This window comes from Phenylobacterium sp. 58.2.17 (genome assembly GCF_026411515.1).
Taxonomy (GTDB): Bacteria; Pseudomonadota; Alphaproteobacteria; order Caulobacterales; family Caulobacteraceae; genus Phenylobacterium.
The window spans coordinates 1-48,763 of the sequence record NZ_JAPMTQ010000034.1 but is presented as its reverse complement, the minus strand read 5'-3'; the positions used below and the strand labels follow the sequence as shown (position 1 = coordinate 48,763).

The following is a 48,763-nucleotide window of genomic DNA, read 5'->3' as shown; positions in this document are numbered from 1 at the left end:
CCCATCTCCCACGGCCCGCCGGCGTACTTGATCGAGGTCTGCGGCGAGCCGCCGGCGCCGCAACCGGCCTCCAGCACCCGCGCGCCGTCGGCGGCGTCGCAGGCGGCCGCCAGCAGGGCGGCATCCATACCGGCGCGGTATCCCCTTACACCCTGGCGTAGCAGCACTCGCCCGCCGAGCAGGCGGTCTTCGGAAATTGCTGGGTCTGTCAGGTCTGACACTGGTTCCATTTGCGCTCGGAGACGGCTAAGCCCGCCTTGACCCTGGTCTATCCCGTGACCATTGTCGCCCGCAAACGCCGGCGTCCCTGTGCGGGGCGCCGAACGCCTTGGAGTTTCGGTATTTTGGACGCCGCCAGCGCCGCGATCGCCCGCGAAAAACCCGTCTCGATCGACGGGCTCCTGGAGCTCGCGAAGCCCGACATGGCCAAGGTCGACGCCCTGATCCGCGATCGCATGCAGAGTCCCGTTTCGGTGATCCCGGCCCTGGCCGAGCACCTGATCGGCGGATCGGCCAAGCGCCTGCGCCCGCTGCTGACCATCGCCGCCGCGCGGGTCGCCGGGGCCCAGGACGACGCCTGCCTGAAGCTGGCCGCGGCGGTCGAGTTCATCCACACCGCCACCCTGCTGCACGACGACGTGGTCGACTCCTCGCAGCTGCGCCGCGGCAAGGTCGCCGCGCACCTGATCTGGGGCGCGCCGGCCAGCGTGCTGGTGGGCGACTTCCTGTTCGCGCGCGCCTTCGAGCTGATGGTCGAGGCCGGCTCGATGCAGGCGCTCGAGATCCTGGCCCGGGCCAGCCGGGTGATCGCCGAGGGCGAGGTGCTGCAGCTGACCCGCGCCCACGACCTGAACCTGTCGCAGGATCTCTATCTGGAGATCATCAAGGCCAAGACCGCCGAACTGTTCGCCGCCGCCGCCGAGGCCGGCGCGGTCTCGGCGGGCGCCAGCCCGGAAGGCTGCGAGGCGCTGCGCAAGTTCGGGCAGGACCTGGGCCTGGCCTTCCAGCTGGTCGACGACGCTCTCGACTACAGCGGCGACGCCGCCACCCTGGGCAAGAACGCCGGCGATGACTTCCGGGAAGGCAAGGCGACGCTGCCGCTGCTGCTGGCCATCGCCAAGACCGGCGCGGCCGAGAAGCCGTTCTGGGATCGCACGGTCGGACGCCGCGAGCAGACCGACGAGGACTTCGAGCGGGCCCGCAGCCTGGTCGCCTCGACCGGCGCCGACGCCGCCACCCTGGCCCTGGCCGGCGACTACGCGGCGACCGCCAAGGCGCAGCTGGCCGATTTCGCGTCGAGCAACAGCTGGCGCCCGGCGCTGGAGAACCTGGCCGACTTCGCGGTCCAGCGGAAGTCGTAGGTCGCTTCGAACTCCGGGTACAAAAAAGGCCGCCCTCGGGCGGCCTTTTCCGTTCAGATCGTTCAATGATCAGCCCGGGCTGATCATCTTTTCCGGGCGCACCAGGGCGTCGAACTCTTCGTTGGTCACGTAGCCGCCGCCGACGGCTTCCTCGCGCAGGGTGGTGCCGTTCTTGTGGGCCGTCTTGGCGATCTTGGCGGCGTTGTCGTAGCCGATCTTGCCGTTCAGGGCGGTGACCAGCATCAGCGAACGCTCAAGGGCGGCCTTGATGTTGTCTTCGCGGGCTTCGATGCCGACCACGCAGTTGTCGGTGAACGAGATCGCCGCGTCGGTCATCAGGCGGCACGACTGCAGGAAGTTGTAGGCCATCACCGGGTTGAAGACGTTCAGCTCGAAGTGGCCGGAGGCGCCGGCGAAGGTGAGGGCGGCGTTGTTGCCGAACACCTGGGTGCAGACCATGGTCAGGGCCTCGCACTGGGTCGGGTTGACCTTGCCCGGCATGATCGACGAGCCGGGCTCGTTTTCCGGCAGGGCCAGTTCGCCCAGGCCCGAACGCGGGCCGGAACCCAGGAAGCGGATGTCGTTGGCGATCTTGAACAGTGAGCCGGCCATGGTGTTGATCGCGCCGTGGCTGAAGACCATGGCGTCGTGGGCGGCCAGCGCTTCGAACTTGTTCGGGGCGGTCACGAACGGCAGGTGGGTGATGTCGGCGATCTTCTTGGCGACCAGTTCGGCGAAGCCGACCGGGGCGTTGAGGCCGGTGCCGACCGCGGTGCCGCCCTGGGCCAGTTCATAGAGGCCGGCCAGGGTGTCCTTGATCCGGCGCACGCCGTTGGCGACCTGCTGCGAGTAGCCGGAAAATTCCTGGCCCAGCGTCAGCGGCGTGGCGTCCTGGGTGTGGGTGCGGCCGATCTTGATGATGTGGTCGAAGGCCTTGACCTTGACCTTCAGCGCCGCGTGCAGGTGCTCGAGCGCCGGCATCAGTTCCTTGGCCACCTGCTCGGCGCAGGCGACGTGCATGGCCGTCGGATAGGTGTCGTTGGACGACTGGCTCATGTTGACGTGGTCGTTCGGGTGCACCGGGCTCTTGGAGCCCATGACCCCGCCCAGCATCTCGATGGCGCGGTTCGAGATCACCTCGTTGGCGTTCATGTTCGACTGGGTGCCGGACCCGGTCTGCCAGACCACCAGCGGGAAGTGGTCGTCGAGCTTGCCGTCGATGACTTCCTGGGCGGCCGCGACGATGGCGGCGCCGATCTTCGGGTCGAGCTTGCCGAGCTCCATGTTGGCTTCGGCGGCGGCGCGCTTGACGATGCCCAGGGCGCGGATCACCGACTTGGGCTGGCGTTCCCAACCGATCTTGAAGTTGCCGATCGAGCGCTGCGACTGCGCGCCCCAATAGACGTTGGTCGCGACCTCGATGGGTCCGAAGGTGTCGGTCTCGGTGCGGGTCGCGGTCATGATGTTTTCAGCTCCGGTGAGTTCGCAGCGCCGGTTTAGCGAACGCGCGCGAGACTGCAAGGCGCGCAGGTCCTAAGGAAGGGCATGCACGGCGATTGGATATCCCACGGAAAGGTGCGCGCCCGCGAGACCGAGGGCGTCGTCGAGGTCGTGGTCGACGGCCTGACCACCCAAACCAAGTACTACAAGCCGCTGGTCTATGAGTTCTTCCGCAAGGCCTGGCGCGGTTCGCGGCCAAGCTGGGGCGAGTTCGGCGTCGACATCGTCATGGAGTATGTCGGCGACCCGCCGTGGATCGACCTCGACAACCTGGCCAAGGCGATCCTGGACGCGATCAAGGGGTACACTTTCCACGACGACGCCCAGGTGGCGCGGCTGCTGGTGGAGCGGCGGGCCGGCGAGCGCGAGCAGATCACGGTCACCGTGCGCAAGCTGTCGGACGTCAATCTGCTGGGCGCGGCCTACCAGCGCTGAAAACGAAAGCGGCCGCGCCCTTGTGAGGCGCGGCCGCGGTTCGCTGACCCCGGAGGGGTTCTACCGGATCAGCGGTACTGCTGCAGACGGGTCGTGCGCAGGCCGGCGAGGCCATGGCGATCGATCGACTTTTGCCAGGCGAGGAATTCCTCGTTGGTCAGGGAATAGCGCTCGCAGGCTTCGTCGAGCGTCAGCAGTCCGCCGCGCACGGCGGCGACCACTTCGGCCTTGCGGCGGATCACCCACCTGCCAGTGTCCGGCGGCGGCAGATCCTTGATCGTCAGGGGCGCACCCGTCGGACCAATGACGTACGCCTCGCCGCGGCTGTTCGTGCGCGTCTGCTGTTGTTGCAACATGGCTTTACGCCTTTCCGACCATCACTGTTCGGGAAGAATGTAACGAGTGGGACATAACGGGCGGTGAATCACGATAGTAAACAATTCCTTGCTCATGATTCGCCGTTGTCCGTTTTTGGTACAGTCTAAGTTATCGAGTGATGTTGAGAGTTGTTAACGGGAAATATTACCTCTTAATATTGATCAACTCCTCAAGCATCTGGTCGGCGGTCGTGATGATCTTCGAAGATGCAGAATAGGCTTTCTGGGTCGTGATCAGTCCGGTGAACTCGGCCGACAGGTCGACGGTCGAAGCTTCCAACGTGCCCGGAGCGATTTCACCGGCGCCGCCGATGCCCGGCTGCTTGATCACGAACTCGCCGGAAGGGATCGTCGGGCGGTAAGCATTGCCGCTGACCGGGGCCAGGCCGTCGGGATTGGCGAAGCTGGCCAGGCCGATCTTGGCGATCTTGCGGACTTCCGAGTTGTCGAAGATCGCGGACACGACGCCGTCTTCGCTGACCTCGACGCCGACCACGTTGCCGACGTTGGCGCCGTCCGAATTGGCCGAGTTCAGGGTCGAGGGCGAGGCGTACTGGGTCACCTTGCTCCAATCGAGGGCGATGTCCGAAGCCTCGACGCCGAGGCTGTCGGCCCAGCGGGGCGATCCCGCGGTCCCCGAGGCGCCGAGGTTCAGGGTGGCGGTCGGGCCAAACAGGGTGGTGTCGACGTGAGCGAGGTCGAGCTGACCGTCGGCGGTGAACATGACGTTACCCGACGCGATCAGACCGTTGGTGGTCCCATCGTCGATATCGGTGGCGGGGACGGCGTACATTTCCGCCTTCCACATGTTCGGCGTCGAGTCGTCCTTAATGAAGGCCACGGCGACCTTGTGAGTGGCGCCCACCGAGTCGATGATGTTCATCTCGAAGGTGAAGTCGGGCTGCACGCCGGTCGCCGGATCCTGGGTGAGGGCCCACTCGGCCATCGCACCGGGGCCGAGCGTCGTGTAGCTCGTGTTCTTGGTCGCGTCGGCGGTCAGGCTCTTATTGAGGTTGGCGTTGACCACGACGTTGCTGGTCGCGCGGACCGCGGCGCCCAGGTTCTTGACGTTGATCGACTGCATCATGTTCAGGTCGGACGGGTTCGTGTTGAACGTGCCGTCGTCCTGCACCGGCCAGCCCTGCAGGTAGAGCTTGGCGTCGTTGACCAGATAGCCGTCGGCGTCGACGCTGAACGAGCCCGAACGGGTGAAGACCCGCTCGTCGTTTGCGGTCAGGGTTCCGCCCTTGGTCGCGACGACGAAGAAGCCGTCGCCCGAAATGCCGAGGTCAGTCGGCGAGGTCGCCGACTGGATCAGGCCCTGCTGGCTGATGAACTGGCGGGTGACCGCCTGCACGCCGCCGGCCGAGTAGCGGCCCTTGACCGCCTGGGCCGTCACGACGTTGGCGAAGTTCACCTGGTTGCGCTTGTAAGCGGTGGTGTTGACGTTGGCGATGTTGTCGGAGATCGCCGCGAGGGCCGAGGAGTTGGTGATCAGCCCGGAAACGCCGGAGAGCATGGCGCTGTTGATGCTCATGGGTGTCTACCTTTCTATGCGAATGGGGTGAGGGCGCGCGCTCAGGTGGCGGCCTGTTCAGACGGCGGGGTGTCGCTGTCCGAGTTGTCGGGGTTCGTATCGGCGGCGGCCGTCTGCTGGGGCGCCTCGGCGATCGAGGTGACCTTTTCCCAGCCGATCTGCACGCCGTTGATGGTGATCAGGGTCTTGCCGTCGGTCTGTTCGACGCCGGTGACGACGCCCTTGATGAAATTGGTGACGCCGACCGTCGCGCCCGCCGAATCCTTGGCGGTGATGCGCAGGGTGTAGGTGTCGCCGTTCGGCAGTTGAGCGCCGGTGCGGTCCTTGCCGTTCCACGAATAGGTGTGGTCGCCGGCCTTGAGGTCGTCGCCGCTGGCCTTCTCGACCTGGACGACCTTGCCCAGGCTGTTGACCACCTCGATGGTCACCTCTGTCGCCTCGCGGTCGAGCTTGTAGGACCAGTCGGCCTTGCCGGCCGAGAGCTTGGCTTCGTTGTGCAGGGCGCGGACCTCGCGACCCAGCAGGCTGACCGAGGTCTGGATGCCCGAGCCGGTGTTGGTCACGAGCTTTTCGAGCAGATCGTTGGTCAGCAGCTGCTGTTCCACGCCGGTCATCTGGACCAGCTGCTGGGTGAACTGGGTCGAGTCCATCGGCGACAGCGGATCCTGGTTTTTGATCTGCGCCGTCAGGAGGTTCATGAACGTCTCGTAGCTGTCGGCCAGGCGCGTGCGCCCGGTGTTCGAGGCGCTGGCGTTGCCGGCCGCTGCGGTCGCGTCGATCGCCATGGCGGTCTCCCTAGATCCGGATGTCCACGCCGGTCGCGGACCGGCGGGCGTATTGAAGGGCGGCGGCGGCCGCGGTTTCGGCCGCCTCGCCGGCGGTGCCGAGCACCGCCTGGAAGGCCCGGCCGCGCGAGGCGCCGTCGTTCTGCTGTTGCTGCTGAGCCAGGCCGCGGCCATCGTTGCCGCGCTCGCCGTTGACGTCGAAGGACAGGCCGCCGGTCAGGTCGAAGCCGGCCTGCTCCAGGGCGCGCTGCAGCTCGTGCGAGCGGGCGCGCACCTCGGCGGCGGCCTGCGGCGAGTCGAACGACATCGCCGCGGTCATCTTGCCGCTGGCGGCGATTTCGACCGAGACGCTGACATGGCCGAGGCCGGCCGGGGTCAGCTCAACGTCGAATTTTGTGGCCCGGCCTTCCAGCTTCTTGCTGATTTGGGCCGTCAGGTTGGCGATGGTCTCGGAAGTCGTGACGCGGCCCGGGGCGGCCTGGCCGCCGACATGGGCGTGGGCGGCGGGAGCTGCATGGGCGGGAAGCTGGACGTCCGGCGCGTCGGCGGCGGCCGGTTCGCTCTTGGCGTCCTTGGGGACCGGCGGGGCGAGGTCGGTCTCGAGCGAGGCGGCGGCCTTGCCGGCGTCGCCGGCGCTGGCCGCAGCGGTCACCGCATTTGGCGTCACGACGCCGTCGGCCGTCGGCGCCGGGGCGGCGGCGTTGGCGACATCGCCGCGACGGCGAGCGTTGTCGGCGTGGCGCGCCGAGCGGCCCGCCTGCGGCTCCTGGGGTTTGACCTCGTCGGCGATGGCCGGAGCGGCGGCTTCGGCCTGGGCGAGCTGGGCTTGCGGCGCGTCGGTCGCCGCAGCCGCGACGGCCGCCTGAGGCACCGGAGTCGGCTGCGCGGCTTGGGTTTGAGGCGCCGGAGCAGCGGGACCGTTCGACTTGGGCTTGGCCGGCGGCTCAGCGGCGACGGCGGGCTTGGCCTGGGGCGTGACGGCCGCGAGCGTTTCGGCCGTCGCCGACGTTGGCGGGGCGAGGTCGGGAGAGGCCGGCGCCGCCGCATCGGTCTGGGGCTTCGGCGTGGTGACGGGCGCTGTATCCGCGGCCGCAAGGGGCGCGAAGGCGGCGGCCGGAGCCGTGGGCGTCGGGGCGGGCGGCTCGCCGGAGACCTCGCCGCCGGCGGCGATCGCCGCCTGGGGCTGCGGCTGGGGGGCGACCTGCGGGGCGATGAGCAAGGCGGCCATGGTCATGGCGTCGGGGGCGACGGCGGTCGTCGGCGATTCAGGCTCCGCCTCGCCGGCGGGGGCCAACTCGCCGTCGGGGGTCTCGGCCGTCGCGGCGTCGGCGTGGGGGGCGAATAGGCCCGCCGCGCCGCCGGCTCCGGCGGCGGTCTGGTCGGTCGGCCCGAAGAACGCGGCCAGCAGCGCCTCAAAACCGCCCAGCGCGCCCTGGCCGCCGTTGGTGGCGGCGGAGGGCCCGGCGATCGGGCTCGTCATCGGCAAATTGAACAGTGGCGCTGTCATGGCTTCCGGTGAATCCGCCCGGCGCATGTCCGGGCTTATCGATGGGAGCGCTTCTGCGCCGCGTACATTCGGCGATCTCCGAGCAACCTTTGCGCCAACTGATCAAGATATTGATAAATATGTTGAAATGGCATTTCCGGTGAAGCGGTGAGATCGCTGGCGTGGCGTTTTTTGCCGGGCCGAAGCTGCGCGATGGGTCGTCCCTGCCGCCCTGGTCGCAGGAGGTCGCGTGGCATGGGGCGGCGGGGCGCAACAGAACTGGCGCCGGTCTTGCGCCGGATTTTGGCAGTTCGGCGAGCCTCAAGACGAGATTCGTTGAAAAGATTGGATTTTTGCATGGGCCACGCGCGGGCGTTCACCACTATCCCGGCAGATTTCGCCGGGTCGCGCGTCAGGCTTTGCCGGGCGGAGGGTAAACCGTGTCACTGACGGCTATGCTGAAGACGGCTTCGTCCGGGCTGAACGCGGCCCAGATGAACCTGCGGGTCACGTCGGACAATATCGCCAACGTCAACACGTCCGGCTACGTCCGCAAGCAGGTGGACCAGGCGCCGCTGGTGGTCGGCGGCAAGGGCATGGGCGTCGACATCCTGGGGGTGCGGCGTATCACCGACCAGTACCTGCAGTTGGCCTCGCTCACCGCCTCATCGGACGCGGCCCGATGGGACGTGTTCTCGCAGTACCTGGACAACGCGCAGAGCCTGTTCGGCAATCCGGGCAAGGAGACCTTCTACTTCTCGCGCCTGGACCAGATCTTCTCGGCCTTCGCGGCGGCGGCGGACGACCCGTCGTCGAGCCTGCTGCGCAGCCAGGGCATCTCGAAGGTCGAGGATTTCCTGACCGAGACCGGCCGGATCAACTCCCAGATCAACGAGCTGGGCGAGACGGTGGACGCGCGGATCTCCTCGGACGTGAACCGCATCAACGACCTGCTGCGCCAGATCAACCAGATGAACGCCGACATCAGTCGCGCGAAGCTGACCAGCGGCGATGCGTCCGGGTCGGAGAACATCCAGAGCCAGCTTGTCGACGAATTGTCGACCCTGATGAACGTGCAGGTGGCCCAGCGCGCCAACGGCGGGGTGACCGTCCGCTCGGCCGAAGGGCTGCTGTTGGCCGGCGACGGCAAGGCCGCGACCCTGACCTACAACCGCACCGACTCCACCAAGGGCTACATCGCGGTCGAGCCGGACGGCGGCGTCGGCTTCGCCCAGCCGATCCAGATATCCGGCGGCGAGATCCGCGGGCTGATGGATCTGCGCGACGAGACCCTGCCGGGGATGGCCGACCAACTCGGCGAGTTCATCTCGCGCACGGTCGAACAGATCAACGCCGCGCACAACAAGACCACCGCCTCGCCGCCGCCCAAGGCGCTGACCGGCCGCGACACCGGCCTGGACCTGCCGACCGCGGTGGGCGGCTTCACCGGCAAGACGACGGTGGCGATCCTCGACAAGGACGGCGTGCTGCAAAGCCGCGTCGACATCGATTTCGACGCAGGGACGATGGTCCCCGGCGGTGCATTCACGCCCGCGAGCTTCCTGACCACGCTCAACACCGCCATGGGCGGGGCCGCGACGGCGTCGTTCACCGACGGGGCCTTGAGCATCGCCGGCGCCGGCGACAACCGCCTGGCCATCGACGAGGGCACGTCGGCCAAGGCCGGCCGCGGCTTCTCGCATTTCTTCGGCCTCAACGACCTGGTCCGCTCCGGCGGGATGATGAGCTACGAGACCGGCCTGAGGGGGACCGACCCGCACGGGTTCACCCCCGGCCAGACGATCAGCTTCCGGCTGGCCCAGGCCGACGGCAAGCCGATCCGCGACATGACCTTCACCGTGCCGGGACCGCCGGTCACCTCGATGAACGATCTGGTCGCCGCCTTGAACGACCCGGCGACCGGGGTCGGCGTCAACGGCGCCTTCAGCCTGGACGCCAAGGGCGCGCTGACCTTCACGGGCTCGGCGCCCCAGAACGCGACGCTGTCGGTGACGCAGGATCAGACGCAGCGCGGGGCCACCGGGCCGTCGATGAGCCAGTTGTTCGGCCTGGGCGTGATCGAGCGCAACGCCCGCGCTGGTCGCTACGAAGTGGACAAGGCGATCGCCCAGGATCCGATGAAGCTCGGCCTGGGGACGCTGGACCTGTCGGTGGCGGCGGGCAAGCCGGCGGTCACGGCCGGCGACGGCCGCGGCGCGCGGCTGCTGGCGGCGGCGGGAGACGCCACCACGACCTTCTCGCCGGCCGGCACGCTCGGGGCGGTGACCATGACCCTTTCGCGTTATGCGGCCGAGTTCGGCGGCTCCATCGGCCGCCAGGCCGAGGCGGCCGATAATCGCAAGAGCGCGGCGGAGTCGGTGTCCAACGAGGCCCAGGCGCGCCGCGACGCGATCGAGGGCGTGAATGTGGACGAGGAGCTCGTTCGGCTGACGACTTATCAACAGGCCTTCAACGCTTCGGCCCGCATGATCCAGGCGGCCAAGGAGCTGTTCGACGTCCTGACGAACATGGTTTAACGGAGCCTGACGATGTATCGCGTCACGACCGGCGGCAATTACAGCCTGGTTCTTCGGAACATCATGCTGGCCCAGCAGAAGCAGATGAACGCGGGCGACCGCGTGGCGACCCAGGAAAACGGGTCGAACCTGAAGGATTACTCGCGCAATGCCGAGATGCTCACGGCCATGCGTTCGGTGGAGACCCGTATCGGCGGCTATCTCGACCAGAACAAGCTCATCGCCGACAAGCTGACCACCCAGGACTTCGCGATGACCCAGCTGGGCGACGCGGCGGCCGGCACCAAGCAGGCGATCGAGGAGGCCATCGCCACCGGCCGCACCGACACCCTGATGCAGGAGATCGAGGCCCAGTTCCGCAACGCCGTGTCGTCCATGAACTCGCGCTATGGCGGCAAGTACCTGTTCGCCGGCGGCAAGATCGACACCATGCCGGTCACCGCCGACGCGCTGTCGGACCTGACCAACCCGCTGACCCCGCTGATCTCCGACTTCTTCCAGAACGACGACTTCATCACCGAGCACAAGGTGGACGACGCCACCACGGTGAAGACCGGGCTGCTGGCCGACAACCTAGGGACCGACCTGCTGCAGGCCTTCAAGACCCTGCAGGCGTTCCATGAGGCGACGCCGTTCGGCGGCACGATGACCGACGCCCAGCGGACTTTCCTGACCAATGAGCTGGCCAACTGGGACTCGGTGTCCAGCGACATCATCGACAAGACCGCCCGCAACGGGATGGTGCAGGCGCGGGTGGACGACGTGAAGGCCGACCTAACCGCCCGCCAGAACAGCCTGAAGGGCATGATCGGCGACATCGTTGACGCCAACATGCCGGTGGCCTCGGTCGAGCTGGAGAAGGCGACGTTGGCGCTGCAGGCCTCGACCCAGGTGTTCATCACCCTGCGCGACTCCTCGCTGCTGAACGCGCTGAAGTAAGGCCGGCGCGCTCGCGGCCTCGCAAATCGGGGCGCCAACCGCTACATAGCGCGCCATGAACGCGCTTTTCGCAGACGCCGCCGTGGAAGCCGCGCGCGCCGCCGTGGGCCTGAAACCCGGCGCGCGGGTGGTCGCGGCCATGTCCGGCGGTGTGGACTCCACCGTCACCGCCGCCCTGCTGGCGAGGGCCGGCTACGATGTGGTGGGCGTGACGCTACAGCTCTACGACCACGGCGCGGCGATCCAGAAGAAGGGCGCCTGCTGCGCGGGCCAGGACATCCATGACGCGCGGACCGCCGCCGACGTCATCGGCATCCCGCACTACGTCCTCGACTACGAAAGCAAGTTCAAGCAGCAGGTCATCGAGGACTTCGCCGACGCCTATCTGCGCGGCGAAACCCCGGTCCCGTGCATCCGCTGCAATCAGACCGTGAAGTTCCGCGACCTGCTGGACGTGGCGCGCGACCTGGGCGCCGAGGCCATGGCGACCGGCCACTATGTCCAGCGCGCCGAGGGGCGCGACGGGGCCCAACTGCTGCGCGCCACCGACCCGGCCCGCGACCAGAGCTACTTCCTGTTCGCGACCACCCGCGAACAGCTGGATTTCCTGCGCTTTCCGCTCGGCGGCCTGCCCAAGCCGGAGGTGCGGCGGGTGGCGGCGGAGCTCGGCCTCGCCGCGGCGGACAAGCCCGACAGCCAGGACATCTGCTTCGTGCCGGAAGGCCGCTACACGACTGTGATCGACCGCCTGCGGCCGCAGGGCGCGGAGGCCGGCGAGGTCGTGCACATGGACGGCCGCGTGCTCGGCCGCCACGAGGGCGTGACCCGCTATACGATCGGCCAGCGCCGCGGCCTGAACATCGCGGTCGGCGATCCGCTGTTCGTGGTCAAGATCGACGCCGACAAGCGCCAGGTGGTCGTCGGCCCGCGCGAGGCGCTGCTGACCAGCGCGCTGACGCTGAAGGAAACCAACTGGCTGGGCGAAGGCGAGGACATGGCCGGCGCCGCCGGCCGGCCGGTGCTGGCGCGCGTGCGCTCGACCCGCGAGCCGGTGCCCGGCCGCCTGGCCGTGCGCGGCGGCGTCGCCGCGGTCGAACTCGATACGCCGGAAGAAGGCGTGGCCCCCGGCCAGGCCTGCGTCCTCTATGCGCCCGAACAGCCGGAGCGGGTGCTGGGCGGCGGCTTCATCGACAAGACCGAGCGGGCGATCTAGTCCGCCTGTCCTGGCCGGCGCCTTTGAGTGCTGACGCTGCGGCAGCATTCCAATTCGCCAGGCGGAGAATTATATCGGCGGCATGACCCAAGCCGCCGATCCCGTCGTCATCGCCGCCTATGCCCGCACCCCGATGGGGAGCTTCCAAGGCGCGCTTAGCGCGCTCAAGGCCACCGAACTGGGCGCCGCCGCCGTGCGCGCCGCGGTCGAGCGGGCAGGGGTCTCGCCCGAGGCGGTCGAGCAGATCTTCATGGGCTGCGTGTTGCCGGCCGGGCTCGGCCAGGCGCCGGCCCGCCAGGCGGCGCTGGGCGCGGGCCTGCCGAAGTCGGTCGAGGCCACGACCCTGAACAAGATGTGCGGCTCAGGGATGCAGGCGGCGATCATGGCCCATGACGCCCTGGCGGCCGGCAGCGCGGACATAATCATCGCCGGGGGCATGGAGAGCATGACCAACGCGCCGTACCTACTGAACAAGCACCGCGGCGGCGCGCGGATCGGTCACGACACGGCGTTCGACCACATGTACCTGGACGGCCTGGAAGACGCCTACGAACCGGGCCGCCTGATGGGCTCGTTCGCCGACGAGACGGCTCGCGCCTACCAGTTCACCCGCGAGGCGATGGACGAGTTCGCGATTTCGTCGCTGGCCCGCGCCCGGGCGGCGACCGAGAGCGGGGCGTTCGCGCGCGAGATCGTTCCGGTCGAGGTCGTGAGCCGCAAGGGCAGCGAGACCGTGTCGACCGACGAGCAGCCGCTGAAGGCCGACCCGGCCAAGATCCCGACCCTCAAGCCCGCGTTTGGCAAGGACGGCGCGATCACCGCGGCCAACGCCTCGTCGATCTCGGACGGCGCGGCGGCGCTGGTGATGACCCGCGCCTCGGTCGCCGAGAAGCTGGGCCTGAAGGTGGTCGCCAGGGTGGTCAGCCATGCGGCTCACGCCCACGAGCCGGGGCTGTTCACCACGGCCCCGGTGCCGGCGATGCAGAAGGCACTGAAGAAGGCCGGCTGGAGCGCGGGCGACGTCGATCTGTTCGAGGTCAACGAGGCCTTTGCGGTGGTGGCGATGATCGCCGAGCGTGAACTGGGCATCGACCGCGCCAAGCTGAACGTCAACGGCGGCGCCTGCGCGCTGGGCCACCCGATCGGCGCCAGCGGCGCGCGCATCCTGGCCACCCTGATCGCCGCTCTGGAGGCCCGCGGCGGCAAGCGTGGAGTCGCCAGCCTGTGCATCGGCGGCGGCGAAGCCACCGCGATGGCGGTTGAACTGGTCTAGCTAGCGGTCGGCGCCGAACGATGAGCAGCGAACTTCGCGACAACAAGGCCGAGCAGCGGTTCGAGATGACCGAGCAGGGCATGACCTCCTGGGCCGACTATCGCCTGGCGGGCGACCGGCTGTTCATCGATCATGTCGAAAGCCCGGTCCCGCTGCGCGGCACGGGCGCGTCGGGCCGGCTGATGGCGGCGCTGGCCGCCGACGCCCGCGCGCGGGGCCTGAAGATCGTGCCGATCTGCGGGTTCGCCGCCGCCTGGCTGCGGCGCAGTCACGAGTTCCGGGGCCTGTTGGCTTAGGTTCGGCCGGTCTAGGTGCGACCGGCGAGGGCCTTGATCGTATTGCCGCTGGCCTCGCACTCGGCCGACAGCCGTCGGGCGATCTCACGCACCCCGACCGGATAGGCCTCGCCGCCGTCGGCGATCTCGCCCGACAGCCGTTCGACCTCGGCCATGGCGGCTTCCAGCGCGGCGATGTGCTCGCGCGCCAGACTCCGTGCTTGAGCCTGCAGGCGGCCGATCCGGTCGGCGAGACTGGGCGCCGCCGCCGCGGCTTGATGTCCGGCCACCACGCTGAGGGCCGCTGACGCACGCATCCGATTCACCATCTGACGCTCCCAATGCTGCACAGTCCGGAAGCGCTGCTGCAGAATGCGGGCCAACGGTCAGACGCGCGAGGAGATCGCTTCGAGGGTCTGCACCTTGGCTTCGCAATCCTCGGCCATGCGGCGAGCAAGTTCGCGGACGCCCGCGGGATAGGCCTCGCCGCCGTCCGAGATCTCGGCCGAGAGACGCTCGACCTCGATCAAGGCCACGCTCAGGGCGTGGATATGTTCGCGAGCTAGGGACTTGGCTTCCGCCTGGAGCCGCCGAATGCGTTCGGACAGCTCACGGCCAGTAAGCGGCTTGGACTTGTCGGCCGAGTTGTCGGCCACCACGGAGAGCGGAGGCGTCATGGGGTGTTCCCTAGGCGGAGCATCCTGCCCGCGGCCCCCGTCGGACCGCCTCGACAGCGCTCCCCCAATCGACAGCACTACGCACGAAGCGGGGCCGTGGTTCCGGCGACCCGAAACTTAACGATAGGGGCCTGTCGCACTGTGGAGTTTGGGTGACAGGCGTGCGGTCAAGCTGGCGCCACGCTCGGTTGTTTTTCGAGCAGGTACAAGGGGTTGGCCCTATTGCCGGCCTAGCGCTTCCCCTTGCGGAACCGTTCCTGGCTCTCGGCCCGGGCCTCGGCGCGGACCTTCTTGACGACCTCGCGGTCGGCGGTCTCGCCCTCGCCGGTGAGGGCGTCGTTGGCGAACTCCAGGTCGAGCAGCTTGAGGCGCTTGATCTCGTCGCGCAGGCGCGCGGCGGTCTCGAACTCCAGGTCGGCGGCGGCCTGGCGCATCTTGCCCTCGAGGTCGCGCAGGGTGGCCTTGAAGTTGTCGCCCAGGAACGGCTTGCCGGCCTCCTCGGCGACGCCGGCCGGGACCAGCACGCGGTCCTTCTCGTAGGGGGAGGCGAGGATCTCCTTGATCTGGCTCTTCACGCTTTCGGGCGTGATGCCGTGCTCGAGGTTGTAGGCCTCCTGCTTTTCGCGGCGGCGCTGGGTCTCGGCCATGGCCCGTTCCATCGAGCCGGTGATGTGGTCTGCGTAGAGGATGACCTTGCCGTCGACGTTCCGGGCCGCGCGGCCGATGGTCTGGATCAGCGAGGTTTCCGAGCGCAGGAATCCTTCCTTGTCGGCGTCGAGGATGGCGACCAGCCCGACCTCGGGGATGTCGAGGCCCTCGCGCAGCAGGTTGATGCCGATCAGCACGTCGAACGCTCCGAGCCGCAGGTCGCGGATGATCTCGATGCGCTCCATGGTGTCGATGTCCGAGTGCATGTAGCGCACGCGCAGGCCCTGCTCGTGCATGTACTCGGTCAGGTCCTCGGCCATCTTCTTGGTCAGGACGGTGATCAGGGTGCGGTAGCCGCGCGCGATGGTGTCGCGCGCCTCGGCGATGACGTCGTCGACCTGGCTGTGGTTGTCCTTGGAGACTGGGCGCACCTCGACCGGCGGGTCGATCAGGCCGGTTGGGCGGATCACCTGCTCGGCGAAGACGCCGCCGGAGCGCTCCAGCTCCCAGGCCGCCGGGGTCGCCGAGACATTGACCGTCTGCGGCCGCATGGCGTCCCACTCCTCGAACTTGAGCGGGCGGTTGTCGAGGCAGGAGGGCAGGCGGAAGCCGTATTCGGCCAGGGTGAACTTGCGCCGGTAGTCGCCGCGGTACATGGCCCCGATCTGCGGCACGGCCTGGTGGCTCTCGTCGATGAACAGCAGGGCGTTCTCGGGGATGTATTCGAAGAAGGTCGGCGGCGGCTCGCCCGGCCGGCGGCCGGAGAGGAAGCGGCTATAGTTCTCGATGCCGGCGCAGGAGCCGGTGGCCTGGATCATCTCCAGGTCGAAGGTGGTGCGCTGTTCCAGCCGCTGGGCTTCCAGCAGCTTGCCGTTGGCCACCAGCCAGTCGAGCCGTTCCTTCAGCTCCTCGCGGATCTGGATGACCGCCTGGTTGAGGGTCGGGCGCGGGGTGACGTGGTGGCTGTTGGCGTAGATCTTGATGCCTTCGAGATCGGCGGTCTTCTTGCCGGTCAGCGGGTCGAATTCGCTGATCGCCTCGACCTCGTCGCCGAACAGGGAGATGCGCCAGGCTCGGTCCTCGTAGTGGGCGGGGAAGACCTCGATGGTGTCGCCGCGGCGGCGGAACGAGCCGCGCTCGAACGCCTGATCGTTACGCTTGTATTGCAGGGCCACCAGGTCGGCCATCAGCTGCTTCTCGTCGAGCCGCTGGCCGGGCTCGATGGTGAAGGTCATGGCGGTGTAGGTCTCGACCGAGCCGATGCCGTAGATGCAGCTGACGCTGGCCACGACGATGACGTCGTCGCGTTCGAGGATCGCGCGGGTGGCCGAGTGGCGCATCCGGTCGATCTGCTCGTTAATCGACGAGTCCTTCTCGATGTAGGTGTCGGTCCGCGGCACGTAGGCCTCGGGCTGATAGTAGTCATAGTACGAGACGAAGAACTCGACCGCGTTGTCGGGGAAGAAGGCCTTGAACTCGGAATAGAGCTGGGCGGCCAGGGTCTTGTTGGGCGCGAGGATCAGCGCCGGGCGCTGGGTCTCCTCGATCACCTTGGCCATGGTGAAGGTCTTGCCCGAACCGGTGACGCCCAGCAGCACCTGGTCCTGCTCGCGGCCCTCCAGGCCGGCGACAAGGTCGGCGATGGCGGTCGGCTGGTCGCCGGCCGGCTGGAAGTCGCTGACCAGCTTGAACCGTTTGCCGCCTTCGGACTTCTCCGGGCGGGCGGGCCGGTGCGGCTTCCACAGCATCGGCATGGCGGTTTCGTCGTAGTCGAAGCTCGCCGACATGTCGGCGACGCCGGGGCCTGGAGCAACTGAGCGGGGCATGGACGCCAAGGTAGGATCGTTCATGGCCCGATGCTAGCGGGGCGGGCGCCAGAACCTGTCAGCAGGCTGTCAGCCGGCGGGCATCGGCGGGTCGGCCGTCGGGCGGGCTGGACAACGATATGGCCGCGCATCGAGAGCCTCGACGGCGGCGTGCGGCTGTGGCCATCGTGCGGCGATGACAGAGCTTTCCGACGTCTACATCACCGGTGCGGGCGCGTACCTGCCTGGCGCGCCGATCCCCGTCGAGCGAATGGAGGACCACCTGGGCCGGATTGGCGGCCGTGACAGCCTGCTCGGCCGCCGGGCGCTGCGCTGGAACGGCGTGGAGACGCGGCACTACGCCCTCGACGCCCAGGGGCGGGCCACCCATTCCAACGCGGGCATGTGCGCCCAGGCCATCCGGGCGGCGTTGGAGGATGCCGGCCTGGGGCCGGAAGATCTGCAGTTCCTGGCCGCCGCCACGACCCAAGGCGACTATCTGGTGCCAGGTCACGCCGCCAACGTGCATGGTGAACTGGGGGCGGGGCCGCTGGAGATCGCCAGCTTTCAGTCGGTGTGCGGCTCGTCGCTGATGGCGGCCAAGGCCGCCTGGCTGTCGGTGCGGGCTGGCGAGCACAAGGTGGCGGCCGCCGGCGCCAGCGAGTTCTCCTCCCGCTGGTTCCGGCCGAGCTTCTACGAGGGCACGGCGCTGGTCGACGCGAAGGGGCGGCTGCGCGCCGAGGCGGACTTCCTGCGGTTCACGCTGTCGGATGGAGCGGGCGCGGTGGTGATGGAGCCGGCGCCGCGGCCCAAGGGACTAAGCCTGAGGGTGAAATTCATCGACCTGGTCTCACTGGCGGGTCGGTTCGATCCCTGCATGTGGGCCGGCGCCTCGGTTGAGGGGCGGACCGACCCGCTGGCGACCTGGTCCTTCACCGGACCGGCGGCGGCGCATGCTCAAGGCGCGATCGCGCTGCTGCAGGACTTCGAGCTGCTGAAGAGGGTGATCCGGGCCTGGGTCGGGGTCTATCTCGCCAAGGTCGACGAAGGGAGGATCGCGCCCGGAGAGATCGATCATCTGCTGTGCCACTATTCGGCCCGGTCGCTGCGGGAGGAGATCGTCGCGTTGCTGGAGGCGACCGACGGGATGATTCCCGAGGATCGCTGGTTCTCGAACCTGCGCAGCGTCGGGAACATCGGTGCGGCTTCCATCTGGGTGATGCTGGACGAGTTCATGCGTTCGGACCGGCTGAAGCCTGGCCAGCAGGTGCTGTGCGTCGTACCGGAGAGCGGCCGGGCCTTTGTAGGCTTCATGCTGCTGGAGGCGGTCGGGTGAACGACGTCAGTGATGTAATGCGGCGGCTGACCGTCGTCTTCACCGAGTTCGAGGGGCGGCTGGAGCAGACGCCGCTGATCCGCAAACTCACCCGCGGGCGGTTCACCCTGACGGACTACCAGGCGTTCCTCAGCGGCCTTCGCCAGCAGGTGAAGGACGGAGCGCTGTGGATGTCGCGCGCCGCATCGAACATCGATGAACAGCACCTCGAGCTGAGATCGATCCTCATGCGTCACGCCGTGACCGAGCACCGAGATTTCCGTTTGCTGGAGGCCGACTATGTGGCTTCGGGCGGCGAGCTCGCCGCGATTCAGGCCGGCGAGAAGAACATCGGGTCCGAGGCGTTGTCGGCGTGGATGTTCCACGAAGCCTCGAAGCCGAACCCCTTCGGCCTGCTCGGCGCGATGTGGGTGATCGAGGGGCTGGGGTCGATCAAGGCCGCCGAGTGGGGGGCGATGGCCCGCAAGACCCTCGACCTGCCCGAGCATGCCGTGCGCTTCCTGCTCTATCACGGCGAAAACGACGCCGAACACATCAAGGAGTTCGAGGAAATGCTGGGGCTGGTTCTGCCGGACGCCGAGACGGCCGACCGCATCGTCAAGACCGCCCGCGTGACCGCGCGGCTCTACGCGCTGCAGATCGAGGAAATGGCGGCGTGAGTGCGACGGACTTCGACCTCTCGCAGTACGATCCGCGTGACCCTGATCCGTGGCTCGCGCTCTATCTGGACCAGGGCCTGCCGATCGCGCCGGAGGCCAAGGCGGCGCTGCTGCGGGGCAATCGATCCTGGTCGCGGCGCTGGCTGTTTCCGATCGCGCGGCCGGCGGTGTTCGCCTTCTTCATCCTGGTGAAGATCCTGCGGGGGCTGTCGCCGCACCATCCGAATCTCAATGGAGTCCTGCACAGGCTGATCCATTGGGGGCTGCGCAACTTCGCGACGCCGGACGCCAATACCTTGATTCTGCGGCATTTTCATATCGGCACCGAGCTGCTGGCCTTTATCAAGGCGAACGCCGGACCGGTCGAGGTCGAGACCGTGCCTCTCAGGCCGCGCACCTTGAAGGCGCTTGAGGACAACGTCTTCCTGCAGCACGACCTCAACATCTTCAATTTCATCATCCAGCTCAGCGCCAGCCTGCGCGCGCAGGGGCGCGACCTGACGCCGGTGGAGAAGCCGGACTTTTCGATGATCTCGGACGCCCCGTTCGATCTGGCGCCGCTGCCGAGCGGTCGGCTGAACTTCGCCGACGTCCAGACGGCGATCGAGGCCTACACCCCGCTCTACGCCCTGATGCTGCCGCGCGCCGATTTCGTGCGCGCGGCGCAGTCGTTGCAGTTGGATGAGACCATCGCGATCTACATCGGCAAGATCCTTGGAACCGACTACCACATGTCGTTCGTGAAGAACGGACACCCCATGGTGCCGCTGTCGACCCTCACGGCGGGGCACAGACTTATGATGCACGGCCTCGATTGCGAGGCGTTCCATGGCTGGCTGAGATTGCTCAAGCAGCGTCAGGCGCGGGGCTTGAGCCTCGATCCGCGCAACCCTATCGGGCCGCTCAACTAGCGTTCGGCGCGCTGGGCGCGGCGTTCGAGCGCCTCGCACCTGGCGGGCGTCACCTGCGGCCAGGGGCCGGGATCGGCGCCGATGCGGCGCAGCGCCTCGTCTTCGCTGATCCGCTCGCTGGCGGCGAGTTGCTCGGCGGCGCGGTCGGCGAAGGCGCGACCCGAGCGCATGGCGCTGTCGAACTGGGCGCGGGCGGCGGCGTCCTCGCGACGGGCGACGGCGATGCGGGCCCCGCCAGTCGAGACGGTGGTGGCCTCGCGGCCCCAGGTCGAGCTCGGGAAGGCTGGCGTCGCCCGAAGATAGCGCTGCATCGCGCAGGCCTGTTGCACCCGCCAGTTCGGCGCGGCGACGGCGGGCGTAGCGAGCCCGACCGCAGCGGTCAGCAGGATGATGTGCTTCAGCATCGGCGTCAGTTTGAGATCAGAATTGGGGCGCGGCCGTGGCGAACTGCGCCTTTGCGGGCTGCAGGTTGGCATGCGCGCGCGCCGTTAACCAGATTGCGTTCGACGAACGCTGGCCGGAAACGGCGGGTGCGCGCCGCGTCAGGCGGGGAAGACCCCGCCCTCGCGGCGCGCGGGCGATCCTTTCCGGGGGGAGAGGATCCTGTCGGGAACTACTTGTCGGCCGCCTTGCTGACGACGGTGCCGGCGGCCGCGCCGGCGACTGCGCCGACCGGTCCGCCGACCACCGCGCCCGCCGCCGCGCCGGTGGCTGCGCGCTGCTCGACGTTGTGCCCGCAGGCCGCCAGCGTCAGGGCGAGGCCTGCAGCGGCGAGCAGGGCGAGGGACTTGCGCATGAGGTGACGTCTCCGCGTTCTGAAAGCTTCGCAGCGGGAACGGCGGGACCTGCTGGAGGTTCCCTGCGCGGGCTCGCGTCGTTAACGAAACCTGAAAAAAATCGCGTGCTGCGACGCAATATCCCATTGCGAATCCGTTCGGCGATGGTCATAAACCACCTCAACTTCGCCGTAGCCTGTCACTCCACGTGTAATCGACAGGCTCTCAGTCGCGCCGCCGCCAGCATGAGCAGGGGCCCCGCGACGACGATGTCGGGGGGCGGTTTCGCCCTCGCCACACGGGACACGATCTTCTTGAAATTGATAAGTAAGGCTCGCGCCGAATGGCGTGCGCCCGCATGCGCCGCATTGATCGGTTCAGGCATTGGCCTGGCCCTGGGCGCGACATACATGGCCGGCGGCTTGGCCCGCACGGCGGCCGACGACGCTCGCAACGCGCGTATCGCGCAGGCGGCGGCGGGCGGCTTCTCGGAAGCCACGCTGCAGGCTGGCGTCATGGACCCCGGGGTCCTGCGCGTCGCCAGCCGGCACGATCCGCTCAACGCCGGCGGTGCGGCCCAACGCGATCGACAGAGCGCGATCCTCACGGCGCGGCTGGAAAAGGCGCCTAGCGCCAAAACGGACATTCCGCTGCGCGGCGTGATCGACGCGGCCCTGCCGGTCGCCGCGCCGTTCCGGCTGGCCGGCGCGCTGGAGAGCTCGCGCGAGCTCGAATGCCTAACCCAGGCCGTCTATTTCGAAGCCCGCGGGGAGACCCCGGCCGGCCAGGCCGCGGTCGCCCAGGTGGTGCTCAACCGGGTCCGCCATCCGTCGTTCCCCAAGAGCGTCTGCGGCGTGGTCTTCCAGGGCGCCGGCAAGCGAGTCGGCTGCCAGTTCAGCTTCGCCTGCGACGGCTCGATGCGGCGCGGCCGCGAGGTCGCGGCCTGGAACCGGGCCCGGAAGGTCGCCTCCAAGGCGCTCTCGGGCGACGTCATGGCGTCGATCGGCGATGCGACCCACTTTCACACCACCAACGTCGCCCCGAACTGGGGCCCGCGCCTGGTGCGCACGGCCGAGGTCGGGATGCACGTCTTCTATCGCCTGGGACGTGGCGGCGGCGCCGCGCCGAAGGCGCAGGACCGTGTCTACTATGCCAGCTATGCCGCGACGCCGGCCCCGGCGTCGATCGAGGTGGCGGGCGACATGCACGCGGCGCTGATGAAGACCGAGCGCAAGCCGGACGCCGTCGGCCAGGCCGACCTGAAGCCGGAACTGCTCAAGGACGCCGATACGGCCGCGCCGAAGCTGCTGCCGATCGCGTCCCATCCGGCCAAGGCGTCGGCTCCGCGGCCCGCGCCCGAGGCCGAGGCGATGGTCGGCGACGACTGATCGCCCGGGCCGTGCGGGGCCCGTTCTCCTCGGCCTCGCCCTGCGTCATGCTCCACCCGACTGGAGCAGGGCCAGGGCGAGTCGAGCGAGGTGCGTAATGAGCGATGCGGCGGCGCGTGACGAGCTGGCCCGGGGCCTGCTCAACTGCGGTTACGAGGACCTCAATCCGGTCCAGAAGAGCGTCATCGACCTCATCGTCACCGAAACTCCCAGCCGAGCGCCGGGGCTGACCCGCGACGAGCGGCGGTTCGGCGAGCGGCTGGCCGACCGGGTCGCGGCCTTCGGCGGCTCCTGGGCCTTCATCGTCGGCTTCGGCGTCGCATTGCTGCTCTGGATGGGGTGGAACGTCGCGACCCGTTCGCAGCACCTGGCCTTCGACCCCTATCCGTTCATTTTCCTGAACCTGGTGCTCTCGACGCTGGCGGCCTTGCAGGCTCCGGTGATCATGATGAGCCAGAACCGGCAGAGCGTGACCGACCGCAAGGCGGCCGAGTACGATTACGTGGTCAATCTGCGGGCCGAACTGGAAATCCTGCGCCTCCACGACAAGCTAGACGCTCTGCGCGGCGAGGAACTGGTGACGTTGCTGATAGAGCAGGGCGACCGGATCGAACGGCTGAGCCGCGAGGTCGCCGCGCTGTCGGACGCGCGCCGCTAGGCGCGCGCGGCCCGGCGCAGGGCCTGGGGCGGCTGGCCGAAGGCGCGCAGGAACGCCCGCCGCATGCGCTCCGGATCGCCGAAGCCGGTCGCTGAGGCCACTTGGTCGATCGGGTCCGCCGAGCTCTCGACCCGCTCGCGGGCGGTCTCTAGGCGCAGGCGCTCGACCGCCTTGGCCGGGGTCATGCCGGTCTCGGCTGCGAACGCGCGGGCGAAGTGGCGCGGGCTCATCGCCGCCCGATCGGCCAACCGCTCGACGCTCAGCGGCTCGGCGAGCCGTTCGCGCATCCAGTCCAGCAGGCCAGCGAACCGGCCGCCCTGACCGCCCATCTCCAGCAAGGCCGAGAACTGCGACTGGCCTCCGGGGCGGCGGTGATAGACGACCAGTTGCTGGGCCACCGCGCGGGCCAGCTCCTCGCCGTGGTCGTCGGCGACCAGGGCCAGCGACAGATCGATGCCGGCGGTGATCCCGGCCGACGACCAGACATCGCCGTCGCGGACAAAAATCCGGTCCGGCTCCAGCCGCACCTTGGGATAGCGGCGGGCGAAATCAGGGCAGCGTTGCCAGTGGGTGGTGGCCCGCCGTCCGTCGAGCAGCCCGGCCTCGGCCAGGATATAGGCGCCGGAGCAGACGCTGGCGGTGCGCCGGGCCTGCGCCGCGGTGTTGCGCACCCAGTCGAGGGTGCGTGTGCAGATCGCCGGCCCGCGGGCGCCTTCGCCGCCGGCGACCAACAGGGTGTCGAGCGGCGCGCTGGTCATCGGCGCGGCCAGCACCTGAACGCCGGAACTGGACGTCACCGGGCCCGGATCGCGCGCCACCAGTTGCAGCGCATAGGCGCCGTGCACGAAGCGCGAAGCGATCTCGAACACCGCCACCGGGCCGGTGGCGTCGAGGATCTGGAAGTCCGGAAAGACGAGCAGTCCGACAGTGCGGGTCATGGCGTGAAACGAGGGATGTTTGTCATTTCGGCCGGAGGCTAGGTCGTGCACAGTCGGTCGTCAAATCTCCTTGGAGGCCGCATGCCCAAGCTGCAGATCGTCATCGCGCTCTATCCGGGCGTCACCCACCTCGACTTCACTGGGCCACATCAGGTGTTGTCGCGGCTGCCGAACGCCGACGTCGTGGTCGCCTCGCTCGGCGGCCAGGATATCGAGGCCGAGGGGCTGACCTTCGCCAGGCTGGCCGACCTTGCGGCGCTCGAGCGTTGCGACGTGCTGTGCGTGCCTGGCGGGCTGGGCACGACCGACGCCATGCAGGACGAGGCCTTCATGGCGCAGATCCGGCGACTGGGCGCGGGCGCGACGTACCTCACCAGCGTCTGCACCGGATCGCTGATCCTGGCCGCGGCCGGGTTCCTGAAGGGCAAGCGCGCCGCCTGTCATTGGGCCTGGCGCGAGTTGCTGGTCCCGTTCGGCGCCATCGTCGACGAAAGCCGGGTGGCGCGGGATGGGAACATCATTACCGGCGGCGGGGTGACGGCGGGCTTGGACTTCGCCTTCGTGCTGATGGCCGAACTGGCTGGCGAGACCCTGGCCAAGTCGGTGCAACTGGGCCTCGAATATGCGCCGGCGCCGCCGTTCGCCGCCGGCCGGCCGGAGCTGGCCTCGCCAGAGATCGTGGCGGCGGTGAGGGCGCGCATGGAACCGCTGGCTGGCGGCCGACGCGAAGCCGTCGAAGCGATGGCCGCCCGCCTGGAAGCGAGCGTCTAGGCTCAGGCGGCCAGGGCGCGGACCAGGGCCGAGGGTTCGAGCGGCTTGCTCAGATAACCATTGAAGCCAAGCGCCAGCAGGCGCTCGCGCTCGCCGGTCATGGCGTCGGCAGTCAGAGCGACAACCGGCAGCGCCTGGCGGCCGGCGGCGCGGATGGCCGCCAGCGTCTCGATGCCGTTCATCTCCGGCATGTGGATGTCCATCAGCACGACGTCGAAGTCGGCGTCCTCCAGCCGGGCGAGGCCTTCGGCCCCGCTGGACGCGGTGGCGACGCTGGCGCCGATGGCCTCCAGCAGGGCGCGGGCGACCTCCCGGTTGGTCGAGTTGTCGTCGACGACGAGCACCCGCAGGGCCGCCTCCAGGTCGCCGGGGGCGTCGGCGAACTCGTCCTGCGCCTCGACCTGCGGCAGCGGCAGTTCGAGCGTGAATCGGGCGCCGTCGCCGAGCCGGCTTTCGACGGTGAGATCGCCGCCCATGAGCCTGGCCAACTCGCGCGAAATGGCCAGGCCGAGCCCGGTCCCGCCGAACCGGCGCGAGATGCTGCTGTCGGCCTGGGTGAAGCCATGAAACAGGCGCGCCTGGGTCGCTGCGTCGAGACCTGGGCCGGTGTCCGAGACGGTGAAGGCGAGACCCGAAGCGGTGCGCTCGATGGTCAGCCGCACCTCGCCCGAGGGCGTGAACTTGACAGCGTTGGAAAGCAGGTTCTGCAGGATCTGGCGCAGGCGGGCGTCATCGCCGGAGACCCAGCGCGGGATGTCCGCGGGCGCGTCGCAGGCCAATGATAGGCCCTTGTCCTCGGCCGTGTGGGTCCAAAGGTCCAGGGTGCGCGCGACCGTCTGGTGCAGGTTGAACGGGCGGTTTTCGATGTCGAACTTGCCCGCCTCGATCTTGGCCAGGTCGAGGACGTCGTTGAGGATGGTCATCAACCCGCCGCCGGAACGCAGCAGGGTCTTCACGTACTGGGCCTGGCGCGCGTCGAGGTCGGTGCGGTCGAGCGCGTGGGCCATGCCGAGCACGCCGTTCATCGGCGTGCGCAGTTCGTGGCTCATCATCGCCAGGAAGGTGGATTTGGCCTCGCTGGCGGCGCGGGCTGCGCGGGTCTGTTCCTCAAGATCGCTCAGGGCGGCGTTCAACTGGCGCGAGGCGGCCACGCCGCGGGCGGCCGAGATGACCGCGTAGCCGACATAGACCATCACCCCGAGCGTCACGAGGGCCTGCTGGGGGCCATGGAAGCGGGGGAAGATCAACGGCGCGAGCAGGATGCAGAGGCCGCTTGGCGCGCCGAAGACCAGCGAGGCGAGCGGCGAGCGGTAGGCGTGGCTCATGCCGTTGAGCAGCAGGGCCGACCAGACCAGCAGGGCGAAGTATTCTGCGCCCGGGAAGTCGGTCATCCAGTAGGCGGCCCCGAGCCCGACCCAGACCCCGTTGATGGCGATGGCCGAGCCGAGATACGAGACGCGCTGAGCGCGGGTCGGAACGCCCCGAGCGTGCGGAGCGGTGGCGATCATCGTCCAGACCTCGGCGAGGGCGAAGGACGCGACCCATCCGACGGCTATGGCCGGCGACAGGGTCCAGGCGACCAAGACGGCGTACACCGCCACCGTGATCCATCGCGACGGGGCCATCCTGCGGGCCGCCCGCGCGACGCCGTCGAAGCCCTCGTCAAACTCAAAAACCGGTAACTTCATTACGCCGCCCGACCTACTAGGGCGCAGTTTGCAAAGAAAATGCGCAAAAGAGGCTTAACGCCTCAAAAGTGGTCTTCGCGTAACCGTGCTATCCAGGGGCGAGCGTCAGCGGTCCTGCGTGCGGGCGTGCACGGTGTCGACGTTCTGATGAAGGTTGCCCTGCCGGCCCTGGCTCTTGAGGTTGAAGTCGTCGCCGTGGCCGGGCGAGAAGACGCCGGTCTTGGCGTCGCGGCGGTCGCGGCCGTCGCCTTGGATGTCAGGCCGCTGCCCGCGGAAGGACCGTTGTTCCTTGGGGATCGGGGGCGCCTTGCTCATGGGAGGCTCCTTTCCGTGATCTGGAAGGAACCGCGCGAGGGCCGGCTTGTTCCCCGCTCAGACGGCGTCGAGGCCGATATCGAGCACGCTGGCCGAATGGGTGAGGGCGCCGACGCTGATCACCTGGACGCCGCTGGCGGCGATGCCGCGGACGGTCTGCAAGTTGACCCCGCCGGAGGCCTCCAGGGTGGTGCGGCCGCCGGTCATGGCGACGGCCTTGGCCAGGTCCTCAAGGCTGAAATTGTCGAGCATGATCACGTCGGGGCGATGGGGCAGCGCCTCTTCGAGCTGGGCCAGGCTGTCGACCTCGACCTCGATCTTCATCAGGTGGCCGGCCGCAGCCCGCGCCCGGCGCAGGGCTTCGCCGACCCCGCCGCAGGCCGCGACATGGTTGTCCTTGATCAGGATCGCGTCATCCAGACCGAAGCGGTGGTTGATTCCGCCGCCGCAGCGCACGGCGTACTTTTCCAGATGACGTAGGCCGGGCGTCGTCTTGCGGGTGTCGGCGATGCGCGCGCCGCTTCCGGCGACGGCCTGCACGTAGTCGCGGGTCAGGGTGGCGACGCCCGACAGCCGGCCAAGCAGGTTGAGGGCGGTGCGCTCGGCCGACAGCAGCGCGCGAGCGTTGGCCTCGACCCTGGCCAGGACCTCTCCCGGCTGGACCTCGTAGCCGTCGGCGACCTTAGCCTCGAACTTTGCGGCGGGGTCGAGGGCCAGGACCGCCAACCGCGCGCAGGCCAGCCCCGCGACCACCCCGTTCTGGCGGGCGGCGAACACAGCGGTGAGACGCGCATGCGCCTCGATGCAGGCCTGGGCGGTGACGTCGCCCGCGCGGCCGAGGTCTTCGGCCAGGGCGGCGGACACCACCGGCTGGATGAGCAGGTCAGGGATGGGAGCGATCATTCGGCGGCGAGGCTGGCGGCCGGGGAGGCCAGGTTGAGAAACGTGCGGGCCGGTGCGGCGTCGGGCGGGCCGTCGGCGCGGAAGTGGGCGCCCAGGCTGGCGGGTCGGTCGAGCGCGGCCTGGGCGACCAGGCGCGCAGCGACCAGCGGCAGGGCCGGGCCGTAGGCGGCTTCCATAGCGTTGATCAGGCTGATCAGCCGGATGAGGCCAGCGGCGTCGCGCACCACGCCGGCGTCGCGGCTCATGGCGGCGCGCAGCTCAGCCAGCGCAGCGTCCGGCAGGTCGGGGGCGGCGGCCGCGCGCAGCGGCCGGGTCTTGGGATCCTCGAACGCGGCGGCGGCGCAGCCGGCGCGGGCGCCGAACACGGCGGCTTCGAGCAGCGAGTTCGAGGCCAGGCGGTTGGCGCCGTGGACGCCGGTCGAGGCGCACTCGCCGGCGGCGTAGAGGCCGGGCAGGCTGGTCGCGCCATCGGCGTCGGTGACGATACCGCCCATGTGGTAGTGGCAGGCCGGCGCCACGGGGATCGGGTGCACGCGCGGATCCACGCCGCCGGAAAGGCAGGCGGCGAACACCGCGGGGAATTCGTCGGGGAAGTGGGCGCCGACTGCGGCGCGGGCGTCGAGGAAGGCGCCGCGACCAGCCTCACGCTCGGCATGGATGGCGCGGGCCACCACGTCGCGCGGCGCCAGCTCGGCGTCGGGATGATAGCGGGCCATGAACGCCTCGCCGGTCCCGTCGATCAGCTTGGCGCCTTCACCGCGCAGAGCTTCGGTCGCCAGCGGCGCCGGATCGCGGCCGATGTCGATGGCGGTCGGGTGGAACTGCACGAACTCCGGGTCGGCGATGGTTGCGCCGGCCAGGGCGGCCAGGGCCAGGCCCTCGCCCTTCAGCTCCGGCGGAGTGGTGGTCACGCCATAGAGGCCGCCGACGCCGCCGGTCGCCAGGATGACGGCGGGCGCGACGAACTCGATCAGCTGGCCGTCTTCCTCGGCCAGCACGCCGCGCACGCGGCCCTCGGCGTCGCGTAGCAGACCGCGCAGCCGGCAGCCGGCGCGGACCTTGACGTGCCGGGCCGAGAGGGTGGCGGCGATCACCGCGTCCATGATCGCGCGGCCAGCCTGGTCGCCCTTGACCCGGGCGACGCGGGCGCGCGAATGAGCGGCCTCAAGGCTGGTGGCGAAGTCGCCGTCGGCGGTGCGGTCGAACGGCGCGCCCAGCGCGGCCAGGTCGCGGACGGCCTGCGGGCCTTCCTGCGCGAGGATCGCGGCCATGGCCGGATCGACCAGGCCCGCGCCGGCTGCAACGGTGTCGGCCGCGTGCAGCTCGGGCGCGTCCTCGCCGCTGAGGGCGGCGGCCATGCCGCCCTGCGCCCAGGCCGATGAACAGCCTTGGCTCAGCGGGGCGCCGGTGAGGACCAGGGCCTTTCGCGGCGCGGCGGCCAGAGCTGCGGACAGCCCGGCCAAGCCGGCGCCGACGATCAGCACGCCGTCGTGCTTGATCCGCTCCACGGTCAGATCAACTCGACGTCGACGTGGTGACGGGCCTTCACCAGGTCGTAGCGGGCCGGAACCGCCGGCGGCGGCAGGTCGACCATGCGCTGGACGGCCAGGCGCGCGCGCTCGGCGATCGCCGGATCGACAGTGACCTCGAAGCGGTTGTGCAGCAGCGCCTCGTAGATGTTCTGGAGGCTGATCTTCTTCATGTGCGGGCAGAGGTTGCACGGGCGCACGAACTCGGTCCCGATCGCGTCGGCGGCGACGTTGTCGGCCATCGAGCACTCGGTGATCAGCACCACCTGCTTGGGTTTGCGCTGCAGGACGTAGTCGTTCATGGCCGCGGTGGAGCCGGCGAAATCGGACACTTCCAGCACTTCGGCTGGGCATTCCGGGTGGGCCAGGATCTCGGCGTTCGGGTAGGACGCCTTGAGCTCCAGGATGTCTTCGGCCGTGAAGCGCTCGTGCACTTCGCAGCGGCCCTTCCAGGCGATGATGCCGACGTCCGTCTGGCGCGCGACGTTGCGGGCCAGGAACTCGTCGGGGATCAGGATGACCTTGTCGACGCCCCACTCCTTGGCGACGTGCTCGACCACCTGCACGGCGTTGGCGCTGGTGCAGCAGACGTCGGTCTCGGCCTTCACGTCGGCGGTGGTGTTCACGTAGGTCACGACCGGCAGGCCCGGATAGCGCTGCTTGATCAGGCGCACGTCGGCGCCGGTGATCGAGGAGGCGAGGCTGCAGCCGGCGGTCAGGTCCGGGATCAGGATGGTCTTTTCCGGCGACAGGATCTTGGAGGTCTCGGCCATGAAGTGCACGCCGGCCTGAACGATGATCGCCGCATCCGACTTGGCCGCTTCCTTGGCCAGGCCCAGGCTGTCGCCGACATAGTCGCCGACCCCGTGGAAGATCTCGGGCGTCATGTAGTTGTGCGCCAGGATGACCGCGTTCTTCTCGCGCTTCAGGCGATTGATCTCGGCGATCAGCGGGGCGTGGAGGCGCCACTCCATCGGAGTGACGTGATGCTTCACCTTCTCCCACATGGGCGAGGTGGCGGCTTCGACAGCAGGCGTGAACGCGAATTGCGAACCGTCAGCCATTGTATCCCTCCTTATGCTCAAATTGAGCATTTCTTCGGCCTCAAAAAACGCCGCGGGATGTCTGCAGCGCCCCGTCGGCGTCCTGATTATGCTCAAAACGAGCAAAACCGATGGCTGTTGATATAGACCCGCGTCCTGGCGCGCACAAGCCCACATTATCTTGAAGCCCTGTGAGGGGCGGGCCTCAGGCGGCCGGGATGCGGGGGTCGACGTGGTCGGCCAAGGCGCGGGCCAGGGCGTCGGCGGCGTAGGGCTTTCGCAGCAGCGGCCAGGGCGTTTCGGCGGCGAGCGGCTGGGCCTCGCCGGCATAGCCGGTCGAGAGGATGACCGACAGGCCTGGGCGCCGCTCGCTGACCGTGGCGGCCAGATCGAGGCCCGAGCGGCCGCCCGGCATCACAAGGTCGGTGAGCACCACGTCCAGCTCCGGATGGCGGTCGAGGGCGGCCAGCGCCTGGTCGACGTCGACGGCGCGGACGACCGCATGGCCGAGTTCGGCGAGCATGGCGCTGACCATCGCTCCGACCTCGGCGTCGTCCTCGACCAGCAGCACGTTCAGCCGCCGTGCGGGCGGGGCTTGCGCGCGCTCGGACTCGGCGGGCGCGGACTGGGCTGGGCCCTCGCCGCAACGGGGCAGGTAGAGGCTGACGACCGTCCCCTGGCCGGGGGCGGTCTGGATCGCGACGCCGCCGCCGCTCTGGCGCGCAAAGCCGTAGGCCTGAGAGAGGCCGAGCCCCGTGCCCTTGCCGATCTCCTTGGTGGTGAAGAAGGGCTCGAAGGCGCGGGCGAGGACATCGGGGGCCATGCCGACGCCGTCGTCACGCACCTCCACGCGGACATAGTCGCCGGTCGCGACGTCCTGCACCTCGCCGTCGGCGAGGGCGCAGGCCTCGGTGCGGATTTCGATCGCGCCGCCCTGACCCACGGCGTCGCGCGCATTGACCACCAAGTTCATGATCGCCGCGTCGAACTGGCCCTGGTCGATCATGGCCACGGCCTGCGGCGCGCCGGCCGTCAGGGTGAGCTGGACGGCCTCGCCGACCGCCCGGCGCAGCAGCGGTTCGCTTTCGGTCAGCAGGTCGTCGATGCGCACCGCCGCGGGCTTGAGCGCCTGGCGGCGGGAGAAGGCGAGCAACTGGTGGGTCAGGCGCTCGCCGCGCCGCGCCGCGCCCAGCGCCGCCTCGATCATCCGATCGCGACGCTCGACGTCGTCGGGCCGGCGCTGGATCAGGTCCAGCGCGCCGGTGATGACGGTCAGCAGGTTGTTGAAGTCGTGCGCTACGCCGCCGGTGAGCTGGCCGACGGCCTCCAGCTTCTGGGCGTGATGCAGCCGGGCCTGCGCCTCGTCGCGCTCGGCCAGGGCCGCTGCGACGCGTTCAGCCAGCAGGTCGTTGATGTCCTGCAGGTCGTGCTCGGCCTCCTTGACGTCGGTGATGTCGATGCCGATGCCGATGAAGCCGGAGAAGGTCCCGTCCGGTCCGAAGCGCGGTTGCGAGACCGAGCGGATCCAGCACCACTCGCCGGTCTTGCGCCGATAGCGCGCCTCCAGCCGGAACGGCTTGCGGGAAGCCTCGCCGGCCACCTGCTCCTCCAGGATCCGCTGCAGGTCGTCCGGGTGGAGCGCCTCGCGCCAGTCGAACTCAAGGGCCTGCTCGTAGGGCCGCCCGAGATAGTCGACATAGGCTTGGTTGACGAACTCCCGGCGGCCGTCGGGCCGGGAGACCCAGAGCAGGGCCGGAGCGCTGTCGGCCAGGACCCGGAAGCGTTCTTCGCTTTCGCGAAGTTTTTCAAAAGCATGGCGGCGATCTGTGATGTCGATGTTGACGCCGACGGCGCGCACGGCTCGCCCCATGCCGTTGACCAGCACCTCGCCGCGCGAGAGCAGCCAGCGGATTTCGCCGTCCGGCCGGACGATGCGGTACTCGCAGGGCGCCATCTGGCCGCTGCGGATCGCCGCCATGTTGTTCTGGCGCACCCGCTCGCGGTCTTCAGGGTGGACCACGTCGAGCAGCTTGCGCACGCCGGCCCGGGTGCCGATCGGCAGCCCGAGATTGCGATAGAGGGCCGGCGACCAGAAGCCTTCGCCGCTCTCGGCGTCCCAGTCCCAGAGCCCGACATCGCCGGCGTTCTGGGCCATCTGCAGCCGCGCCTCGCTGCGGTCCAGCGCGGCCTGGGCCTCGTCGAGGCGCAGGACGATCTCGCGCAGGGTGGCGGCCACGAACACCGTGACCGCTCCGGAGAGCACGTAGAGGACCGCGCCGGCCCGGATCGCCGGATCGGTCGGCACGCCGCCGCGCACCGCCAGCGAGGTCGCCAAGGCGGCGACGAGGCTGATCCAGCCCCAGCGCTGGCCGGCGAACAGGGTGGCGACGATGAAGGCGGGGAAGTGGGTGACCGAGAGGGCGAAGGCGGTGTCCCAGCCGGCGAACAGGCCGCGGATCGCGACGGCGGCGGCCATCGCCCCGAAGCTGATGGCCAGCGCGGCGAGCAGCGGCGGCGAGCGTCGCGGTATGAAACGCAGTTGTGATCCGACGGGCGTCATGTCGGCGGACGCTCTGCTGATTCCGGCCCCGAATGGGTCGTTACCCGGACCATGCGAGCCTGGGCGCATGGGGGCAACACTCGATCTTGGCGGGTTTGGCCCCTATCTTGCCAGTTTCCGGCTGCATGGAGCCGGGACTGAAACAGATCGGGACTTCGCCGCTGCCACTGTCGCAGATCATCTCCCAACGCGGCCTGATTGCGGCCCTGGCGGCGACCTGCGGGTTGGCGGTGATACTGCTTGCCTGCGCGAACCCCCGCTACGCCGATGGTAGCGACGGGCGGTCGCAGGGCCTGGCGCAGGTGGCGCGGACCTTCTCCGAACGTGGGCTGACGCGGCTGACCGCCGACATGGACCCGGCGATGCTGGCCCTGGCCAAGCGGCACGATCCGCTGGCCCGGCAAGCCGATCCGTGGGGGCGGACGGTCGGGTGGACCAGCCTCGACATCTCCAAGATTCCCAACCTCGGGCTCGACACCAGTTCGGTGGAGACGGCCGAGGAGATCAACGCCATGCGGGCGTTTTCCAAGCTGCCGATCCGCCCGATGCGGCCGTTCGTGCTGCACGCCGGCGGCCAGGACGCAGGCCGGGCGCTGAAGTGCCTGTCGGAGGCGGTCTATTACGAAAGCGCGCGCGAGCCGCGGCTCGGCCAGGAGGCGGTGGCCCAGGTGGTGCTGAACCGGGTGCGTCATCCGGCCTATCCGAAGTCGGTCTGCGGCGTGGTCTATCAGGGCTCGGCCCGGACCACCGGCTGCCAGTTCAGCTTCACCTGCGACGGATCGCTCCGCTACGCGCCGGAACCGGGCCTGTGGCGGCAGGCGCAGGAGGTGGCCCGGCGCGCCCTGGCCGGCCACGTCAACAAGACCGTCGGCTCGGCCACCCATTATCACGCCGAGTATGTCGCGCCGTACTGGGCGCCGACCCTGGTCAAGATGAAACAGGTCGGGCTGCACATCTTCTACCGCTGGACCGGCCCTTGGGGGGAGCCGCCGGCCTTCACCGGCCGTTATGCCGGCGGCGAGGCCTTCATCTCGCCGGCGATCCTCGGCGGGCTGGACGCGCGCACCAACGGATTGCTCAACCCTGAGACCCAGGGGATCGGCGGCGGCCGGCAGGTCACCCTGGCCGTGGCCGGCGAGGTGCGGACCTACAATGTCGCCGACGCGTCCGCGGCGGGCGGCGAACGGACCCGGGTGCTCGGCACGCTCTACGCCCCGCGGCGCAAGCCGACCGCCCAGGAGATCCAGGAGATCAACCGCTCGCTGGCGGCCATGGAGACCAAGGACGACGCCGGCGTGGCCGACGCCCCTGCGCACAAGACCTCGCCCGATACTGGCGCAGGCGCGCTGCAGGAGTAAGCTTGGCGGTCATGACCGCCGTTCTCGCGATCCACGCGCATCCCGACGATATCGAAACCCTCTGCGCCGGCACGCTCGCCGTGCTGGCCGGGGCGGGGCATCAGGTTCGCATCGCCACCGTCACTGGCGGGGATCTCGGCTCGACGGTCACCGCGCCGCATGAGACCTCGGCCATTCGTCAGGCCGAGGCGGCGCGGGCCGCCGCCCTGATCGGCGCGGAGTACCGCTGCGGCGGGGTTCCCGATCTCGGCGTCTTCAACGACGACCCGACCCGTCGCCGGGTGACCGAGCTGATCCGCTGGGCCCAGGCCGAGGTGGTGATCACGGCCTCGCCGGCCGACTACCATCCCGACCACGAGGCCGTGAGCCAGCTGGTGCGCGATGCGTGCTTCGCCGCCTCGGTGCCGAACTATGCGACCGGCGAGGCGGCGCCGTTGGCGGCCATTCCGCACCTCTACTTCATGGACCCGATCGGCGGGCGCGACCGCGAGGGTGTCTGGACGGATCCCGACTTCGGCGCCGACGTCGCCGCCGTGTTCGAGACCAAGCGCGCGATGCTGGCCTGCCATGTCAGCCAGGACGCCTGGGTGGCGCGCCAGCACGACATTCCCGACCACCTGGCCTCGATGGAGAGGTGGACCCGCCGCCGCGCCCGCGATTTCGGGGCCGAGCTGGCCGAGGGCTTCCGCCAGTATCGGCACCACCCCTATCCAAAGACCCCGCTGCTGCAGGAGATGCTGGGCGCGAGCCTGCTGGCGCCGCCGCCTCAGGCTCCGCGCGCGGCGTCGTAGCGCGCCCACATCGGGCCGCAGTCGAGCATCTCGCCGGTCTGCATCGCCTCGTCGATGGCCATGACCGTGAGGCCGGCCTCCATCGACTCGAACGGCGTCACCGGGAAGTCCTGACGCCCTTCCAGGGTCGCCAGCAGATCGCGGGCCATGGCCTGGTCGGCGCCGTTGTGGCTGTCCTCGGTGCGTCCGCCGTAGTCGATGCGCTCGGGCTTGCCGCGGTCCATGGCGCGGCGGACCATCAGCTTGTTGCGCACCAGATCGGCGATCAGCGTGCCCTCGGTCCCGGCCACGTACCAGCGGCGCTCGGGCAGGGCGACGTGGCTGTTGGCGTGGAACGACAGCCGCACGCCGTTCTCGTACTGCACCAGGGCGTTCTGGTGGTCGGTGACGTCCATGTCGGAGTGGAAGGCGTCGTTGGCGCTGCCCCAGCCGGCGTCGCGCAGGGCGTAGGCGAGCTGGCCGTCGCTGTAGGCGTAGTGGCCGGCGCGGTCGGGGGTGAAGATGTCGCGGCCGCCGAAGCTGGCGACCTTGGCCGGCCGCGAGCGGGTCAGGCGGCCGAAGATATCGAAGTCGTGGCAGACCTTGTCGAGCAGGTACGACCCGCCATAGGCCTGCTTGCGCCGCCAGTTGCGGGCCAGATAGCCGCCGTGCTCGGGCGGCAGGTGCTCGGTGGCGTCGATGGAGATCACCTGGCCGAGCTGGCCGCCGTCGACCCGCGCGATCGTCTCACGCACGATCGACATCGAGCGCATGACGAGGCCGATATAGAGCGGCGGACCGCCGCCGGCGGCCAGTCGATGGGCCAGGGCCAGGGTCTCGGACTGGGTCCGCACGATCGGCTTCTCGGCGAAGATCGGCCAGCCGGCGTCGAGGGCCAGGTTGAGGTGCTCGAAGTGCAGGTGGTTGGGCGAGCCGATCATCACCAGGTCGTAGGGGCCCTGGGCGAGCAGCGCGGCGGCGTCGGGGAGTGCCGGGCCGGGATCGATGCCGGCGGCCGCCAGGATCGGCGCGCCGACTGGGGCCGGATCGGCGTGCGCGACGACCTGCAGGCTCCAGCCGACCTCCTGCATCGCCGCCAGCACATGAGCGATGCGCTGGCCCAGTCCGATGACGCCGATACGGTAGGTTTTCATGGCCGCCTTCCAGAAAGCTGACGGCGCGAGCTTAGCGCGGACGCGCCGGCCGGCTAGTGGCCTTCGCCGCCGCCGAAGGCGTCCGGGTAGGCGACCAGCAGGGGACCGTCGAGCGCCCCGTCCTCGAGCGCCAGGGCCATGAAGGCCGGACTGCCGGAGTAGGGCGACTTCACCTGGGCGGCGGCCTGCGCGCTGAAGCCGAACTTCGGATAGTACTCGGGATGGCCCAGCACGATGACCGCGTGGGCGCCGAAGTCCTTGGCGGTCTCGATCGAGGCGGCGGTCAGGCGCTTGCCGACGCCGTCGCGCTGGCGGTCCGGGCGCACGGCGAGCGGTGCGAGCGCGGCGTAGAGGTTCACGCTGTCGGCCCACAGCCGGCTGTAGAGGATGTGGCCGACGACCTCGCCGTTCTCCTCCTCGACCAGCTCGAACATCACGTCGTCGGCGGCGCGCAGCCGCTCGACGAGGTCGGCCTCGTCGGCTTGCCCGAAGGCGGCGGCGACGATCTCGCGGATGGCGGCGTGGTCGGCGGGGCGGGCGTGGCGGATCATGCCGCCAGACTAGGCCGCTTTCACTTCAGGGGAAGGCAGATTTCAGTAAGCAACTCGGCTGGCGGCGTATTGCTAGGATTGTTCAGGTTGACCTCGAACAGCGGGGCGTCGGCGGGCTCCTCGCCGCTGGCCGTGAGCCAGGCGAACAAGGCGTCGTAGGTGCGGGGCAACTCGGCGTAGGGGCCCTTGTGCAGGGCGACGGCGTGCTTGCCGCCGGGGATGTCGTGGATCGCGACTCCATCGCTCCCGGCGATGGCCGGGCCGACGGTCAGGCCGACGAGGACGTGCCGGCCGGGGGGCGGGGCGTTGCAGTGATCCCCCTCGGGGTAGACCGCCACGCCATACGACGTCGAACCGAGCATGCCGCGAGGTCCGGCCCAGGCGGCGAGGCGCTGGAAACTGCGGCCGATCTCGGCGTAGGGCCCGGCGTGCTCGATGGCGGCGATGCGCAGGGGCGGGAGGTCCCTGACCTCAATGGTCATGATGTGGGCTCCTTGAGACATGCGGGCGGCCAGATTCAGGCGGTGCGACTTGCGGAAAGCGTCGGGCGGCTGGCCGTAGGCGGCGGAGAACGCGCGACTGAAGGCGGCGTCAGACCCGTAGCCGGCGCGGCGGCGGACGTCGGCGACTGGAAATGCGGTGCGCGCCAGGTCGGTTGCGGCCCGGGCGAGACGCAGGCGCGTCAGAGTCTCGGCCGCCGTTTCGCCCATCGCGGCCCGGTAGACGCGGTGGAAATGATGGGGCGAGTAGCAGGCGATCTGCGCCAGCCGGGCCAAGTCAAGCGGCGCGTCCAGATTGGCCGCGATGTGGTCCGCCACCCGTTGCAGGCGGCGTCCGTAGTCGAGGCTGGTGTCGGCTCTCTGCATGGAGAGACCATACCGCGCCGCGGTTGATCGCGATTGCGGACTATCGAGGCCTACTCCGCGGCCAGGGCCGTGGGCGCGGCCTGCGGGCCGCGGATCAGCTTGCCGGGCATTTCGCCGGTGGCCTCTCCGTGCTCGAAGGTGATCACCCCGTCGACGACCGTGGCGCGATAGCCGCTGGCCCGCTGGACGAGCCGGCGGCCGTCGGCCGGTAGGTCGAAGACCATCTCCGGCGCGTGGATCTGCAGCGCGTCGAAGTCGATGACGTTGAGGTCGGCCTTCATTCCCGGCGCGATGACCCCGCGGTCGTTCAGCCCGTAGAACTGGGCCGTCTCGCGGGTCTGCATGGAGACCACCTTTTCCAGCGGCAGGCGCTGTCCGCGCGAGCGGTCCCGCACCCAGTAGGTCAGCATGTAGGTCGGGAAGCTGGCGTCGCAGATCACCCCGCAGTGCGCGCCGCCGTCCGACAGGCTGAGCACGGTGTTGGGGTCGTGCATCATCTCGACGATGTGGTCGAAGCTGTGCTCGGCGTAGTTCAGCAGGGGCAGGTAGATGTACCCGGCGCCGTCGTTCTCCATGAGCATGTCGTAGACGGCGGCCTCGGGCGTGACGCCCTGGCGGGCGGCCTCGGCGGCGACGGAATCCTCGGCGCGCGGCTCGTAGTCGAGCCGGCCCTCGCGCTCCAGGCGGAACATGTTGCCGAAGTCCTGCAGCAGCGCGCCCATGGCCGGAGCCTGGGGCGTCACCTCGGTGATGATCGCCTCGCGGACCGCCGGATCGCGCAGGCGCTCCAGCCGCTCGGCGAAGGGCAGGGCGGCGATCGCCCGGTAGGCGGTCTTGCGGATGAACGGGTGCACCGTCGACTGCCAGCCCAGCACCATGCCGGTGGGGCGACAGGCGATGCCGGCCTTGATGTTGGCGCCCTCGGCCTGGGCCTTGGCGGTCAGGGCCAGCATGTCGCGCCACTTGTTGGGCTGGAACGGCGACTGCAGCAGGCTGTAGTTGACCGGCAGGCCGGTCTCCTTGGCGAACGCCGCCATCCAGGCGAACTCGTCCTCGGGGATGGTCATGTCGGAGGCCAGCTCGAACACGCCATGGCCGGCCTCGCCGAGGGCGCGGCCGATGCCGATCATCTCGTCGGCGCCGGCGAAGGTGCCGGGGATGACCTCGCCGTCCTTGGTCCGGTGCAGGGCCGTGCGCGAGGTCGAGAAGCCGAGCGCGCCGGCCTGGACCGCCTCGCGGGTGATGCGGGCCATCTCGGCGATGTCCTCGGGGGTGGCCACCTCGTTACGCGCGCCGCGTTCGTCCATGACATAGGCGCGGATGGCGCTGTGCGGGGCCTGGGCGGCGACGTCGAGGACGCGCGGCTTGCGCTCGAGGCTGTCGAGATATTCGGGGAAGGTCTCCCAATCCCATTTCATGCCCTCGGCCAGGGCTGCGCCGGGGATGTCCTCGACCGCCTCCATGATGCCGATCAGCCACTCGTGGCGGTCGGGCCGGGCGGGGGCGAAGCCGACGCCGCAGTTGCCCATGACCACCGTGGTGACCCCGTGCCAGCAGGAGGGGCTGAGGTAGGGATCCCAGGTCACCTGGCCGTCGTAGTGAGTGTGGATGTCGACCCAGCCCGGAGTGACCAACAGCCCGTCTGCGTCGATCTCGCGGCGGCCCTTCTCTGGAACAGCGCCGACCTTGGCGATGACGCCGCCGGACACCGCGACATCGGCCTGACGGGGCGGAGAACCCGTACCGTCGACCACCAGACCACGCCGAATGACCAGATCGTACATGGCTTCCTCCCAGGAAATTTTTGGAAGGCTAGGTACGGTGACGCAACGTCATTCAAGAGGGCGCGGCGGGCGCTGTGGGACGGTCTGCTGAACCCACGTCCTCCGGGCGCGTTCCACAAGACCAGCGCAACTCGAGAGGGGCGACATGTCCATCAACAACCGCCGCGAACTCAGCCTGCTCAACCACGACGAAGGCGAACTGATCCGGGCCTCGCACCATCCGGCCATCGCCCAGCTCGACGCCAAGGATCTGGCCGAGACGCGCAAGCGTCTGCGGGCCATGCGCGACAAGGAGCGCACCCTGGCCCGGCAGAAGGTGCGCGAGGTCCGCGGCAAGGGCGAGCCGCGCGGCAGCGGCACGGCTGAGCATCTGCAGGAGCGCAAGCAGGTGTTCGCCAGCGCCCTACGGCGGGTGAACAAGCAGGCGCACCGGATGGCGGTCGAAGAGGCGCGGGCCGCGCACGTCGAAGCCGCGAAAAAGGCGTTGGCCATGCGCCGGGCGGCCGGCGCCTCGTCGCGTCCGGCTCCGGGCAAGACCGCCGGCGCGGGGATGAACCCGGTCGAAAGCCAGAAGACCGCCTCCAAGGTCGCGCCGGCCAAGGTCGGCAGCGTCTCACAGGCGACCAAGAACGCCCAGGCCAAGCGGGACAGCTGATTGCTCCCCTGCTGGGGAGCTGACTGAGGGGGATTGCTGACTCAGCACGCCCCCTTCGTCTGGCCGCCTTTCAGCGATCCCCCCCTCAACGGGGGAGGATCTGGTTCTCTTCAGTCGCCGGCGACCCAGCTGACGTCGGCGCCGAGGGCGTTGAGGTTCTCGACAAATTTCGGGTGGGCGCGCTGGATCGGCGAGGCGTTGAGGATGGTGCTCTCGCCCTCGATGCTGGCGGCCAGCATGAAGAGGGCGATGGCCACGCGGATGATGTAGGGGCTCTCGACCGTGGCCGGGGTCAGCGGCTTGCCGCCCCAGGTGATCAGCCGGTGCGGGTCGCAGAGCAGCGCGTGGGCGCCAAACTTGCCGAGCTCCGAGTGCCAGCCGAGCGCGCCGTCATAGACCTTGTTCCAGAACATCACCTGGCCTTCGGCGCGCACGCCGAGCGCGACGAAGATCGGCAGCAGGTCGGCCGGGACATAGGGCCAGGGCGCGGCCTCGACCTTGGTCAGGATGTTCGACGTGAAGGGCTCGCGCACCTTCAGCTTGCCGTCGACGCGGGCGCGGCTGAAGCCGTTCTCGTGGGTCACCTCGACGCCGAACTTGGCGAAGGTGCGGTCCAGCAGCGGGAACTGTTCGACCGAGCCGTTCTGGACGGCGATCTCGCCGCCGGTGATCGCGCCCATGGCCAGGAAGGTGGCGACCTCGTGGAAGTCGTCGGCGAAGGTGAACTCGACCCCGCCCAGGCTGTCTACGCCCGAGACGGTCAGGCGCGAGCCGCCCACGCCCTGGATGCGCGCGCCCATGCCGGCGAGGAACTCGCAGAACTCCTGGACGTGCGGCTCGCAGGCGGAGTTGGTCAGGCGCGAGAGGCCCTTGGCGGTGGCCGCGCAGAGCACGAAGTTCTCGGTGGTGGTCACCGAGGCGTAGTCGAGCCAGTGCTGGGTGGCGGTGAAGCCCTTGTCGGCGGTGATCACCGTCGCGCCGGGTTCGCTGGTGACCTCGGCCCCGAAGGCGCGGAACACTTCGATGTGCGGGTCGATCTCACGCGAGCCGAGGGTGCAGCCGGTGACGTCCTCTTCCAGGCTGGCGCGGCCGAAGCGGTGCAGCAGGGCCGGGATCAGCATGATCGACGAACGCATGCCCAGCGGCAGGTGCGCCGACTTCGGGTCCAGGTCGCGGCCGTGGTGTAGCCGCAGCGTGCCGGTGGCATAGTCCATCTCGACCGACGAGCCGAGCTTTCCGAAGAAATCCAGCAGCTTGCGGACGTCGGTGATGTCCGGCACCCGGTGCAGGACGATCGGCTCGTCGCTGAGCAGGGTGGAGCAGAGCACCGGCAGGACGGCGTTCTTGTTGGCGGACGGCGTGATGGTTCCACGCAAGGCGCGGCCGCCTCGCACGATCAGGTTCGTCATGGCGGCGCGTGGCCTCGTCTTTCGGGATGGGGCGGCCGGCGGCCGCCCGCTAAGTTGAACTCGTCGACGCTGTCAGATGGTCACCAGGCGCCGATACGCTGGGCCTCGTGATGGCTGATCGGGTGCTTGGCCTTCTCGTGATCCTCTTCAGCCAGCAGTCTTACCGCTTCCAGCGCCGCCATGCAGCCCATGCCGGCGGCGGTGACGGCCTGGCGGTAGACGTCGTCGGTGACGTCGCCGGCGGCGTAGACGCCCTTGATCGCGGTCGCGGCGCTGCCGGGGACGACCTTCAGATAGCCCGAGCCGTCCATCTCCAGCTGGCCCTTGAAGAGTTCGGAAGCCGGGGCGTGGCCGATGGCGATGAAGACGCCGTCGGCGGGGATTTCGCGGACATCGCCGGTGTTCACGTCCTTCAGCTTGACGCCGGTGACGCCGAGCGGCTCGCTCGTACCGACCACCTCGTCGATGGCGACGTTCCAGATCACCTCGATCTTGGGGTGGGCGAACAGGCGCTCCTGCAGGATCTTCTCGGCGCGGAACTCGTCGCGGCGGTGCACGACGGTGACCTTGGACGCAAAGTTGGTCAGGAACAGCGCTTCCTCGACCGCGGTGTTGCCGCCGCCGACCACCACGACCTCCTTGCCGCGATAGAAGAAGCCGTCGCAGGTGGCGCAGGCCGAGACGCCGAAGCCCTGGAACTTCTGCTCGGTCTCCAGGCCCAGCCACTTGGCCTGGGCGCCGGTGGCGATGATCAGCGTCTCGGCCAGCCAGACCTCGCCGGAGTCGCATTCCAGGCGGAACGGGCGCTGGCTGAGGTCGGCCTTGACGACGATGTCGTTGATGATCTCGGTGCCGACATGGGCGGCCTGGGCCTGCATCTGCTCCATCAGCCAGGGGCCTTGGATGACGTCGGCGAAGCCCGGATAGTTCTCGACGTCGGTCGTGATCGTCAGCTGGCCGCCGGGCTGGATGCCGGCGATCAGCACCGGTTTGAGCAGGGCGCGCGCGGCGTAGATGGCGGCGGTGTAGCCGGCCGGGCCGGAGCCCAGGACGAGGCAGCGGGTGGTGCGAGGAGCGTTCTGCGACATGGCGTCTATGTAGGGGAGATTCTGAGCCGTTGCGACAGGCGCCGGGCGCGGTCGGTCAGCGCACGGCTGCGCGGCCTCAGACGCCGGGATCGCGGGCGGCCAGCCGCGGGGCGGAGATCACCTCCAGCAGGGCCTCGGCGGCGCGCTCGGCGCCCCGGCCGTCGCAGAGCTCCAGGCTGGCGGCGGTCAGGCGCGTGCGGGTGGCGGTGTCGTTGAGCAGCCGCACGGCGGCCCGGTCGAGCGCGGCGGCGAAATCAGGATCGGCGGCGTCGACCACCAGGGCCGCGTCACGGTCGGCCAGGGCGCGAGCGGCCGGGCGCTGGTTCTCGGCCAGCACCAGCAGCACGGAAGGCAGGCCCAGGGTGCAGCGCTCCCAGGTGGTCGATCCGCCGGCCCCGAAGGCGACGTCGGCCTCCAGCGTCAGGCGGGCCATGTCCTGGGCGTCGATGTGCAGCATGACGCGCGGATCGTGCGCGGCGACGCGGGTGAGGCCGGGCAGGCTGGGCGCCTCGGAGCCGAGGACCACGTCGAAGGCGAGGTGGCCGTTGCGCTGGCGCAGGCGGTCGAGCACCCGCGAGGTGACGCCGCCGACGTCGGTGAGGCCCAGGGCCACCAGCACCCGCTGCACAGGCCCGCCGCGGCGAGCGATCGCGGCCTCGCGCAGGGCGGCGAACTCCGGCCGCAACGGCGCATAGCGCGGACCGAGCAGCAGGCGCGCCCCGCCGGCGAGGTCGGCGTAGTCTTCCTCGGTGCGGGCTGGGCCGGAATCGAGCACGACGTCGGCGGCCAGCGGCCGGTCGGCGAGGTCGTCGATGACCAGGGTCGGGCGGCCTTGGGCGATGAACTGGTGATCGGCGCGGCCCAGGCCGTAGTGGTCGAACACCACGGCGTCGAAGGCCAGGCCGGCGACGGCGGCGGGCAGGTCCGCGGCGGCGACCGAGGCCACCGCCTCACGGCTCATGTCAGGTGCGAAGGCGTCGAGAATGCCGGCGACGACCGGCGGGGCCAGGAACACGCACTCCGCGCCGTGCTCGCCCAGCGCCCTAGCCAGGCTGAGCGAGCGCATCACATGCCCGCCGCCGACCGCCGGGCCGGCGTTGGCGATGAAGAGGATGCGTGGTCGCAGAATCATCTTGCAACCATGGGACGCCGAAACCCGCGGCTTGGAAAGGGGCGGGGGCTCAGCGCGGCAGGCGCACGAAGAACAGCTCGGGATCGCCGGGATCGAGGTGGTCGACCTGCCCGGCCGGCAGGTAGCCGCGCGCGAGCAGAAGGGCGCGCATGATCGCGTTGGAGACATTGGTCGAGACGAACAGCTTCTCGGCGGCGTGCTCCCGCTCGATCTCGTCCAGCAGCGCGCTGGCCACCCCGCGACGCTGGAACCGCGGATCGGTGACGATCAGGTCCAGGAAGGGGTTGCTGAAGAACCGGCCCATCACGGCGAACCCGGCAGGTCGGCCGTCGAGATAGGCGATCTGGGCCACGCGGCCTTGCTCGCCGGCGAAGGCGCGGCGCAGCCAGTCGGCGCGGTGGGCGCTGGTCGCGGCGGCCGGATCGATCGCCAGGGCGATGGCGGCGTCGTCGGCTCCGGCCAGGCGGATCGCGACGGCCATGGTTCAGGCCTTGCGGGCGTCGAAGCGGCGCAGCACCTCGTCGGCCGCACGCTCGGTCTCGGCCAGCGGCTCGTAGGTCCAGCGGTGGAAGGCGCCGCCGAACGGGCGGGCCGCGCCCAGCCGCTCCAGGTCCTCGTGGAACAGCCGGAACTTCAGGCTCTCGCCGTCCATCTTCATCACGAACACCGGCTTGCCGGTCGAGGCGGCGTCGGTGGCGAGGTTGGTCGAGTCCTCGGTGACCAGGATGTAGTCGGCCGCCGCCAGGTAGGCGAAGTAGGGGTTGTCGCCTTCCCCGTCCCAGATGACGCCGGGCAGGTGTCTGAGGCGGGCCTCGAGGAGATTCTTGGCCGGCTCGGGGGTGCGGCGGGTGAAGCTGACCATCACCGAGCCGCCTTCCTGGACGACCGGCAGCTCGATCTCGCGGGCCATGGCGGCGGCGCGCTCGGGCGATATGTCATGGGCCTTGGACTTGCCGCCGATGATCACCGCCACGCGCGGGCGGGGCAGAGCGTCCAGCTGTGCCTGAAAGCGTTGCAGGTCGCCGGCCATGCGCTCGGCGTTCACGCGGCCGGGCGAGCCGGTGATCGGAAAGACGTTGTCGCCCTCCAGCCGGTCATGCCGGGGCGGAATGACCAGATCGAACAGCCGGGTCGGCATGCGCGGGTCCTGGACCTGGACGACATAGGTCCGGCGGCCCGACCAGCGTCTCATGCGGATCGACAGCGGCAGGGTCGCGCGGCCGGCGGCGATCCAGAGGTCGGGCCAGGGGGGGGCGATGTCGCTCTGCGGGGTCAGCAGGCGACGCGGAAAAGGCGTCAGCCACCACGGTAGGCGGCCGATCCAGCTCTTCCAGCCGATCTGCTTGACGACGACCTGGGCGGGGCGCTTGCGCGCGATCGCATTGGCCAGACCGACGACTTGGGCCTCGATGCCCGCGCGCCCGTCGGAGACCGCCCAGATGACGAGCGGCGCGGCGGGCGGCGGGTTTTGAGCTGACAAGCCGGGAGGGCCTAGATCCACTCGACCTTGAGGATCTCGTAGGCCTTGCCGCCGCCGGGGGTGTTCACCTCGACGACGTCTCCGGTTTCCTTGCCGATCATGGCGCGGGCCAGGGGCGAGACGATGGAGATCTTGCCCTGTTTCACGTCGGCCTCATGTTCGCCGACGATCTGGTAACGAGCCTCTTCCTCGGTGTCCTCGTCGACCACCGAGACGGTGGCGCCGAACTTCACCTGAGTGCCGGAGAGCTTGGATACGTCGATGACCTGAGCGCGGGCCATCCTGTCCTCGATCTCGGCGATCTGGCCTTCGATCCAGCCCTGGCGCTCCTTGGCGGCATGGTACTCGGCGTTCTCGGAGAGGTCGCCATGCGAGCGCGCTTCAGCGATCGCAGCGATCACAGCGGGACGCTCGATAGTCTTCAAACGCTTCAGTTCATCGTCGAGAGCTTGCCAGCCCTCGGCGGTCATCGGGACTTTTTCCATCGTGGATGAGGACTCGGATTCGCCCTTTTGGGAGTTCGTTGCCGGCCGCGGGCGCAGGCGTCCGGGGGGCTAGAGATTAGATGTCGCAGCAGAAAAACTCAAGGGCGCGCGGGCAGGCGGCCCCTGGAGCTGGGTTCGAAAGCTGTTGAGAAGCGTGCGGGACGCTACGGAGTCAGGCGCTTTCGGAGACGATTGCGCCTTGCAGCTCGCTGGCGTCGGGCGCCTCGAACACGCCTTCGATGAAGTCGAACATCTCTGGCGTCACCCCGATGGCGAAGGTCTCGCCGCGGACCTCGTTGCGCTCAAGCACGCGCGCGCGGCGCACCTCTTCGGGGGCGGTCACGAAGTGGAACTGTATCGGCAATTCCACGGCCTGGGCGATCTCGGCCACCCGGGCGCGGTCGGAGCGCCGCAGCAGGCCGAGGTCGAGCGCCACCGAGGTTCCGGCGGCGATGACGCCAGCGGCGGTGGACCAGATCTGGGCTTCGCAGCGTTCGACCCGCTCCATCATCCAGTGATATTCGATCGGCTCGGGCATGTCGGCCGCGAACAGCCGCGCCATCCAGTCGTCGATGGCGAAGTGGACCGCCGGTTCGCGCCGGGCCAGTTCCTTGGCGTAGGTGGACTTTCCGGCCCCCGAAGGGCCATAGACGACGTGAAGCATGGCGGTCATGCCCCGCCCGTAGAACATTTCAGCCGGGGCGGAAATGCCGAACGGTCGGGGCCGCCGCGACTATTTCACCGAGAGGCCGCCGTCGATGACCAGTTCGGCGCCGGTGACGTAGCGGCTCTCGTCCGAGGCCAACCACAGCACGCCGTTGGCGATGTCTTCAGGATAGCCCTTCACGCCCAGCGGCACGCCCTCGGCGCTCATGGCGTCCAGCGCCGCGCCGCGGGGCGGACGGGCGTTGTCGCCGACCTCGCCGGTCCCGACGATGGTGTCCCAGATCGGGGTCTCGATGATGCCCGGGTGGACCGAATTCACGCGCACGCCGTCCTTGGCCGCCGCGCATTCCATGGCCACGGCCTTGGTGAACAGGCGCACCCCGCCCTTGGTGGCGCAGTAACCGGCCAGGATGGCCGAGCCCTTGAGGCCGGCGACCGAGGACATGTTGATGATCGAGCCGCCGCCGTTCTCGCGCATCAGCGGGATCGAGTGCTTCACGCCGAGGAAAACGCCGTCGAGATTGACCGCGGTCTGCTTCTGGAAGTCGGCGAGGGTCATGGTGAGCACCGAGCCGCCAATGCCGATGCCGGCGTTGTTGACCAGGATGTCGAGCCGGCCGTGCTTGGCCTTCACCGCCGCCACCGCGTCGATCCAGGCCTGCTCGGAGGTGACGTCGTGGTGCAGGTAGCTGGCCTTGCCGCCCATCGCCTCGATGGCGGCGACGGTCTGGGCGCCCTTGTCGTCCTGAAGGTCGGTGACGACCACCACTGCGCCTTCCTGAGCCAGCCGTTCGGCGCAGCCGCGCCCGATCCCGCTCGCCCCGCCGGTGACCAGCGCGACCTTACCCTCGACCCTACCGGCCATGCTTTCGACTCCCTAAGTGATCGTTGTTCAGTTTTCTTACGCCTAGCCTAGCTTGCCGATTGAGGCCAGCCTCCCGAGCCAGTGAGAGATTCGGAGTTACGGTATGTCGATCAGCATTCGTCCCTGCGTATCCGGCGACGAAGCGGCCCTGGCCCTGGTTGGGCAGGCGACGTTCCTGGAGACCTACGCCGGCGCCCTGCCGGCCGGCGACATCATCGCCCACTGCCGCACCCAGCACGCCGAGACGCTCTACGCCCAATGGCTGGGCAAGCCCGGCTATCGGCTGTGGCTGGCCGAGATGGAGGAGGGCGGGGCGCCGGTCGGCTATGCGGCGCTGACGCCGCCCGACCTGCCCGTGGCGACCGGGGAGGGTGATGTGGAGCTGAAGCGGATCTACCTGCTCAACCGCTTCCACGGCACGGGGCTGGGCGGTCGGCTGATGGCGACGGCGCTGGACAGCGCAGCGCATGCGGGTTTCACCCGCATGCTGCTGGGCGTGTTCGGCGGCAACGCGCGCGCAATCGCCTTCTACGCGCGCCAAGGCTATGTCGAGGCGGGCGTGCGCAGGTTCCGCGTGGGCGCCAACGAGTACGACGACCTGGTCCTGGCTAGAGCGCTCTGACCGGCGTCGTACTCGCGTTTAGAGCTGGCGTCCTACCAGGTGACCTTGCCGTTGGCGGTGAGCAGGCCAATCAGCATGGCCGCGCCGAGAGCGATGATCAGACCCACAACGATAAGGTCTGTGTACCCCTCGAAGCGCTCCAGCAGGTGCTTGTTCTTGTGATGGTGGACCTCACCTTCGTGGTGTCCGGATTGCATGGCGTTTCCCTTCGCACACTGAGACAGAGGACACGTCCTCGCCAGACTGCGACAGGCGCCCATGCGGGCCGACCGGCTGGTCATCAGGGGCCGCCGGAACGCGCCCACTATGCGCCTGCAAGAGCATGGCGACGCTCTGAGGTTGCGCCCCGGAATAACGTCGGTCAATCAGGAAATGCGCGTAAGTGTTTCACAAGCTTGCGCTTGCGAGACGCTCGCATGCAGCGTCTTCGCGTTGAGATAGAGGTCTGAGGTCGGCACAGGTGATGGATCGCAAGACCTATCTGAGACTTCTGCGCAGCGCCCACGGGCGAACGCGTCGCGCCGGCGAAGCCGAGGATCTGCTTCAGGCCGCGCTGCTGTGTGCGGTCGAGGCCGGGCGCGGCGATATGAGCGCGAGCGAGAACCGGCGCTGGCTTGGCGGGGTGCTGCGCAACCGGGCCCTGCACGAAGCCCGTTCCGCCGCTCGCCGACGTCGACGTGAAGCCGACTACGCACTCGACGCCGCGGCGGAGGCGGAGGCGGGGGCCAGCGCCACCGATCCGGGCGACTTCATCGCGACGCTACCGCCCGGTCTGCGGACGACGGCCCTGCTCGTCGTGACCGGTCATACGAAGCCGGAGATCGCCTGGCTGCTGGACCTGTCGGACGTCGCCCTGCGCCAGCGGATCAGCGAGTTGAAGCGGCGCTGCCTGCAATTGGGCCTGCGCGGCGCGATCGGGGGCCGGGCCTTGAAGGGGGATCTGCCGTTCGGCCTTCTGCGCCGAGCCCTGATCGGCGTGCTTCGCCCGGCCGCGACCGAAATAGGAACGCACGACCCGGACGGGCATCTGTTCGTCGTGTCCTCACAAATCGACGTGGCGCGGCAACTAGGGGCGTCCAACATCTGAAAGGGAGAGACACATGTTCGGCAAAGTGCGGATTGGAACCGTCTGCTTCTATGTCACCGACATAGCGCGAACCGAAAAATTCTACCGCGACGTACTCGGGCTCGACGTCACCAACATGGGGGACGACGGCGCCGGGAACGACTGGCTTCAGGCCAACACCATGGGCGGCGTCGAACTGATCTTCTTCAAGGCCGAGTGCCGCCCGGGCAACTCGCCGATCATCGTCTTCGATCTGGCTGAAGGCGGCATCGACACCGTCGTCGCCGCGCTCGCCGAAAAGGGGGCGACGATCGTGACGCCGGTCAGTCATGCGCCAGGCGGATGGTCGGCGGAGATTTCCGACCCGGATGGGCACATGATTTCCATGTACCAGTCCGAGGAGGCCCCACGGGCGACGGTCTCTGCGTAGAGTTAGGGGGGGGGGGGGGGGGGGGGGGGGGGGGGGGGGGGGGGGGGGGGGGGGGGGGG

At 69.3% G+C, this 48,763-nt stretch carries 49 protein-coding genes and 1 pseudogene; 19 read left to right on the top strand and 31 right to left on the bottom strand.

Annotated elements, in window-relative coordinates:
- A pseudogene (locus OUA97_RS17660) lies at positions 1-221 on the bottom strand (hypothetical protein); the annotation flags it as partial.
- A 123-nt stretch (positions 222-344) separates the two neighbouring features.
- On the opposite strand from OUA97_RS17660, the gene OUA97_RS17655 reads away from it, so the two are divergent.
- Positions 345-1,361, top strand: coding sequence for a polyprenyl synthetase family protein (locus OUA97_RS17655; RefSeq protein WP_267233346.1), 1,017 nt, complete (start codon positions 345-347; stop codon positions 1,359-1,361).
- 69 nt (positions 1,362-1,430) lie between these two features.
- Here the strand turns inward: OUA97_RS17655 and fumC are convergent, their stop codons facing one another.
- Positions 1,431-2,822, bottom strand: coding sequence for a class II fumarate hydratase (gene fumC / locus OUA97_RS17650; protein ID WP_267233345.1), 1,392 nt, complete (start codon positions 2,820-2,822; stop codon positions 1,431-1,433).
- Between the two features lie 84 nt (positions 2,823-2,906).
- On the opposite strand from fumC, the gene OUA97_RS17645 reads away from it, so the two are divergent.
- Positions 2,907-3,296 (top strand): RusA family crossover junction endodeoxyribonuclease, encoded by a 390-nt coding sequence (locus OUA97_RS17645; RefSeq protein ID WP_267233344.1) that lies wholly within the window; start codon positions 2,907-2,909, stop codon positions 3,294-3,296.
- Between the two features lie 68 nt (positions 3,297-3,364).
- On the opposite strand, the gene OUA97_RS17640 is transcribed toward OUA97_RS17645, so the two are convergent.
- The 4 genes from OUA97_RS17640 to OUA97_RS17625 form a co-directional block, all read right to left on the bottom strand.
- Positions 3,365-3,652: a DUF1153 domain-containing protein gene (locus OUA97_RS17640; protein WP_267233343.1), complete on the bottom strand. Its 288-nt coding sequence runs from the start codon at positions 3,650-3,652 to the stop codon at positions 3,365-3,367.
- Between the two features lie 166 nt (positions 3,653-3,818).
- Positions 3,819-5,210 carry a flagellar hook protein FlgE gene (locus OUA97_RS17635; RefSeq protein ID WP_267233342.1) on the bottom strand — a complete coding sequence of 464 codons (1,392 nt, stop codon included), beginning with the start codon at positions 5,208-5,210 and terminating at the stop codon, positions 3,819-3,821.
- A gap of 41 nt (positions 5,211-5,251) precedes the next feature.
- Positions 5,252-5,995, bottom strand: a complete 744-nt coding sequence (locus OUA97_RS17630; protein ID WP_267233341.1) for a flagellar hook assembly protein FlgD — start codon at positions 5,993-5,995, stop codon at positions 5,252-5,254.
- Between the two features lie 10 nt (positions 5,996-6,005).
- A complete protein-coding gene (locus OUA97_RS17625) occupies positions 6,006-7,475 on the bottom strand; it encodes a flagellar hook-length control protein FliK (protein ID WP_267233340.1) in 1,470 nt (489 codons plus the stop codon).
- Between the two features lie 446 nt (positions 7,476-7,921).
- Between OUA97_RS17625 and flgK the strand changes: the two genes are divergently transcribed.
- From flgK to OUA97_RS17600, 5 genes are all read left to right on the top strand, one after another.
- The gene (gene flgK, locus OUA97_RS17620; protein WP_267233339.1) at positions 7,922-10,018 is read left to right on the top strand and encodes a flagellar hook-associated protein FlgK; all 2,097 of its coding nucleotides are present in this window, start codon (positions 7,922-7,924) and stop codon (positions 10,016-10,018) included.
- Between the two features lie 12 nt (positions 10,019-10,030).
- Positions 10,031-10,957, top strand: a complete 927-nt coding sequence (locus OUA97_RS17615; RefSeq protein WP_267233338.1) for a flagellin — start codon at positions 10,031-10,033, stop codon at positions 10,955-10,957.
- Positions 10,958-11,012: 55 nt separating this feature from the next.
- The gene (gene mnmA / locus OUA97_RS17610; RefSeq protein ID WP_267233337.1) at positions 11,013-12,170 is read left to right on the top strand and encodes a tRNA 2-thiouridine(34) synthase MnmA; all 1,158 of its coding nucleotides are present in this window, start codon (positions 11,013-11,015) and stop codon (positions 12,168-12,170) included.
- 82 nt (positions 12,171-12,252) lie between these two features.
- Complete coding sequence (locus OUA97_RS17605; RefSeq protein WP_267233336.1) at positions 12,253-13,443, top strand: acetyl-CoA C-acyltransferase; 1,191 nt, start codon at positions 12,253-12,255, stop codon at positions 13,441-13,443.
- A gap of 20 nt (positions 13,444-13,463) precedes the next feature.
- Complete coding sequence (locus tag OUA97_RS17600; protein ID WP_267233335.1) at positions 13,464-13,739, top strand: GNAT family N-acetyltransferase; 276 nt, start codon at positions 13,464-13,466, stop codon at positions 13,737-13,739.
- An 11-nt stretch (positions 13,740-13,750) separates the two neighbouring features.
- Here the strand turns inward: OUA97_RS17600 and OUA97_RS17595 are convergent, their stop codons facing one another.
- The 3 genes from OUA97_RS17595 to uvrB form a co-directional block, all read right to left on the bottom strand.
- On the bottom strand, positions 13,751-14,035 hold the full coding sequence (locus OUA97_RS17595; RefSeq protein WP_267233334.1) for a hypothetical protein: 285 nt from the start codon (positions 14,033-14,035) through the stop codon (positions 13,751-13,753).
- A gap of 69 nt (positions 14,036-14,104) precedes the next feature.
- On the bottom strand, positions 14,105-14,395 hold the full coding sequence (locus tag OUA97_RS17590; RefSeq protein WP_267233333.1) for a hypothetical protein: 291 nt from the start codon (positions 14,393-14,395) through the stop codon (positions 14,105-14,107).
- A gap of 230 nt (positions 14,396-14,625) precedes the next feature.
- Positions 14,626-16,869 carry an excinuclease ABC subunit UvrB gene (gene uvrB, locus OUA97_RS17585; protein ID WP_416362442.1) on the bottom strand — a complete coding sequence of 748 codons (2,244 nt, stop codon included), beginning with the start codon at positions 16,867-16,869 and terminating at the stop codon, positions 14,626-14,628.
- Between the two features lie 175 nt (positions 16,870-17,044).
- On the opposite strand from uvrB, the gene OUA97_RS17580 reads away from it, so the two are divergent.
- From OUA97_RS17580 to OUA97_RS17570, 3 genes are read left to right on the top strand one after another with little or no spacing between them, the layout of a single operon-like run.
- The gene (locus OUA97_RS17580; RefSeq protein WP_267233332.1) at positions 17,045-18,184 is read left to right on the top strand and encodes a beta-ketoacyl-ACP synthase III; all 1,140 of its coding nucleotides are present in this window, start codon (positions 17,045-17,047) and stop codon (positions 18,182-18,184) included.
- Positions 18,185-18,201: 17 nt separating this feature from the next.
- Positions 18,202-18,843: an iron-containing redox enzyme family protein gene (locus OUA97_RS17575; RefSeq protein WP_416362441.1), complete on the top strand. Its 642-nt coding sequence runs from the start codon at positions 18,202-18,204 to the stop codon at positions 18,841-18,843.
- Positions 18,840-19,754, top strand: a complete 915-nt coding sequence (locus OUA97_RS17570; RefSeq protein WP_267233330.1) for a DUF6999 family protein — start codon at positions 18,840-18,842, stop codon at positions 19,752-19,754. The genes OUA97_RS17575 and OUA97_RS17570 overlap by 4 nt, the downstream gene beginning before the upstream one ends.
- Here OUA97_RS17570 and OUA97_RS17565 read toward each other — a convergent pair.
- Both OUA97_RS17565 and OUA97_RS17560 read right to left on the bottom strand, forming a co-directional pair.
- Positions 19,751-20,158, bottom strand: a complete 408-nt coding sequence (locus OUA97_RS17565; protein ID WP_267233329.1) for a hypothetical protein — start codon at positions 20,156-20,158, stop codon at positions 19,751-19,753. The genes OUA97_RS17570 and OUA97_RS17565 overlap by 4 nt on opposite strands.
- Positions 20,159-20,367: 209 nt before the next feature.
- Positions 20,368-20,550 carry a hypothetical protein gene (locus tag OUA97_RS17560; RefSeq protein WP_267233328.1) on the bottom strand — a complete coding sequence of 61 codons (183 nt, stop codon included), beginning with the start codon at positions 20,548-20,550 and terminating at the stop codon, positions 20,368-20,370.
- Positions 20,551-20,940: 390 nt separating this feature from the next.
- On the opposite strand from OUA97_RS17560, the gene OUA97_RS17555 reads away from it, so the two are divergent.
- The gene (locus OUA97_RS17555) at positions 20,941-21,918 is read left to right on the top strand and encodes a cell wall hydrolase (protein WP_323690945.1); all 978 of its coding nucleotides are present in this window, start codon (positions 20,941-20,943) and stop codon (positions 21,916-21,918) included.
- A gap of 97 nt (positions 21,919-22,015) precedes the next feature.
- Positions 22,016-22,576 (top strand): DUF1003 domain-containing protein, encoded by a 561-nt coding sequence (locus OUA97_RS17550; protein ID WP_267233326.1) that lies wholly within the window; start codon positions 22,016-22,018, stop codon positions 22,574-22,576.
- On the opposite strand, the gene OUA97_RS17545 is transcribed toward OUA97_RS17550, so the two are convergent.
- A complete protein-coding gene (locus tag OUA97_RS17545) occupies positions 22,573-23,514 on the bottom strand; it encodes a GlxA family transcriptional regulator (protein WP_267233325.1) in 942 nt (313 codons plus the stop codon). The two genes, OUA97_RS17550 and OUA97_RS17545, sit on opposite strands and share 4 nt — an antisense overlap.
- Positions 23,515-23,595: 81 nt before the next feature.
- Here OUA97_RS17545 and OUA97_RS17540 point away from each other — a divergent pair, with 81 nt between their 5' ends.
- Positions 23,596-24,285, top strand: coding sequence for a DJ-1/PfpI family protein (locus OUA97_RS17540; protein ID WP_267233324.1), 690 nt, complete (start codon positions 23,596-23,598; stop codon positions 24,283-24,285).
- A gap of 2 nt (positions 24,286-24,287) precedes the next feature.
- On the opposite strand, the gene OUA97_RS17535 is transcribed toward OUA97_RS17540, so the two are convergent.
- The 6 genes from OUA97_RS17535 to OUA97_RS17510 form a co-directional block, all read right to left on the bottom strand.
- Positions 24,288-25,973, bottom strand: a complete 1,686-nt coding sequence (locus OUA97_RS17535; protein WP_267233323.1) for an ATP-binding protein — start codon at positions 25,971-25,973, stop codon at positions 24,288-24,290.
- Between the two features lie 105 nt (positions 25,974-26,078).
- Entirely contained in the window at positions 26,079-26,288 is a 210-nt protein-coding gene (locus OUA97_RS17530; protein WP_267233322.1) for a hypothetical protein, read from the bottom strand.
- 57 nt (positions 26,289-26,345) lie between these two features.
- A complete protein-coding gene (nadC, locus tag OUA97_RS17525; RefSeq protein ID WP_267233321.1) occupies positions 26,346-27,191 on the bottom strand; it encodes a carboxylating nicotinate-nucleotide diphosphorylase in 846 nt (281 codons plus the stop codon).
- A complete protein-coding gene (locus tag OUA97_RS17520; protein WP_267233347.1) occupies positions 27,188-28,705 on the bottom strand; it encodes an L-aspartate oxidase in 1,518 nt (505 codons plus the stop codon). The genes nadC and OUA97_RS17520 overlap by 4 nt, the downstream gene beginning before the upstream one ends.
- On the bottom strand, positions 28,702-29,814 hold the full coding sequence (nadA, locus tag OUA97_RS17515) for a quinolinate synthase NadA (RefSeq protein WP_267233320.1): 1,113 nt from the start codon (positions 29,812-29,814) through the stop codon (positions 28,702-28,704). The genes OUA97_RS17520 and nadA overlap by 4 nt, the downstream gene beginning before the upstream one ends.
- Before the next feature lie 154 nt (positions 29,815-29,968).
- Entirely contained in the window at positions 29,969-32,323 is a 2,355-nt protein-coding gene (locus OUA97_RS17510) for a hybrid sensor histidine kinase/response regulator (protein ID WP_267233319.1), read from the bottom strand.
- A 107-nt stretch (positions 32,324-32,430) separates the two neighbouring features.
- On the opposite strand from OUA97_RS17510, the gene OUA97_RS17505 reads away from it, so the two are divergent.
- Complete coding sequence (locus OUA97_RS17505) at positions 32,431-33,681, top strand: cell wall hydrolase (protein ID WP_267233318.1); 1,251 nt, start codon at positions 32,431-32,433, stop codon at positions 33,679-33,681.
- A gap of 11 nt (positions 33,682-33,692) precedes the next feature.
- The gene (locus OUA97_RS17500; protein WP_267233317.1) at positions 33,693-34,472 is read left to right on the top strand and encodes a PIG-L deacetylase family protein; all 780 of its coding nucleotides are present in this window, start codon (positions 33,693-33,695) and stop codon (positions 34,470-34,472) included.
- Here the strand turns inward: OUA97_RS17500 and OUA97_RS17495 are convergent.
- Genes OUA97_RS17495 through OUA97_RS17480 form a run of 4 tightly spaced genes read right to left on the bottom strand, consistent with a single transcriptional unit; the run spans position 34,448 to position 38,806 of the window.
- On the bottom strand, positions 34,448-35,605 hold the full coding sequence (locus OUA97_RS17495; protein WP_267233316.1) for a Gfo/Idh/MocA family protein: 1,158 nt from the start codon (positions 35,603-35,605) through the stop codon (positions 34,448-34,450). The two genes, OUA97_RS17500 and OUA97_RS17495, sit on opposite strands and share 25 nt — an antisense overlap.
- Before the next feature lie 53 nt (positions 35,606-35,658).
- Positions 35,659-36,156, bottom strand: a complete 498-nt coding sequence (locus OUA97_RS17490) for a GNAT family N-acetyltransferase (RefSeq protein ID WP_267233315.1) — start codon at positions 36,154-36,156, stop codon at positions 35,659-35,661.
- Positions 36,157-36,176: 20 nt separating this feature from the next.
- Positions 36,177-37,022, bottom strand: a complete 846-nt coding sequence (locus OUA97_RS17485) for an AraC family transcriptional regulator (protein ID WP_267233314.1) — start codon at positions 37,020-37,022, stop codon at positions 36,177-36,179.
- Between the two features lie 50 nt (positions 37,023-37,072).
- Positions 37,073-38,806: an N-acyl-D-amino-acid deacylase family protein gene (locus tag OUA97_RS17480; RefSeq protein WP_267233313.1), complete on the bottom strand. Its 1,734-nt coding sequence runs from the start codon at positions 38,804-38,806 to the stop codon at positions 37,073-37,075.
- A gap of 145 nt (positions 38,807-38,951) precedes the next feature.
- Between OUA97_RS17480 and OUA97_RS17475 the strand changes: the two genes are divergently transcribed.
- On the top strand, positions 38,952-39,461 hold the full coding sequence (locus OUA97_RS17475; RefSeq protein ID WP_267233312.1) for a hypothetical protein: 510 nt from the start codon (positions 38,952-38,954) through the stop codon (positions 39,459-39,461).
- Positions 39,462-39,571: 110 nt separating this feature from the next.
- Here OUA97_RS17475 and OUA97_RS17470 read toward each other — a convergent pair whose 3' ends face one another.
- From OUA97_RS17470 to OUA97_RS17435, 8 genes are all read right to left on the bottom strand, one after another.
- On the bottom strand, positions 39,572-40,870 hold the full coding sequence (locus OUA97_RS17470; RefSeq protein ID WP_267233311.1) for a UDP-N-acetylglucosamine 1-carboxyvinyltransferase: 1,299 nt from the start codon (positions 40,868-40,870) through the stop codon (positions 39,572-39,574).
- 80 nt (positions 40,871-40,950) lie between these two features.
- Positions 40,951-41,958: a thioredoxin-disulfide reductase gene (trxB, locus tag OUA97_RS17465; RefSeq protein WP_267233310.1), complete on the bottom strand. Its 1,008-nt coding sequence runs from the start codon at positions 41,956-41,958 to the stop codon at positions 40,951-40,953.
- A gap of 76 nt (positions 41,959-42,034) precedes the next feature.
- The gene (gene pseG / locus OUA97_RS17460; RefSeq protein ID WP_267233309.1) at positions 42,035-43,090 is read right to left on the bottom strand and encodes a UDP-2,4-diacetamido-2,4,6-trideoxy-beta-L-altropyranose hydrolase; all 1,056 of its coding nucleotides are present in this window, start codon (positions 43,088-43,090) and stop codon (positions 42,035-42,037) included.
- A gap of 49 nt (positions 43,091-43,139) precedes the next feature.
- Positions 43,140-43,571, bottom strand: coding sequence for a GNAT family N-acetyltransferase (locus OUA97_RS17455; RefSeq protein WP_267233308.1), 432 nt, complete (start codon positions 43,569-43,571; stop codon positions 43,140-43,142).
- A 3-nt stretch (positions 43,572-43,574) separates the two neighbouring features.
- A complete protein-coding gene (locus tag OUA97_RS17450; protein ID WP_267233307.1) occupies positions 43,575-44,570 on the bottom strand; it encodes a mitochondrial fission ELM1 family protein in 996 nt (331 codons plus the stop codon).
- Positions 44,571-44,581: 11 nt separating this feature from the next.
- The gene (gene greA / locus OUA97_RS17445) at positions 44,582-45,055 is read right to left on the bottom strand and encodes a transcription elongation factor GreA (protein ID WP_267233306.1); all 474 of its coding nucleotides are present in this window, start codon (positions 45,053-45,055) and stop codon (positions 44,582-44,584) included.
- Between the two features lie 172 nt (positions 45,056-45,227).
- Entirely contained in the window at positions 45,228-45,728 is a 501-nt protein-coding gene (locus tag OUA97_RS17440; protein WP_267233305.1) for an AAA family ATPase, read from the bottom strand.
- A gap of 60 nt (positions 45,729-45,788) precedes the next feature.
- Complete coding sequence (locus OUA97_RS17435; protein ID WP_267233304.1) at positions 45,789-46,586, bottom strand: SDR family NAD(P)-dependent oxidoreductase; 798 nt, start codon at positions 46,584-46,586, stop codon at positions 45,789-45,791.
- 103 nt (positions 46,587-46,689) lie between these two features.
- Between OUA97_RS17435 and OUA97_RS17430 the strand changes: the two genes are divergently transcribed.
- Positions 46,690-47,208, top strand: coding sequence for a GNAT family N-acetyltransferase (locus OUA97_RS17430; protein WP_267233303.1), 519 nt, complete (start codon positions 46,690-46,692; stop codon positions 47,206-47,208).
- Between the two features lie 32 nt (positions 47,209-47,240).
- Here the strand turns inward: OUA97_RS17430 and OUA97_RS17425 are convergent, their stop codons facing one another.
- Positions 47,241-47,405: a hypothetical protein gene (locus OUA97_RS17425; protein ID WP_267233302.1), complete on the bottom strand. Its 165-nt coding sequence runs from the start codon at positions 47,403-47,405 to the stop codon at positions 47,241-47,243.
- Between the two features lie 266 nt (positions 47,406-47,671).
- Here OUA97_RS17425 and OUA97_RS17420 point away from each other — a divergent pair, with 266 nt between their 5' ends.
- Entirely contained in the window at positions 47,672-48,295 is a 624-nt protein-coding gene (locus OUA97_RS17420; RefSeq protein WP_267233301.1) for a sigma factor, read from the top strand.
- Positions 48,296-48,308: 13 nt separating this feature from the next.
- Complete coding sequence (locus OUA97_RS17415; RefSeq protein ID WP_267233300.1) at positions 48,309-48,704, top strand: VOC family protein; 396 nt, start codon at positions 48,309-48,311, stop codon at positions 48,702-48,704.
- Positions 48,705-48,763: the final 59 nt, after the last annotated feature.

Coding starts and splice junctions, on each gene's coding strand:
- pseG (WP_267233309.1), bottom strand. CDS start 43,090: ATGATTCTGCGACCACGCATCCTCTTCATCGCCAACGCCGGCCCGGCG.
- mnmA (WP_267233337.1), top strand. CDS start 11,013: ATGAACGCGCTTTTCGCAGACGCCGCCGTGGAAGCCGCGCGCGCCGCC.
- OUA97_RS17565 (WP_267233329.1), bottom strand. CDS start 20,158: ATGCTGAAGCACATCATCCTGCTGACCGCTGCGGTCGGGCTCGCTACG.
- OUA97_RS17645 (WP_267233344.1), top strand. CDS start 2,907: ATGCACGGCGATTGGATATCCCACGGAAAGGTGCGCGCCCGCGAGACC.
- OUA97_RS17500 (WP_267233317.1), top strand. CDS start 33,693: ATGACCGCCGTTCTCGCGATCCACGCGCATCCCGACGATATCGAAACC.
- OUA97_RS17590 (WP_267233333.1), bottom strand. CDS start 14,395: ATGACGCCTCCGCTCTCCGTGGTGGCCGACAACTCGGCCGACAAGTCC.
- fumC (WP_267233345.1), bottom strand. CDS start 2,822: ATGACCGCGACCCGCACCGAGACCGACACCTTCGGACCCATCGAGGTC.
- OUA97_RS17555 (WP_323690945.1), top strand. CDS start 20,941: ATGGCCGGCGGCTTGGCCCGCACGGCGGCCGACGACGCTCGCAACGCG.
- OUA97_RS17490 (WP_267233315.1), bottom strand. CDS start 36,156: ATGATCCGCCACGCCCGCCCCGCCGACCACGCCGCCATCCGCGAGATC.
- OUA97_RS17600 (WP_267233335.1), top strand. CDS start 13,464: ATGAGCAGCGAACTTCGCGACAACAAGGCCGAGCAGCGGTTCGAGATG.
- OUA97_RS17635 (WP_267233342.1), bottom strand. CDS start 5,210: ATGAGCATCAACAGCGCCATGCTCTCCGGCGTTTCCGGGCTGATCACC.
- OUA97_RS17615 (WP_267233338.1), top strand. CDS start 10,031: ATGTATCGCGTCACGACCGGCGGCAATTACAGCCTGGTTCTTCGGAAC.
- OUA97_RS17605 (WP_267233336.1), top strand. CDS start 12,253: ATGACCCAAGCCGCCGATCCCGTCGTCATCGCCGCCTATGCCCGCACC.
- OUA97_RS17510 (WP_267233319.1), bottom strand. CDS start 32,323: ATGACGCCCGTCGGATCACAACTGCGTTTCATACCGCGACGCTCGCCG.
- OUA97_RS17455 (WP_267233308.1), bottom strand. CDS start 43,571: ATGGCCGTCGCGATCCGCCTGGCCGGAGCCGACGACGCCGCCATCGCC.
- OUA97_RS17425 (WP_267233302.1), bottom strand. CDS start 47,405: ATGCAATCCGGACACCACGAAGGTGAGGTCCACCATCACAAGAACAAG.
- OUA97_RS17435 (WP_267233304.1), bottom strand. CDS start 46,586: ATGGCCGGTAGGGTCGAGGGTAAGGTCGCGCTGGTCACCGGCGGGGCG.
- OUA97_RS17535 (WP_267233323.1), bottom strand. CDS start 25,973: ATGAAGTTACCGGTTTTTGAGTTTGACGAGGGCTTCGACGGCGTCGCG.
- greA (WP_267233306.1), bottom strand. CDS start 45,055: ATGGAAAAAGTCCCGATGACCGCCGAGGGCTGGCAAGCTCTCGACGAT.
- nadC (WP_267233321.1), bottom strand. CDS start 27,191: ATGATCGCTCCCATCCCTGACCTGCTCATCCAGCCGGTGGTGTCCGCC.
- OUA97_RS17550 (WP_267233326.1), top strand. CDS start 22,016: ATGAGCGATGCGGCGGCGCGTGACGAGCTGGCCCGGGGCCTGCTCAAC.
- OUA97_RS17530 (WP_267233322.1), bottom strand. CDS start 26,288: ATGAGCAAGGCGCCCCCGATCCCCAAGGAACAACGGTCCTTCCGCGGG.
- OUA97_RS17470 (WP_267233311.1), bottom strand. CDS start 40,870: ATGACGAACCTGATCGTGCGAGGCGGCCGCGCCTTGCGTGGAACCATC.
- OUA97_RS17485 (WP_267233314.1), bottom strand. CDS start 37,022: ATGCAGAGAGCCGACACCAGCCTCGACTACGGACGCCGCCTGCAACGG.
- trxB (WP_267233310.1), bottom strand. CDS start 41,958: ATGTCGCAGAACGCTCCTCGCACCACCCGCTGCCTCGTCCTGGGCTCC.
- OUA97_RS17495 (WP_267233316.1), bottom strand. CDS start 35,605: ATGAAAACCTACCGTATCGGCGTCATCGGACTGGGCCAGCGCATCGCT.
- OUA97_RS17430 (WP_267233303.1), top strand. CDS start 46,690: ATGTCGATCAGCATTCGTCCCTGCGTATCCGGCGACGAAGCGGCCCTG.
- OUA97_RS17440 (WP_267233305.1), bottom strand. CDS start 45,728: ATGACCGCCATGCTTCACGTCGTCTATGGCCCTTCGGGGGCCGGAAAG.
- OUA97_RS17475 (WP_267233312.1), top strand. CDS start 38,952: ATGTCCATCAACAACCGCCGCGAACTCAGCCTGCTCAACCACGACGAA.
- OUA97_RS17415 (WP_267233300.1), top strand. CDS start 48,309: ATGTTCGGCAAAGTGCGGATTGGAACCGTCTGCTTCTATGTCACCGAC.
- OUA97_RS17595 (WP_267233334.1), bottom strand. CDS start 14,035: ATGCGTGCGTCAGCGGCCCTCAGCGTGGTGGCCGGACATCAAGCCGCG.
- OUA97_RS17560 (WP_267233328.1), bottom strand. CDS start 20,550: ATGCGCAAGTCCCTCGCCCTGCTCGCCGCTGCAGGCCTCGCCCTGACG.
- OUA97_RS17540 (WP_267233324.1), top strand. CDS start 23,596: ATGCCCAAGCTGCAGATCGTCATCGCGCTCTATCCGGGCGTCACCCAC.
- uvrB (WP_416362442.1), bottom strand. CDS start 16,869: ATGCCCCGCTCAGTTGCTCCAGGCCCCGGCGTCGCCGACATGTCGGCG.
- OUA97_RS17625 (WP_267233340.1), bottom strand. CDS start 7,475: ATGACGAGCCCGATCGCCGGGCCCTCCGCCGCCACCAACGGCGGCCAG.
- OUA97_RS17640 (WP_267233343.1), bottom strand. CDS start 3,652: ATGTTGCAACAACAGCAGACGCGCACGAACAGCCGCGGCGAGGCGTAC.
- OUA97_RS17575 (WP_416362441.1), top strand. CDS start 18,202: ATGCGGCGGCTGACCGTCGTCTTCACCGAGTTCGAGGGGCGGCTGGAG.
- OUA97_RS17630 (WP_267233341.1), bottom strand. CDS start 5,995: ATGGCGATCGACGCGACCGCAGCGGCCGGCAACGCCAGCGCCTCGAAC.
- OUA97_RS17480 (WP_267233313.1), bottom strand. CDS start 38,806: ATGTACGATCTGGTCATTCGGCGTGGTCTGGTGGTCGACGGTACGGGT.
- OUA97_RS17545 (WP_267233325.1), bottom strand. CDS start 23,514: ATGACCCGCACTGTCGGACTGCTCGTCTTTCCGGACTTCCAGATCCTC.
- nadA (WP_267233320.1), bottom strand. CDS start 29,814: ATGCTCAATTTGAGCATAAGGAGGGATACAATGGCTGACGGTTCGCAA.
- OUA97_RS17420 (WP_267233301.1), top strand. CDS start 47,672: ATGGATCGCAAGACCTATCTGAGACTTCTGCGCAGCGCCCACGGGCGA.
- OUA97_RS17580 (WP_267233332.1), top strand. CDS start 17,045: ATGACAGAGCTTTCCGACGTCTACATCACCGGTGCGGGCGCGTACCTG.